Origin of the sequence: Streptomyces sp. NPDC051776 (assembly GCF_040681345.1) — a bacterium.
In the GTDB taxonomy this organism is placed as follows: domain Bacteria; phylum Actinomycetota; class Actinomycetes; order Streptomycetales; family Streptomycetaceae; genus Streptomyces.
Window position 1 is genome coordinate 214,663 of sequence record NZ_JBFAYQ010000005.1, and the last position, 56,513, is coordinate 271,175.

At 72.2% G+C, this 56,513-nt stretch carries 51 protein-coding genes and 1 riboswitch (2 of these 52 only partly in view); of the genes, 34 read left to right on the top strand and 17 right to left on the bottom strand.

Translation table 11 applies throughout. The annotated features are described in order from the left end of the window. From AB0M26_RS06965 to AB0M26_RS07010, 10 genes are all read left to right on the top strand, one after another. Window positions 1–430, top strand: partial view of an FKBP-type peptidyl-prolyl cis-trans isomerase gene (locus AB0M26_RS06965; protein WP_365255691.1) — the final stretch only. 548 nt of this gene lie to the left of the window's left edge; 430 of the gene's 978 nt are visible here — the last part of the coding sequence; the start codon falls outside the window, past its left edge; it ends in the stop codon at window positions 428–430. Between the two features lie 66 nt (window positions 431–496). Further along, window positions 497–868, top strand: a complete 372-nt coding sequence (locus tag AB0M26_RS06970) for an FKBP-type peptidyl-prolyl cis-trans isomerase (RefSeq protein ID WP_365255693.1) — start codon at window positions 497–499, stop codon at window positions 866–868. A 178-nt stretch (window positions 869–1,046) separates the two neighbouring features. Beyond that, entirely contained in the window at window positions 1,047–2,027 is a 981-nt protein-coding gene (locus tag AB0M26_RS06975) for a WYL domain-containing protein (protein WP_365255696.1), read from the top strand. A 16-nt stretch (window positions 2,028–2,043) separates the two neighbouring features. After that, the gene (locus AB0M26_RS06980; protein WP_365255699.1) at window positions 2,044–2,994 is read left to right on the top strand and encodes a WYL domain-containing protein; all 951 of its coding nucleotides are present in this window, start codon (window positions 2,044–2,046) and stop codon (window positions 2,992–2,994) included. A gap of 17 nt (window positions 2,995–3,011) precedes the next feature. Further along, window positions 3,012–3,245 (top strand): hypothetical protein, encoded by a 234-nt coding sequence (locus AB0M26_RS06985; RefSeq protein WP_365255702.1) that lies wholly within the window; start codon window positions 3,012–3,014, stop codon window positions 3,243–3,245. A gap of 126 nt (window positions 3,246–3,371) precedes the next feature. Next, the gene (locus AB0M26_RS06990; protein ID WP_365255705.1) at window positions 3,372–3,593 is read left to right on the top strand and encodes a hypothetical protein; all 222 of its coding nucleotides are present in this window, start codon (window positions 3,372–3,374) and stop codon (window positions 3,591–3,593) included. Window positions 3,594–3,802: 209 nt separating this feature from the next. Continuing rightward, window positions 3,803–4,093: a Sec-independent protein translocase subunit TatA gene (gene tatA / locus AB0M26_RS06995; RefSeq protein WP_365255708.1), complete on the top strand. Its 291-nt coding sequence runs from the start codon at window positions 3,803–3,805 to the stop codon at window positions 4,091–4,093. 56 nt (window positions 4,094–4,149) lie between these two features. After that, window positions 4,150–5,103, top strand: coding sequence for a twin-arginine translocase subunit TatC (tatC, locus tag AB0M26_RS07000; RefSeq protein ID WP_365255711.1), 954 nt, complete (start codon window positions 4,150–4,152; stop codon window positions 5,101–5,103). A 145-nt stretch (window positions 5,104–5,248) separates the two neighbouring features. After that, entirely contained in the window at window positions 5,249–6,145 is an 897-nt protein-coding gene (locus AB0M26_RS07005; RefSeq protein WP_365255714.1) for a diacylglycerol kinase, read from the top strand. Between the two features lie 45 nt (window positions 6,146–6,190). Continuing rightward, window positions 6,191–9,046, top strand: a complete 2,856-nt coding sequence (locus AB0M26_RS07010) for a DEAD/DEAH box helicase (RefSeq protein WP_365255717.1) — start codon at window positions 6,191–6,193, stop codon at window positions 9,044–9,046. Window positions 9,047–9,508: 462 nt separating this feature from the next. On the opposite strand, the gene AB0M26_RS07015 is transcribed toward AB0M26_RS07010, so the two are convergent. The 3 genes from AB0M26_RS07015 to metE all read right to left on the bottom strand — a co-directional run bounded on the left by AB0M26_RS07015 (window position 9,509) and on the right by metE (window position 14,585). Next, complete coding sequence (locus AB0M26_RS07015; protein WP_365255720.1) at window positions 9,509–10,363, bottom strand: siderophore-interacting protein; 855 nt, start codon at window positions 10,361–10,363, stop codon at window positions 9,509–9,511. A gap of 368 nt (window positions 10,364–10,731) precedes the next feature. Continuing rightward, window positions 10,732–11,637 carry a 5'-3' exonuclease gene (locus tag AB0M26_RS07020; protein WP_365255887.1) on the bottom strand — a complete coding sequence of 302 codons (906 nt, stop codon included), beginning with the start codon at window positions 11,635–11,637 and terminating at the stop codon, window positions 10,732–10,734. A 629-nt stretch (window positions 11,638–12,266) separates the two neighbouring features. After that, entirely contained in the window at window positions 12,267–14,585 is a 2,319-nt protein-coding gene (metE, locus tag AB0M26_RS07025; protein ID WP_365255723.1) for a 5-methyltetrahydropteroyltriglutamate--homocysteine S-methyltransferase, read from the bottom strand. A 144-nt stretch (window positions 14,586–14,729) separates the two neighbouring features. Then, window positions 14,730–14,894: riboswitch (cobalamin riboswitch) on the bottom strand. Between the two features lie 117 nt (window positions 14,895–15,011). On the opposite strand from metE, the gene AB0M26_RS07030 reads away from it, so the two are divergent. Beyond that, a complete protein-coding gene (locus tag AB0M26_RS07030) occupies window positions 15,012–15,737 on the top strand; it encodes a helical backbone metal receptor (RefSeq protein ID WP_365255726.1) in 726 nt (241 codons plus the stop codon). Here AB0M26_RS07030 and AB0M26_RS07035 read toward each other — a convergent pair. After that, window positions 15,664–16,842, bottom strand: a complete 1,179-nt coding sequence (locus AB0M26_RS07035; RefSeq protein WP_365255729.1) for a TDT family transporter — start codon at window positions 16,840–16,842, stop codon at window positions 15,664–15,666. The two genes, AB0M26_RS07030 and AB0M26_RS07035, sit on opposite strands and share 74 nt — an antisense overlap. Before the next feature lie 70 nt (window positions 16,843–16,912). Between AB0M26_RS07035 and AB0M26_RS07040 the strand changes: the two genes are divergently transcribed. Beyond that, entirely contained in the window at window positions 16,913–17,971 is a 1,059-nt protein-coding gene (locus AB0M26_RS07040; RefSeq protein WP_365255732.1) for a LysR family transcriptional regulator, read from the top strand. A 187-nt stretch (window positions 17,972–18,158) separates the two neighbouring features. On the opposite strand, the gene AB0M26_RS07045 is transcribed toward AB0M26_RS07040, so the two are convergent. From AB0M26_RS07045 to AB0M26_RS07055, 3 genes are all read right to left on the bottom strand, one after another. Further along, window positions 18,159–18,866, bottom strand: coding sequence for a gamma-glutamyl-gamma-aminobutyrate hydrolase family protein (locus tag AB0M26_RS07045; protein WP_365255890.1), 708 nt, complete (start codon window positions 18,864–18,866; stop codon window positions 18,159–18,161). 43 nt (window positions 18,867–18,909) lie between these two features. Continuing rightward, a complete protein-coding gene (locus AB0M26_RS07050; RefSeq protein ID WP_365255735.1) occupies window positions 18,910–20,454 on the bottom strand; it encodes an amino acid permease in 1,545 nt (514 codons plus the stop codon). Between the two features lie 188 nt (window positions 20,455–20,642). Beyond that, window positions 20,643–21,386, bottom strand: a complete 744-nt coding sequence (locus tag AB0M26_RS07055) for an FCD domain-containing protein (protein WP_365255738.1) — start codon at window positions 21,384–21,386, stop codon at window positions 20,643–20,645. 74 nt (window positions 21,387–21,460) lie between these two features. Here AB0M26_RS07055 and AB0M26_RS07060 point away from each other — a divergent pair, with 74 nt between their 5' ends. The 4 genes from AB0M26_RS07060 (at window position 21,461) to AB0M26_RS07075 (ending at window position 26,341) form a co-directional block, all read left to right on the top strand. Further along, window positions 21,461–22,828 carry a glutamine synthetase family protein gene (locus AB0M26_RS07060; protein ID WP_365255740.1) on the top strand — a complete coding sequence of 456 codons (1,368 nt, stop codon included), beginning with the start codon at window positions 21,461–21,463 and terminating at the stop codon, window positions 22,826–22,828. A gap of 164 nt (window positions 22,829–22,992) precedes the next feature. Then, window positions 22,993–24,363, top strand: coding sequence for an aldehyde dehydrogenase family protein (locus AB0M26_RS07065; protein ID WP_365255743.1), 1,371 nt, complete (start codon window positions 22,993–22,995; stop codon window positions 24,361–24,363). Beyond that, window positions 24,360–25,151: a 3-oxoacyl-ACP reductase gene (locus AB0M26_RS07070; protein ID WP_365255746.1), complete on the top strand. Its 792-nt coding sequence runs from the start codon at window positions 24,360–24,362 to the stop codon at window positions 25,149–25,151. Before AB0M26_RS07065 ends, AB0M26_RS07070 begins: the two co-directional genes overlap by 4 nt. A gap of 167 nt (window positions 25,152–25,318) precedes the next feature. Then, window positions 25,319–26,341, top strand: coding sequence for a DUF2510 domain-containing protein (locus tag AB0M26_RS07075; protein ID WP_365255749.1), 1,023 nt, complete (start codon window positions 25,319–25,321; stop codon window positions 26,339–26,341). A gap of 253 nt (window positions 26,342–26,594) precedes the next feature. On the opposite strand, the gene AB0M26_RS07080 is transcribed toward AB0M26_RS07075, so the two are convergent. Next, a complete protein-coding gene (locus AB0M26_RS07080) occupies window positions 26,595–27,815 on the bottom strand; it encodes an alanine racemase (protein ID WP_365255752.1) in 1,221 nt (406 codons plus the stop codon). A gap of 1,631 nt (window positions 27,816–29,446) precedes the next feature. Between AB0M26_RS07080 and AB0M26_RS07085 the strand changes: the two genes are divergently transcribed. From AB0M26_RS07085 to AB0M26_RS07100, 4 genes are all read left to right on the top strand, one after another. Beyond that, window positions 29,447–30,313, top strand: a complete 867-nt coding sequence (locus AB0M26_RS07085; RefSeq protein WP_365255755.1) for a hypothetical protein — start codon at window positions 29,447–29,449, stop codon at window positions 30,311–30,313. 176 nt (window positions 30,314–30,489) lie between these two features. Then, entirely contained in the window at window positions 30,490–31,623 is a 1,134-nt protein-coding gene (mycP, locus tag AB0M26_RS07090) for a type VII secretion-associated serine protease mycosin (RefSeq protein ID WP_365255893.1), read from the top strand. A 400-nt stretch (window positions 31,624–32,023) separates the two neighbouring features. Then, a complete protein-coding gene (locus AB0M26_RS07095; RefSeq protein ID WP_365255758.1) occupies window positions 32,024–32,788 on the top strand; it encodes an SseB family protein in 765 nt (254 codons plus the stop codon). A 57-nt stretch (window positions 32,789–32,845) separates the two neighbouring features. After that, window positions 32,846–33,697, top strand: a complete 852-nt coding sequence (locus AB0M26_RS07100) for an MIP family channel protein (protein ID WP_365255761.1) — start codon at window positions 32,846–32,848, stop codon at window positions 33,695–33,697. Between the two features lie 94 nt (window positions 33,698–33,791). Here AB0M26_RS07100 and AB0M26_RS07105 read toward each other — a convergent pair whose 3' ends face one another. Beyond that, window positions 33,792–34,196: a DUF1844 domain-containing protein gene (locus AB0M26_RS07105; protein ID WP_365255764.1), complete on the bottom strand. Its 405-nt coding sequence runs from the start codon at window positions 34,194–34,196 to the stop codon at window positions 33,792–33,794. Between the two features lie 359 nt (window positions 34,197–34,555). Between AB0M26_RS07105 and infC the strand changes: the two genes are divergently transcribed. The 7 genes from infC to pheT all read left to right on the top strand — a co-directional run bounded on the left by infC (window position 34,556) and on the right by pheT (window position 41,961). Further along, complete coding sequence (gene infC, locus AB0M26_RS07110; protein ID WP_365255767.1) at window positions 34,556–35,191, top strand: translation initiation factor IF-3; 636 nt, start codon at window positions 34,556–34,558, stop codon at window positions 35,189–35,191. Window positions 35,192–35,316: 125 nt separating this feature from the next. Beyond that, window positions 35,317–35,511 (top strand): 50S ribosomal protein L35, encoded by a 195-nt coding sequence (rpmI, locus tag AB0M26_RS07115; protein WP_360850989.1) that lies wholly within the window; start codon window positions 35,317–35,319, stop codon window positions 35,509–35,511. A gap of 98 nt (window positions 35,512–35,609) precedes the next feature. Continuing rightward, a complete protein-coding gene (gene rplT / locus AB0M26_RS07120) occupies window positions 35,610–35,993 on the top strand; it encodes a 50S ribosomal protein L20 (RefSeq protein WP_055470307.1) in 384 nt (127 codons plus the stop codon). A 175-nt stretch (window positions 35,994–36,168) separates the two neighbouring features. Beyond that, window positions 36,169–37,023 carry an RNA methyltransferase gene (locus tag AB0M26_RS07125; RefSeq protein WP_365255772.1) on the top strand — a complete coding sequence of 285 codons (855 nt, stop codon included), beginning with the start codon at window positions 36,169–36,171 and terminating at the stop codon, window positions 37,021–37,023. A gap of 40 nt (window positions 37,024–37,063) precedes the next feature. After that, a complete protein-coding gene (locus tag AB0M26_RS07130; RefSeq protein ID WP_365255775.1) occupies window positions 37,064–38,188 on the top strand; it encodes an ATP-binding protein in 1,125 nt (374 codons plus the stop codon). 123 nt (window positions 38,189–38,311) lie between these two features. Further along, the gene (pheS, locus tag AB0M26_RS07135; protein WP_365255778.1) at window positions 38,312–39,433 is read left to right on the top strand and encodes a phenylalanine--tRNA ligase subunit alpha; all 1,122 of its coding nucleotides are present in this window, start codon (window positions 38,312–38,314) and stop codon (window positions 39,431–39,433) included. Further along, window positions 39,433–41,961, top strand: a complete 2,529-nt coding sequence (pheT, locus tag AB0M26_RS07140; protein ID WP_365255781.1) for a phenylalanine--tRNA ligase subunit beta — start codon at window positions 39,433–39,435, stop codon at window positions 41,959–41,961. The genes pheS and pheT overlap by 1 nt, the downstream gene beginning before the upstream one ends. A gap of 152 nt (window positions 41,962–42,113) precedes the next feature. On the opposite strand, the gene AB0M26_RS07145 is transcribed toward pheT, so the two are convergent. Continuing rightward, entirely contained in the window at window positions 42,114–42,263 is a 150-nt protein-coding gene (locus AB0M26_RS07145) for a hypothetical protein (protein ID WP_365255784.1), read from the bottom strand. Between AB0M26_RS07145 and AB0M26_RS07150 the strand changes: the two genes are divergently transcribed. Beyond that, window positions 42,262–42,969 (top strand): hypothetical protein, encoded by a 708-nt coding sequence (locus tag AB0M26_RS07150; protein ID WP_365255787.1) that lies wholly within the window; start codon window positions 42,262–42,264, stop codon window positions 42,967–42,969. The genes AB0M26_RS07145 and AB0M26_RS07150 overlap by 2 nt on opposite strands. A 240-nt stretch (window positions 42,970–43,209) precedes the next feature. Here AB0M26_RS07150 and AB0M26_RS07155 read toward each other — a convergent pair whose 3' ends face one another. Both AB0M26_RS07155 and AB0M26_RS07160 read right to left on the bottom strand, forming a co-directional pair. Next, window positions 43,210–46,311, bottom strand: coding sequence for an AAA family ATPase (locus tag AB0M26_RS07155; protein WP_365255790.1), 3,102 nt, complete (start codon window positions 46,309–46,311; stop codon window positions 43,210–43,212). Window positions 46,312–46,509: 198 nt separating this feature from the next. Then, window positions 46,510–47,370 (bottom strand): 3-hydroxybutyryl-CoA dehydrogenase, encoded by an 861-nt coding sequence (locus AB0M26_RS07160; protein ID WP_365255793.1) that lies wholly within the window; start codon window positions 47,368–47,370, stop codon window positions 46,510–46,512. 129 nt (window positions 47,371–47,499) lie between these two features. On the opposite strand from AB0M26_RS07160, the gene AB0M26_RS07165 reads away from it, so the two are divergent. Further along, window positions 47,500–48,750 (top strand): family 10 glycosylhydrolase, encoded by a 1,251-nt coding sequence (locus AB0M26_RS07165; RefSeq protein ID WP_365255796.1) that lies wholly within the window; start codon window positions 47,500–47,502, stop codon window positions 48,748–48,750. Between the two features lie 89 nt (window positions 48,751–48,839). Here AB0M26_RS07165 and AB0M26_RS07170 read toward each other — a convergent pair whose 3' ends face one another. Both AB0M26_RS07170 and AB0M26_RS07175 read right to left on the bottom strand, forming a co-directional pair. Further along, window positions 48,840–49,046: a DUF1918 domain-containing protein gene (locus AB0M26_RS07170; RefSeq protein ID WP_365255799.1), complete on the bottom strand. Its 207-nt coding sequence runs from the start codon at window positions 49,044–49,046 to the stop codon at window positions 48,840–48,842. A 109-nt stretch (window positions 49,047–49,155) separates the two neighbouring features. Continuing rightward, on the bottom strand, window positions 49,156–50,154 hold the full coding sequence (locus AB0M26_RS07175; RefSeq protein ID WP_365255802.1) for a DMT family transporter: 999 nt from the start codon (window positions 50,152–50,154) through the stop codon (window positions 49,156–49,158). A 211-nt stretch (window positions 50,155–50,365) separates the two neighbouring features. Here AB0M26_RS07175 and AB0M26_RS07180 point away from each other — a divergent pair, with 211 nt between their 5' ends. Further along, window positions 50,366–51,823, top strand: a complete 1,458-nt coding sequence (locus AB0M26_RS07180) for a PLP-dependent aminotransferase family protein (RefSeq protein ID WP_365255805.1) — start codon at window positions 50,366–50,368, stop codon at window positions 51,821–51,823. A gap of 54 nt (window positions 51,824–51,877) precedes the next feature. Here AB0M26_RS07180 and AB0M26_RS07185 read toward each other — a convergent pair whose 3' ends face one another. The 3 genes from AB0M26_RS07185 to AB0M26_RS07195 all read right to left on the bottom strand — a co-directional run bounded on the left by AB0M26_RS07185 (window position 51,878) and on the right by AB0M26_RS07195 (window position 54,209). Next, window positions 51,878–52,774: an SRPBCC family protein gene (locus AB0M26_RS07185; protein WP_365255808.1), complete on the bottom strand. Its 897-nt coding sequence runs from the start codon at window positions 52,772–52,774 to the stop codon at window positions 51,878–51,880. Then, window positions 52,771–53,172 (bottom strand): metalloregulator ArsR/SmtB family transcription factor, encoded by a 402-nt coding sequence (locus AB0M26_RS07190; RefSeq protein ID WP_365255811.1) that lies wholly within the window; start codon window positions 53,170–53,172, stop codon window positions 52,771–52,773. Before AB0M26_RS07190 ends, AB0M26_RS07185 begins: the two co-directional genes overlap by 4 nt. Window positions 53,173–53,249: 77 nt before the next feature. Next, window positions 53,250–54,209 (bottom strand): helix-turn-helix domain-containing protein, encoded by a 960-nt coding sequence (locus tag AB0M26_RS07195; protein WP_365255813.1) that lies wholly within the window; start codon window positions 54,207–54,209, stop codon window positions 53,250–53,252. A 141-nt stretch (window positions 54,210–54,350) separates the two neighbouring features. Between AB0M26_RS07195 and AB0M26_RS07200 the strand changes: the two genes are divergently transcribed. The 4 genes from AB0M26_RS07200 to AB0M26_RS07215 all read left to right on the top strand — a co-directional run. Continuing rightward, window positions 54,351–54,650, top strand: coding sequence for an antibiotic biosynthesis monooxygenase (locus tag AB0M26_RS07200; protein ID WP_365255816.1), 300 nt, complete (start codon window positions 54,351–54,353; stop codon window positions 54,648–54,650). Between the two features lie 193 nt (window positions 54,651–54,843). Further along, the gene (locus AB0M26_RS07205; RefSeq protein ID WP_365255819.1) at window positions 54,844–55,521 is read left to right on the top strand and encodes a PaaI family thioesterase; all 678 of its coding nucleotides are present in this window, start codon (window positions 54,844–54,846) and stop codon (window positions 55,519–55,521) included. Window positions 55,522–55,539: 18 nt separating this feature from the next. Beyond that, window positions 55,540–55,854, top strand: a complete 315-nt coding sequence (locus AB0M26_RS07210; RefSeq protein WP_365255822.1) for a DUF4326 domain-containing protein — start codon at window positions 55,540–55,542, stop codon at window positions 55,852–55,854. A gap of 230 nt (window positions 55,855–56,084) precedes the next feature. Further along, on the top strand, window positions 56,085–56,513 hold the 5' end (the start) of the coding sequence (locus AB0M26_RS07215) for an FAD-dependent oxidoreductase (protein ID WP_365255825.1). Its footprint extends 927 nt past the window's final position; only the first 429 of its 1,356 coding nucleotides appear in the window; its start codon is at window positions 56,085–56,087; its stop codon lies off the right edge, out of view.

A 56,513-nucleotide genomic window follows, 5' to 3' on the forward strand; every position in this document is an offset into this window, starting at 1 on the left:
GAAGGCCGAGGCCAAGGGCGAGCAGGCCGCGCCGACGGCGGGGCTGCCCACGGTGAAGGCGCAGTCGCAGAAGGCTGCAACCATCACCATCCCCAAGACCGACAAGCCCAAGGACCTGCAGCAGCAGGTGCTGATCAAGGGCAAGGGCCCGAAGGTGAAGGCCGGTGACGGCCTGATCGTTCAGTACACGGGCGTGAAGTGGGAGGACGGCAAGAAGTTCGACTCCTCCTGGGACCACGGCGGCGCCACCGCGTTCCAGATCGGCACCGGCTCGGTCGTCCAGGGCTGGGACAAGGCGCTGGTCGGCAAGAACGTCGGTGACCGGGTGCTCATGGTGATCCCGCCGAAGCTCGCGTACGGCTCCACGCCGCAGAGCCCGCTCGCCAAGAACACCCTGGTCTTCGCGGTCGACATCGTCGGCACGGTGTGAGCCGTGTGATCGCCATCTGCAAGACTGGCCCCGATTCCGACCAGATCCGTGTCTAGGAGCATCGCAGTGAGCATCGAGAAGCCCGAGATCGACTTCCCGGGCGGAGAGCCCCCGGCCGACCTGGAGGTCCAGGACCTCTGGGAGGGCGAGGGGCCGGTGGCCAAGGCCGGGGACAACGTCTCCGTCCACTACGTCGGCGTTGCCTTCAGCACCGGTGAGGAGTTCGACGCGAGCTGGAACCGCGGTACCCCGCTCCGCTTCCAGCTCGGTGTCGGGCAGGTCATCCCCGGCTGGGACAAGGGCGTTCAGGGCATGAAGGTCGGCGGGCGCCGCCAGCTCGTCATCCCGCCCCACCTCGCCTACGGTGACCGCGGCGCCGGCGGCCGCATCAAGCCGGGCGAGACGCTGATCTTCGTCTGCGACCTCGTCTCGGTCTGACCGGTCCAGGGTGGCCGGGAACCGCCCCGGGACAGACGCGACAAGCGTCAACAGCGGACGCGACAAGCGTCAACTTCGCGAGTGCCCACGCCCCCTGCGGCGTGGGCATTCCGCTTTTGCGGCCCGTCCCGCGACCGGTACGGTCATCGGTGCGGGACCACAACGAGAAAGGGCGTCGATGGCCATTGCCAAGGCCGAGCGGCTGATGAATCTGGCCCTGTGCCTGCTCGGGACCAGACGCCCGCTCAGCAAGCGCGAGCTGCGCGGCTCGATCGAGGCCTACGTCGAGGCGTTCGGACCGGGCAACGGCGGCGCGGCTGCGGGTGACGACGCCTTCAACCGGATGTTCGAGCGCGACAAGGACGACCTGCGCGAGCTCGGCCTCGTCATCGAGACCGTCGAGGGCGTCGACGGCGACACCGGCTACCTCGCCCGCCGCGACAGCAATCGTCTCCCGCCCGTCGCCCTCGACGCCGAGGAGGCGGCCGCGCTCGGCCTCGCCGCCAAGGTCTGGCAGCAGGCGAGGCTCGCCGGCGCGGCCAGCGGGGCGCTCCAGAAGCTGCGCGCCGCCGGGATGCCGCTCGCCGAGGACCCGTACGAGACCCACAGCGCCCTCGAACCGCGCATCCCCGTCCACGAGAGCGCCTTCGAGCCGCTGATGGTCGCCTGCCGCGACCGCCGCCCGGTCACCTTCGACTACCGCAAGGCCAGCGCCGCCCGCCCCGAGACCCGGCACGTGGAGCCGTGGACGCTGGAGTGCTGGCGCGGGCACTGGTACCTCGCGGGCTGGGACCGCGACCGGCAGGCCGAGCGCGTCTTCCGGCTCTCCCGGATCACCGGCCGCGTACGGTCCCGCGCCGCCGCCTTCACCGCCTCCGTCCCCGACCACGTCACCGTGCGCGAGACCGTCGAGAGCTGGGCGGGCGAGACCGCGACCCGCACCGCCCGCATCCGGCTGCGCGCCGGATCCGGCTATCCGCTGCGCGCGCGGGCCCTGACCACCCGGTCCGCCGGGCACGGCTGGGACGAGCTGGAGATCCCGTACGGACATGGGCTCGATGCCTGGCTGGTGGAGTTCGGCGCGGATGTGGTCGTACTCGAACCCGTGGAACTGCGGGCCGATGTCGTCGAGCGGCTGCGCGCCGTGGCCAAGGGCTGAGAGGATCGGTCCACTCATGGCGACGAATGCGATCGACCAGACCCGCCGGCTGCTCTCCTTGGTGACGTACCTTCGCGAGCGCCCCGGCGCCCGCGTGAGCGACGTCGCCCGCGCCTTCGGCATCACCGAGGAGGAGCTGATCTCCGACCTCGACGTGCTGCCCATGTGCGGTACGAGCTTCCGCGGCGGCGATCTGCTCGACATCGACACCGACGGCGACCGTATCTGGTGGCACAACCCCGATGACGTGGCCGAGCCGCTGCGGCTCGCCGCCGACGAGGCGACCGCCCTGCTCGTGGCCGCGCGCGCCGTCGCGACCCTGCCCGGCCTCCGCGAGGGCGACCGGCAGGCACTGCTGCGCGCCACGGCCAAGCTGGAGGCGGCCGCGGGCGAGGCCGCGGGCGCCAGCTCCCGGCTCTCGGTGACCTTCGAATCCGAGGGCGGGGTCTTCGCGGATGTCGACCGGGCCATCTCCGAGCGTCGGAGGCTGTGGCTCCGCTACTACTCGCCCGCCCGCGACGAGCTGGCCGAGCGGGAGGTGGACCCGATCAGGCTCTTCGCGGTGGGGCACACCTACATGGAGGCCTGGTGCCGTCTCTCGGAGGCCCGCCGCACATTCCGGCTCGACCGCGTCGCCGAGATCCGACTGCTCGACGCGCCCGCCGACCCTCCCCCGATCGAGCTGCGGGATCTGTCCCAGGGGCTCATCCAGCCCTCCGAGGAAGATCCCGAGGTCGTCGTCGAGACCGGTCCCGCCGGCCGCTGGGTCGCCGAGTACTACCCGCACGACAGCGCCGAGGAACTTCCCGACGGCGGCCTGCGGATCACCCTGCGCACCCCCGACCCGGCCTCGCTGCGCCGCCTGGCGCTGCGGCTGGGCCAGGACGGGCGCATCACCTCTCCGCGAGACCTCGCCGAGAGTGCACGGCAGGCTGCCTGCGACGCTCTCGCGGCGTACGGCGAGTGAAGGGACTCGAGCGACGCATGGTGCCCACCGCAGTGATCTTCAAGGCCGCCTGCCCGCACTGCCGCGGCAGCTTCGAGATGGGCTCCGACGCCCTGAGGCTGGTCATCGGTGCCAGCAGCCGTACGACGTTCTACTCCTTCACCTGCCCCGACTGCGGGTCCGCGGTGCGGAAACCGGCGGGCGAGCGGATCGTGGAGCTCCTCACGGGCGGTGGCGTCCGTACGCTGCGGCTCCACCACGCCAGGTCATGACTTCCGCTCCCGCGGGGGCACCGCGGGTCTCTCGACTCCCTTGCGCATTACGGGCATTCCGTTCGCCGGCGGCGTGACGGGCTGTCCGCGTACGTGTCCGGGCAGTGCGGCCACTAGGCTCGCCCCATGTTCTGGCCCATGCTCGCCATCGCCCTCGGCTTCTGCGGAATCGCCGTGCTCGGAGTCCTCGCGATCCGGGTCTTCGTCGAAGTGCGGAGGCTGGCCCGGCAGGTCGCGGAGAGTTCCGAGCGCATCACCCGCGCCGCGGAGGGCCTGGAGCGGTCGGCGCTCCCGCTCGCCTCCACGGCGCGGGAAACGGCGGCCGGACGGTTCCCGTACCGGACCTGATGCGGTCTCCAGCCGGGAGGACCCGGACGGTACGCTGCACAGGAGCGGCCCGAAGAGCGAGGCGAAGGGCCGCAATCGGCCGTATGCACGGGCATTGCCGATCGTTTACCCCTGGGGGTTACGATCGCTGCCAGCGCGGGCAGTCGGACACAAACCCGGCCGGTCGGGCAGGACCACCCCATGTCGCCTCGGTGAGAAGGTAAACGCTTATGTTCGGAAGGCTCGGACCTACCGAGATCGTTCTCATCCTCGTCGTCATCATTCTGCTCTTCGGTGCGAAGAAGCTTCCGGACATGGCCCGCTCCCTCGGCAAGTCCGCCCGCATCCTCAAGAGCGAGGCCAAAGCGATGAAGTCCGAGGGTGGCCAGTCGTCCTCGGCTCCCGCGGACCCGCCGTCCGACCAGGCGCAGCCCCCGCACCGTACGATCCAGGCGGCTCCTGGCGACGTCACCAGTTCGCGTCCGGTGAACGAGCCGTCCGACCGTACGACCAAGCGCTGACCGGAGCCGATCGGGGCGGGCCGGCGCCGGTCCGCTGCACGAGATGAGGACGTGGGTTGCTCAAGTCCGCCCGCAAACAGGAGAGGGACCCCGAGGGGCGGATGCCCCTTGTGGAGCATCTGCGTGAGCTGCGCAACCGGCTGGTGAAGTCCCTGCTGGCCATCACTGTGGCCGCGGTCGTCGCCGCCTTCTTCTACGAGAGCATCATCGACTTCATCACCAAACCGGTGCTGGAGTCGGTGGGTTGTGATCTGAAGTTCAGCAAACTCGCCCAGGCGGACAGGGGCGACACCTGCGCCCGTATCGTGATGATGGACCTGCTCGGTCCCTTCACGCTGGCTCTGAAGGTGTCCCTCATGGCCGGGTTGATCTTCGCGTCCCCGGTCTGGCTCTACCAGCTCTGGGCCTTCCTCGCGCCGGGCCTGCACCGCAACGAGAAAAAGTACGCGCTGAGCTTCGTCGGCGCCGGGTTCCCGCTCTTCCTCATCGGAGGCTACTTCGCCTACCGGGTGCTCCCGACCACCGCGAAGGTCCTCATCGAGTTCACCCCGCTCGGGGTCGACAACCTGCTGCCGCTGGACAAGCTCCTCGACCTCGTGACCCGTATGGTCGTGGTCTTCGGCCTCTCCTTCGAGCTGCCGCTGCTGCTCGTGCTGCTCAATTTCGGCGGCGTCATCACAGGCAGGCGCATGCTCGGCTGGTGGCGCGGCATGGTCATGGGCATCACGGTCTTCTCCGCGGTCATCACCCCCAGCACCGACCCGGTGACGATGCTCGCGCTCGCCGCCCCCATCGTCGTCCTCTACTTCGGGGCCGTGGGGGTCGCGCTGCTCCACGATCTCCGCGCGGCCCGGGCCGCTGCGGAGGGCCCGTCCGACGACGAGGCCTCCGAGCTGGACCTCACCCCCGCGGCCGTCGGACAGGTGGAGCCCGTGACGTCGCCGGCCGCACTGCCCGAGCAGGCATCGGGCCGGGAGGTCAGCCGCGAGGGCCTGGACGACGTCACCTGAGGACGTCCCGGCCCCCGTGTCCTGACCGGTTAGCCCTCCGGTGACGCCGTGTCGGGACGCCGTGTGGGGACGTGCGTTGAAAGCCCTGCAGGGAAGATGGTCCAGGGTCTTCAGCGCAAGCTGACTCACCAGTAGGGTCCCGTCCGTGACCAGCGAGATCACTCTCTTCGTGAACCCCGCAGCCGGCCGCGGCCGCGCGGGACAGGTGGCCCTTCCGGCCGCCGAGGTGCTGCAGACGGCCGGATTCTCCGTACGGACCGTGGTGGGCACCGATGCCCAGGACGGTCTCGAGCAGGCCCGCAAAGCGGTCGACCGGCGGACCGGAGCCCTGATAGCCGTCGGCGGTGACGGCATGGTTTCCCTGGCGCTCCAAGCAGTCGGGGGAACGGACGTCCCGCTCGGCGTCGTGCCCGTCGGCACCGGCAACGACTTCGCCCGCGCCACCGGCCTGCCCGTGCGCGATCCCGCGGCCGCCGCCCGACTCGCGGCCGAGGCACTCACGGAGGGGCGGACCAGGCGGATCGATCTGGGGTGGGCGGGAGAGCGGTGGTTCGGCACCGTCCTCGCCTCCGGCTTCGACTCCCGCGTCAACGACCGAGGCAATCGCATGACATGGCCCGCGGGGCGCTTCAAGTACGACATGGCGATGGTCGTCGAACTGGCCGCCTTCCGCCCCATCCCGTACCGCATACGCCTGGACGGCGGACCGGCGCAGGAGGTCGAGGCGACCCTGGTCGCGGTCGGCAACGGGACCTCGTACGGCGGGGGCATGCGCATCTGCGCGGGGGCCGAGATGGACGACGGGCTCTTCGACGTGACGGTGGTCGGGGACTGCAGCCGGACCGAGCTGCTGAAGGTCTTCCCCAAGGTCTACAAGGGGACCCACCTCGGCCATCCGGCGGTGACCGTGCACCGTGTCGCCGAGATCACCCTGGAGGCCCCGGGCATCACCGGTTACGCGGACGGCGAGCCGCTCGGCCCGCTTCCCCTGACCGCGCGTGTCGTCCCCGGAGCGGTGCGCATCCTGTCGCCTTCGCCCTAATGATCGAGACCACTGTCCGAGGTGGCCGGTAGTCTCGTAGGCACGATGACCGAGGACCTCTCACCTGCCGAGCGCTACGCCAGGGCTCGGGTTCGCGCCGCCGAGCAGGCCACGGCGCTCGCCCCGTTCCGCGAGATGTACGACTTCGATCTCGACCCTTTCCAGATCGAGGCGTGCCAGGCCCTGGAGGCCGGGAAGGGCGTGCTGGTCGCGGCGCCCACCGGCTCAGGCAAGACGATCGTCGGCGAGTTCGCCGTCCATCTGGCGCTGACCCAGAACCGCAAGTGCTTCTACACCACGCCGATCAAGGCCCTGTCGAACCAGAAGTACAACGACCTCGTCAAGCGCTACGGGCCGGGGAAGGTCGGCCTCCTGACGGGGGACAACAGCGTCAACTCCGAGGCCCCGGTGATCGTCATGACCACCGAGGTCCTGCGGAACATGCTGTACGCGGGCTCGCAGGCCCTCGTCGGCCTCGGCTATGCGGTCATGGACGAGGTCCACTACCTCTCCGACCGCTTCCGCGGTGCCGTCTGGGAGGAGGTCATCATCCATCTCCCGGAGTCGGTGACCCTGGTCTCCCTCTCCGCCACGGTCTCCAACGCCGAGGAGTTCGGCGACTGGCTGGACACCGTCCGCGGTGACACCGAGGTGATCGTCTCCGAGCACCGCCCCGTTCCGCTGTGGCAGCACGTGCTCGCGGGCCGCCGGATGTACGACCTCTTCGAGGAGAAGGGCTCGGACGGGGCCGCCCGCGGGGGCCAGGCCCGGTCCGCTCCGGGAAGCGGCGGCAGGCGCGAGGTCAACCCCGATCTCGTACGGCTCGCCCGGATGGAGAACAGCCGGCCCATGGGCGGCCGGGACCGACGCCGCGGGCGGAACATGCGCGAAGCGGACCGCGAGCGCGAGCGACGCCAGCGCAGCAGGATCTGGACGCCCAGCCGGGTGGAGGTCATCGACCGGCTCGACGCCGAGGGCCTGTTGCCCGCGATCACCTTCATCTTCAGCCGGGCCGGGTGCGAGGCGGCCGTTCAGCAGTGCCTGCACGCGGGTCTGCGGCTGAACGGCCCGGAGGAGCGGTCGAAGGTGCGGGCGCTCGTCGAGGAGCGCACCGCCGCCATTCCGGACGAAGACCTGCATGTGCTGGGCTACTTCGAGTGGCTGGAGGCCCTGGAGCGCGGTACTGCCGCCCACCACGCGGGGATGCTGCCGACGTTCAAGGAGATCGTCGAGGAGCTGTTCGTCCGCGGGCTGGTCAAGGCCGTCTTCGCCACCGAGACCCTCGCCCTCGGCATCAACATGCCCGCGCGGTCGGTGGTGTTGGAGAAGCTCGTCAAGTGGAACGGCGAGCAGCACGCCGACATCACGCCGGGGGAGTACACCCAGCTCACCGGTCGCGCGGGACGCCGCGGCATCGACGTCGAGGGGCACGCGGTCGTGCTGTGGCAGCGCGCGATGGACCCGATCGCGCTGGGCGGCCTCGCGGGTACGCGCACCTATCCGCTGCGCTCCTCCTTCAAGCCGTCGTACAACATGGCGGTCAATCTGGTCTCGCAGTTCGGCCGGCACCGCTCGCGCGAACTGCTGGAGACGTCCTTCGCACAGTTCCAGGCCGACCGCTCGGTGGTCGGCATCTCCCGGCAGGTGCAGAAGAACGAGGAGGGGCTGGCCGGATACCGCGAATCCATGAACTGCCACCTGGGCGACTTCGAGGAGTACGCCCTGCTGCGCCGCAGGCTCAAGGACCGCGAGACCGAGCTGGCCAAGCAGGGCGCGGCCCAGCGCCGCGCGGCCGCCGCCGTCGCCCTGGAGAAGCTCAAACCGGGGGATGTCATCCATGTGCCCACGGGCAAGTACGCGGGGCTGGCACTGGTGCTGGACCCCGGGCTGCCCGCCGGACGGGCCAACGGCCACCGCGGATTCGAGCACCACGATGGCCCCCGGCCGCTCGTGCTCACCGCCGAGCGGCAGGTCAAGCGCCTCGCCGCGATGGACTTCCCGGTGCCGGTCGAGGCGCTGGAGCGAATGCGGGTGCCGAAGTCGTTCAACCCGCGCAGCCCGCAGTCCCGCCGCGATCTGGCCTCCGCGCTGCGGACCAAGGCCGGGCACATCGTCCCCGAGCGACACCGCAAGCAGCGCTCCGTGGCCGCCGACGACCAGGAAATCGCACGATTGCGCGCCGAGATACGGGCTCACCCCTGCCATGGGTGCGACGACCGCGAGGACCATGCCCGCTGGGCCGAGCGCCATCAGCGGCTGCAGCGCGACACCCGCCAGTTGGAGCGGCGCATCGAGGGCCGTACGAACACCATCGCCCGTACCTTCGACCGGGTCTACGCCCTGCTCTCCGACCTCGGATATCTCCACGGCGACGAGGTCACCGAGGACGGGCGCCGGTTGGCGCGGCTGTACGGCGAGCTGGACCTCCTCGCTTCCGAGTGCCTGCGGGAGCGCGTCTGGGAGGACCTGAAGCCGGCCGAGCTGGCGGCGTGCGCGTCGGCGCTGGTCTACGAGGCGAGGGCCGCGGACGACGCGCTGCCGCCCAAGCTGCCGACCGGCAACGCCAAGAATGCCCTCGGTGAAATGGTCCGCATCTGGGGGCGGTTGGACGCCAAGGAGGAGGAGCACCGCATCAGCGAGTCGGAGGGCGTGGGCCAGCGCGAGCCCGATCTCGGCTTCGCCTGGGCGGCCTACCGATGGGCGTCGGGGCACGGTCTGGATGCGGTGCTCACCGAGACCGACATGCCGGCGGGCGACTTCGTGCGCTGGTGCAAGCAGGTCATCGACGTCCTCGGGCAGATCGCCGAGGCTGCCCCGGACGGCAGCCCGGTGCGCCGGAACGCGCGACGGGCGGTCGACGGGCTGCTGCGCGGGGTGGTCGCGTACTCGTCGGTGGGCTGAGACGCGCTGCGGTCCCCTGACGTCCTGCCGGGTGGCGGGGCGTCAGGGGCGACAGGGGGAACGGTGGAGTCAGGCAGGGTGCACCACTCGAACAGGACCGTGGCGTCGGAGGATTGAGGCCCTATGCGCCCCGAACGGCACACCGACTTCTTGGACACGGTGCCGGGTTCGGCAGGTCAGGTATCGATGCGGCGCCGGAAGTCCGCTTATGGGTTCCGCTCACGCCACGGGGGTTCCGCTCACGCCACGGGGGTTCCGCTCAGGCCACCGGGGTTCGGGAGCCCGGCCCTAACCCTCGTGCGGTCTCGCGGGACGCGGGTTGAGGGAGAGGGGATCTGGGCGCGGTGTTGGGGCGGGCGGCGTTCTGGGTGCGGTGTTGGGAGAGGGCGGCGTCCTGGGTGCGGTGTTGGGAGAGCGGCGTTCAGGACGTCGACGCGGAGGATGCGGCGTGAGGTGCGGGGTTCAGGACGCCGACGCGGACGCAGGCTCCTGCTCCGCTTCCACCTGCGCGTTCCACTCCTTCTTGGACGCCTGCCAGCCGTCCTCGTTGTGGCCGATCCGCCAGTAGCCCGAGATCGACAGGCGCTCGCGCGGCACTCCGCGCTCCACCCGCAGAAGTCGCCGGATCTCCTTCACGAACCCGGCCTCGCCGTGGACGAACGCCTGCACGTCGCCCTCGGGGAAGTCCAGTGCGCGTACGGCCGCCACGAGCGCCTTGCCGACCGGGGCCGTACCTCGGTGCAGCCAAACGACCTCCACACCCTCCGGAACGCGCAGGTCCTGCTGCTCTTCCGGACCGTCGACCTCCACGAAGGCATGGACCGGAACTCCCTGCGGGATGCGCTCGAGCGCGGCGGCGATGGCGGGCAGGGCACTCTCGTCGCCGGCCAGTAGGTGCCAGTCGGCGTCCGGGGCGGGGGCGTAGGCGCCCCCGGGGCCGAGGAAGAGGATCTCCTCGCCCGGCCTCACGCTCGCGGCCCAAGGCCCGGCCAGACCTTCGTCCCCGTGGATCACGAAGTCGAGGGTCAGCTCGCGCGTCTCGTGGTCCCAGTTCCGGACGGTGTACGTACGCGTGACCGGCCAGTGGTGCCGCGCCATGTCGCGGCGTACGGCCTCGATGTCGAACGGCTCGGGGTAGGTCACGCCCTCCACCGGGAAGAGCAGCTTGACGTAGTGGTCGGTGTACTCGCCCGCGCCGAATCCGGACAGGGTCCCGCCCCCCAGCACCACCCGCATCATGTGGGGGGTGAGTTGCTGCTTGCGCAGCACCTGGGCCCGGTTGAGGGCGGGCTTCTTGCGGGCCGGTCGGTCTGCCACGGTGGTTCCCCCTGCGTCACGGGCTTATTGGTTAGGTAGACCTAACCTAACAGGCCCGGCCCCGCGACGCGCGACCCGAGCGCCCGGCCCTTCCACGGACGGCCCGGCGGCACCCGACTCGGCGGGGGCCGACGTCCCGCCCCCGGCGCCGCCGCCCCATCGCCGGGCCCCTGAGTCCCCGTCCCCCGAGCCGCCGGAGCCCCGTCCCCGGGAGGTCCCCGAGTGTCCCTGGCGGCGGTCTCCCGGAGCCCCTGCCCCGGAGGTCCCCGGGAGCCCCTGCCCCGGGTGTCCCTGCCCTGGGTGTCCCTCGTGGTCCCGGAGAACCCCAGCGCCGGGGCTCGTCCCTCAGGCCAGCCCTCCCCGAGCCCTCAACCCTGCAGTGTTGTGAGCAGGCGCTGAAGGGCTCCGCCCAGCCCCCACCGCGCCGCCAGCTCCTCGACCGCCACCGGGTCGCGCGGGGTGCGCGGCAGCGCCGGATCGTGGTCCGGCAAGGGGACGTCAGAGGCGACATGGACGACCTTGGGCGCGACCGCGATGTAGTCCCGCGCCTCCTCCAGGCGCTTGCGCAGCGCTGGGCTGATCTTCGCCATCGGGTTGCCGAGCGCGGTCATGATCCCCGCGAGGTCGCCGAACTCCGCCAGAAGCTTGGCCGCGGTTTTCTCGCCGATGCCCGGAACGCCGGGCAGCCCGTCGCTCGGGTCGCCGCGCAGCAGGGCCAGATCCGCGTATCCCGGTCCGTCCACGCCGTACTTCGTGCGCAGCCACGCCTCGTCGACGGCCTGGAGCGTGCCGACGCCCTTGACCGGGTAGAGCACGCGCACACCGCGCGCGTCGTCCACGAGCTGGAAGAGATCGCGGTCGCCGGTGACGATGTCGACGGGGCCGCCGGAGAGACCGGACAGGGTGCCGATCACGTCGTCGGCCTCGTAGCCCGGCACACCGATACGGGCGATGCCCAGCGCGTCCAACACATCCTCGATCACCGGAACCTGGGGGGAGAGGGTGTCGGGGACCTCCTCGACATCTGAGCCCTCGGGGACCTCCTCCGCGACGCGGTGCGCCTTGTAGCTGGGAATCAGCTCCACTCGCCAGTGCGGCCGCCAGTCCGCGTCCATGCAGGCGACCAGATCGTCGGGCCGATGGTCATGGACGAGCCGGGCGATGAAGTCCAGCAGTCCGCGCACCGCGTTCACCGGGGTGCCGTCGGGGGCCCTGACCGAGTCGGGGACGCCGAAGTAGGCGCGGAAGTACAGGGAGGCGCTGTCGAGGAGCATCAGGCGTCGGGTCACATCCGCATGATGCCGTACCGCACCGACACACCACCCGGTGAAGCGCCCCGGCCGCTCCCGGAAGCCACTCGCGGGGCCCCGACTCCGGGAAGCCCCTGCTAGCAGGCGCCCGACTCCCCGAAGCCTCACCCGCGCGCGCCGGCCGCTCCCGAAAGCCCCACCGCCGTGGCCGTCACCTGAGGGATCAGTTCCGCTTGTGAGTGGATCACCTTTTGTAAGTGGATCACCTTGGTTTGTCGTTCAACCTTTTGGGCAGGCGCGTATACGACCCGTGCCGGGGGAGTCGGGTCGTGGCCCGACCCCGCGAGGTACGTGTGTCCAGGCCGCAGAACGAGCATCCCGGCCCCGCGAGCCGCGCCGCGTCCGCTCGGTCGGTCCGCCGCCGGATGGACGCTCACCCTGACGTGGTGGCCAGGACGGTCCCCGTCAAGGGCTTTGCCTCGACCGGCAGCACCGGAGCCGCTGCTCTCCTCTTCCCAGCGGCCCGGAGGCTGCCGACGCGGTCCCTCCCGCTCGTCCCCCCGGGGGCGAGCGGGAGGGACGCGCACATCAACTCCCGTGCGGTACCCGGCCGTCAGGTCCCGTCGGGAACCGTGGCACTTGCGGGGCCGGGGTCACACCCCCAGCGATGGCCGTACGCGCTGGGTCGCGGCGGACATGTTCTCCAGCGCCGCTCCCGCCTCCTCCGGCGAGCGGGTCTTGAGCCCGCAGTCGGGGTTGACCCACAGTCGCTCCGGCGGTAGAGCGCCGAGCGCCCGCCGCAGCAGATCCGCGATCTCCTCCACGGACGGGACACGCGGTGAGTGGATGTCGTACACCCCCGGGCCGACCTCGCGCGGATAGTCCGCGTCGGCCAGTTCGCGCGCGATGCCCATCCGGGACCGTGCCGCCTCCAGGCTGATGACGTCGGCGTCCAGTGCCTCGATGGCGCCCAGGATCTCGCCGAACTCCGCGTAGCACATGTGCGTGTGGATCTGGGTGTCCGCACGCACGCCGCCCGTCGCCAGCCGGAAAGCCTCGGTGGCCCACTCCAGATACGCCGGGCGGGCGGCCCGGCGCAGCGGGAGCAGTTCGCGCAGCGCGGGCTCGTCGACCTGCACCACGGCCGTGCCCGCCGCCTCCAGGTCGGCGATCTCGTCGCGCAGGGCGAGGGCCACCTGGCGGGCGGTGTCGGCCAGCGGCTGGTCGTCGCGTACGAAGGACCAGGCGAGCATCGTGACGGGGCCCGTGAGCATCCCCTTGACCGGACGCTCCGTCAGGGACTGGGCGTACCGCGTCCACGTCAGCGTCATGGGCGCGTGGCGGGACACGTCCCCGGCGAGGATCGGCGGACGGACGTAGCGCGTGCCGTAGGACTGTACCCAGCCGTGGCGGGTGGCGAGGAAGCCGCCCAGCTGCTCGGCGAAGTACTGGACCATGTCGTTGCGTTCGGGCTCGCCGTGCACCAGCACGTCCAGCCCCGCCTTCTCCTGGAACGCGACCACGTTCCGGATCTCCCGCTCGATCCGCTCCCGGTACCCGTCCTCGCCGAGGCGGCCGGTCCGCAGGGCGGCACGGGCGGCGCGCAGTTCGGAGGTCTGCGGGAAGGATCCGATCGTGGTCGTTGGCAGCAGAGGCAGGCCGAGCCGGGCGCGCTGGGCGGCCGCCCGCTCCTCGTACGGCTGGGGTCGCCGGGTGTCGGCGCCGGTCACCGCCGCGCAGCGATCCCGGACGGCCGCGTCGCGGGTGAGGGCGGATCCCGCGCGGGAGGCGAGTGCGGCGCGTGAGGCGGCCAGTTGGGGTACGACGGCGTCCCGGCCTTCGCGCAACGCCCTTGCCAGGACGGCCACTTCCGCCGTCTTCTGGCGGGCGAAGGAGAGCCAGCGCGCGACCTGCGGGTCCAGATCGCGCTCGGCGGCCGCGTCCAGCGGCACGTGAAGCAGCGAGCAGGACGGTGACGGGTCGACCCGGCCCGCGAGACCGAGCAGTGTGGCCAGCGTGGAGAGCGCCCGCTCCAGGTCGGCGGCCCAGACGTTGCGGCCGTCGACCACGCCCGCGATCAGGCGGCGGTCCGGCAGACCCCCTATGGCGGCCAGCGCCTCGAGGTTGGACGCGGCGGGTCCGGTGAAGTCCAGGGCCAGCCCTTCGACGGGGGAGTCCGCCAGAACGGGCAGGGCGTCGCCGAGCGCGTCGAAGTACGAGGCGACGAGCACCTTCGGTCGCACCGGCGCTGCGCACAGCTCCCGGTAGGCGCGGGCCGTCGCGCTCAGCACCGCGCCCGGCTGGTCCTGGACGAGCACCGGCTCGTCGAACTGCACCCACTCGGCCCCCGCCTCGCGCAGATCGTCCAGCAGGGAGGCGTACACCGGCAGCAGCCGGTCCAGCAGCGTCAGCGGCTCGAAGCCGGGGGAGGCCTCCGGGGCGGGCTTGGAGAGCAGCAGAAAGCTGATGGGGCCCAGCAGCACCGGCCGGGCGGCGTATCCGGCGTCACGGGCCTCGGTGAACTCGGCCGTCTGCTTGCGGGAGTCGGGGGAGAAGACGGTGTCCTGACTCAATTCCGGTACAAGATAGTGGTAGTTGGTGTCGAACCACTTGGTCATCTCCAGGGGCTGCACATCCGCCGCACCCCGCGCCATGGCGAAGTAGGTGTCCAATTCGCCGAGCCCGGCCGCGCGGTGCCGGGCGGGAACGGCGCCGACCGCCCATGCGGTGTCCAGCACATGGTCGTAGAGCGAGAAGTCCCCCGTGGGGATCTCCTCGATGCCCGACCCGGCCGTCTCGCGCCGAGCGTCGGCGCGCAACTGCGCGGCCGTGCCCAGCAGTTCGCCCTCGGTCACGCGCCCGGCCCAGTAGCCCTCGACGGCCTTCTTCAGCTCCCGGCCGTGCCCCTGGCGGGGATAGCCGTGCAGGGTGGCCCGCCCGTGCGCCGCCCGCGCGGTCTGTATCTCGGTCACGGAACTCTCCTTCGCGAGTTCGACAGACCTCGGGAAGGCGGAGCACGCCGAGAGCGGGGGCGCACATGCGCCGCTGCTCGCTGCCGCCGACCCGCCCTCGAGGTCCCGGATGGCCGCACCCCACCGCGGGGTGCGAGCAGCGGCAGGTCTTCGGACTCGCGGGCAGGCCCGGCGTTCACGTGCTCTTCTGCGCCAGGCACCTACTGGCCGTCGCTTCCCGGACGCTGTGACGGCGTCCAGTGCGTATGACGGCGGTCGTTCCCGCACACCGCTGCGGGGCAGTCCCGGATTCCCACCGGGTTCCCTCTTGCGACGCTCCCGTCCGGCTGACGGGGCGAACCGGCTGCAGGGACAGCGTAACGCCTGGGCCGGGCCGCTCCGCGGCCCGTGTGCCTTCGGGTGTGCACCGTGCGTAGGGTGAGCACCATGCGCGTCGTATCGCTGGTGCCGTCGCTGACCGAGGCCGTGGCCGCCACGGCGCCGGGGCTGCTCGTCGGTGCCACCGCGTGGTGCAGCCACCCCGCCGACCTGGACGTCGTACGGGTCAAGGGCACCAAGAATCCGGACGTGCCCGCGATCACCGGTCTCGCGCCCGACCTCGTCCTCGCCAACGAGGAGGAGAACCGCGAGCCCGACCTGGCCGCGCTGCGTGCGGCGGGGATCGAGGTCCTCGTGACCGAAATCCGCACGCTGGAGCAGGCGTTCGCGGAGCTGGAGCGGATCCTGGTGGGCGGCTGCGGACTGGACAGGCCGCGGTGGCTGGACCAGGCCGAGGCGGCCTGGCGGGATCTGCCCGCACCCGGCTCCCCGACGGCGAGGCGTGCTGTGGTGCCGGTCTGGCGGCGGCCGTGGATGGTGCTCGGCCGGGACACCTTTGCGGGCGATGTGCTCTCCCGCCTCGGCGTCGCCAACCTCTACGCCGGTCACGCGGACCGCTATCCGAAGATCCCGGTCGGCGAACTGCTGGCTGCCGGCCCGGACTTGGTGGTGCTGCCCGACGAGCCCTACGTCTTCACGCCCGACGACGGCCCCGAGGCGTTTCCCGGGCTGCCGTGCGCGCTCGTCAGCGGCCGCCATCTCACCTGGTACGGGCCGTCATTGGCGCAGGCCCCGGCCGTGCTCGCCGCGGCGCTGCGAGCAGCTCACCCCTGAGGACGCCCCGGACCGTACGGAATCCCGCCACGCCCCAGGCCGCGACCAGGAGTACGAACAGCGCGACCGCCAGCCATCCGTAGGCCACGAGCCCGGTGTGCCGGGCCAGGACCGCGGAGCCGGTGACGCAGGTGCCGACGGGGAAGGTGCATGCCCACCAGGTCATGCCGAACGGCATTCCGCGCCGCACCGCCCGTGCGGTCAGGGCGGCGGCGACAGCCAGCCAGAGCAGTGCGAACCCCAGTACCGGAACGCCGTAGAGCACCCCGAACGCGCTCAGCGCCCCGGCGTACGGGGCCGCCACCGCGCCGGGTGCCGCGTCCGCGAGCCGGCCGGTGGCGGTGACCGACTGGCCCAGCGGCCCCAGGACCAGGAACAGCGACGGGGTCAGGGCGAGCGGCAGTGGCCCGTCGTGGACGAGCCGGGCGAACACCAGCGGAAGGATCAGCAGCGTGGCGAGCAGGCTCATCCCGAAGAGCGAGAGACAGCCCAGCAGCAGCGCTTCTCGCGCCTGTCCCGGCGGCAGGTGCGGTACGAGCTGCGGGCCGAGCGCCGCGGGCACCATGGGCGCGACGACGGGCAGCAGCCACACGGGGGTGGCCGATCCCGGGCCGGTCCGGTGACGGGTGATCATCAGGTACGGGATTGCGGTCGCGACCACCAGGCCGGTCGCGGTGCCCGCGGCGAAGAGAACGGCAGCCGTCACGAGGGCGGCCCCACCGCCGATGACGTCCCCTCCGACGCCGAGCGTCGCGGCGCCCAGCGCGGGGAACGCCATGGCGGGGCAGCCGTAGAACGGCGCCACCGCGGGGTCGAGGAGCCTGTCGCGGACCCGGCCGGGGTGCCGTATCCACTGTGCGGCGCTCGCGGACAGCAGCCCGAGGAGCAACAGCGCGGTCACCGCCCATACGACGGTGGCGGCGGCCCTCAGCCACGGCTGCACGGCCGGTCCGAGCGGCAGTCCGGCCGCGGTGGTGGCCACGACGGCGGTGCCCATGACCGTGGCGTACCAGTTGGGGCCCAGCTCGCGCGGCGAGGGACGCGTACGGGGCCCGGGGGCGGACACGGGCGGCCGGCCGGAGAGCGGAGGTGCAAGGGCTGTCATGTGAACACCCTTGGGCGGTGTGCGCACGCCCACCAGGGACCGTCGGGTTATGGGGACATAAACTCGGCTTATGGCCAAGCGGCGAAGTGACCCCGGGGCGGCGGGCAGCGGCACACCGCGACGCGGGCGGGCGCGCGGGAGCGGACCCGCCCCAGCCGGCACGGGCACGGGTGCGGGCGGTGACGGCGGCGGAACGGCGGGCGCGGACACGGACGCGGTCCCGGTGTCGCTGGCGCACCGGGTGCCCGAGCTGGGCGCGCTGGAACTGCTGCTGGCCGTCGCACGCCTGGGCAGCCTCGGCCGGGCGGCGAAGGAACTCGGTATCACCCAGCCGGCGGCGAGCAGCCGGATCCGTTCCATGGAACGCCAATTGGGCGTGGCCCTCGTGGACCGTTCACCGCGCGGCTCACGCCTGACCGACGCCGGTGTTCTCGTCACCGACTGGGCGCGCCGGATCGTCGACGCGGCCGAGGTCTTCGACGCGGGGGCCCAAGCGCTGCGCGCCCGCCGCGACTCGCGCCTGCGGGTGGCCGCGAGCATGACCATCGCCGAGTACCTGCTGCCCGGCTGGCTGATCGCGCTACGGGCTCAGCGCCCCGGTACGGCCGTCTCGCTGCTGGCGGGGAACTCCGCCGCGGTCGCAGAGCGTCTGCTGGCCGACGAGGCCGACCTCGGGTTCGTCGAGGGCATCGACGTGCCCGGCGGACTGGACGGCGCCGTCATCGGGCGCGACCGGCTCGTCGTCGTCACGGCCCCCGGGCACCGATGGGCGCGTCGCCGGAGACCGGTCGCCGCGGACGAACTCGCCGAGACCCCGCTGATCCTGCGCGAGCACGGCTCCGGTACGCGCCAGGTCCTCGACTCGGCCCTTGCCGACCGCGGTGGGCTCGCCGAGCCCCTGCTGGAGCTGTCGTCGACGACGGCGGTGAAGTCCGCGGTGCTCAGCGGTGCGGGTCCCTCGGTGGTCAGCGAACTCGTCGTCGGTGAGGAGCTGGCCGCACGCCGGATGGTCCATGTCCCGGTCGAGGGCGTCCTGTTGCGCCGGGACCTGCGCGCGGTCTGGCCCGCGGGCCGCCGTCCGGCGGGCCCGGCCCGCGACCTGCTGTCGCTGACGCGCCGCGGGGGCTGAGGTGCGCCCGGTGCGGCACACGCCGTACTGGAACCGCCGTACTGGAACCGCCGTACTGGAACGAGCCACCAGGTGCTTAGGGAGTGCGGTGGGCCGGATCAGCGGGCGCCTCGGGGCAGCACGTGCGACGTAGCCGCGGGCGCCGCGAGCGGGCCGCCCCGCGGCGCGCGCCGGTAAGCGGCCCGGTTCACGACGGTTGAGCCGCCGCCACCAGCGCCTCCATCAGGCGCAGGTCCTCGCCCGCCTCGGGGTGCCATTGCACCGCGAGCACGAAGCCGCTCCCGCCCTCCGGCTCGATGGCTTCCGTCGTCCCGTCCTCGGCGTATGCGGTGGCGACCAGGCCGCGCCCGAGCGTCTCGATCGCCTGGTGGTGATACGTCGGTACGGACACCGCGTCGGGGAGCACCCCGCTCAGCCGCGTCCCGGGTACCGGCTTGACCTCGTGATACCCGAAGACCCCCGGCTGTTCGGCGTGCCCGTCGTGCCCGACCGTCTCGGGCAGATGCTGCGTGAGTGTGCCGCCCAGCGCCACGTTGAGGAGCTGCATGCCGCGGCAGATGCCCAGCAGGGGCTTCCCCGAGGCGAGGGCGGCCTCGATCAGCGCGAGCTCCCAGGCGTCCCGCTCCGGATACGCCGGGCCCGTCCGGGGATGGCGCTCGGCGCCGTACCGTATGGGCTCGACGTCCGGGCCACCCGAGATCACCAGCCCGTCCAGCCGGGACACCACCGCCCCGGCCTCCGCCGGGTCGTCGGGCGGCAGCAGCGCGGCCCTTCCGCCCGCCCGCTGCAACAGCCGGTGGTAACCGGCGGGCAGCACTGCGGCGGGCAGATCCCAGACACCCCAGCGGACCGACTGTTCCAGGTAGGTGCTGATGCCGATGAGGGGCTTGGCCACGCTGCTTGCCGTGTCCACTTGTGCTCGGGTCCTTCCCGTCGGGTCAGATGTCCAACTCGTGCTCGATGGCCGCCAGTTCCTCCGCCGAGCCCTGGACCTTCGGTCCCTTGAACCACTTGCGGGCCGAAACCAGCCACCAGATACCCGCGAATCCGAGGACGATGAGCACGGCGATCGGGGTGTAGTTGAAGGTGTCGACCGTGACCGGGCTGGTCGTCGGCAACATGAACAGTACCGAGATGAACAGGGTCCATGAGACCGCGATGATGCCGACCGGCCTGCTCCAGCGGCCGAGATGCCACGGTCCGCGCTCGAACCGGTCGCCCTGCTTCAGACGCAGGAACGTGGGCAGCACATACGCGATGTACAGGCCGATGACGGCGATCGAGGTGACGGCCGCGTACGCGGTTGCGTTCCACAGGTAGGGCAGACCCAGCAGGAAGGCGCCTCCGGCGGCCAGCCAGACCGCGTTCGTCGGGGTCTTGGTGCGCTTGTTGATGCGGTGCCAGAACTGCGAGCCGGGCAGCGCACCGTCACGCGAGAAGGCGTAGATCATCCGGGAGTTGGCGGTGACCGACGACATCCCGCAGAAGAACTGGGCGCCGATGGCAATGAGCAGCAGCAGCTTGCCGCCGGTGGCACCCAGCGCGTCGATGAAGATCTGCGCCGGGGGGACGCCCGTGGCACTGTCCAGCGCACCGCTGTAGCTCTGGATGGCGAAGGTGATGCCGACCAGCAGGATCCAGCCGGCGACCAGGGAGACGAGGATCGACATGACGATGCCGCGTGGGCCGGACCTCGCCGCGTCGTGGGTCTCCTCGGTCATGTGCGCGGAGGCGTCGTAGCCGGTGAAGGTGTACTGCGCAAGCAGCAGCCCCAGAAGTCCGACGTAGAAGCTGGAGTGCCAGCCCGTTCCGTTGACGAAGTGGGTGAACACGAAGTCGGCGGACTGATGCTTCGAGGGGAAGATCACCAGGGCGCCGACAATGATCAGCACGCCGAAGACGTGCCACCACACGCTGACGTTGCCGAGGAAGGAGACAAGCTTCACCCCGAAGGTGTTCAGCAGGCCGTGGACCGCGAGCACGATCCCGAACAGCAGGATGGTGTGGCCCGGGGTCGCGGAGAAGCCGAACTGCAGGTCGAGCAGCGCATTGAGGAAGAAGGCCGCGCCGAAGTCGATGCCCGCGGTCACCGCCACCTGGCCGAGGAAGTTGAACCAGCCGGTGAACCAGGACCAGGCCGGCCCGTTGGACGGGGCCAGCTTCGCCGCCCAGTAGTACAGGCCGCCCGCTGTCGGATAGCTGGAGCAGACCTCGGCCATGGCCAGGCCCACGAACAGCGTCATCGTGCCGACCAGCGGCCAACCCCAGGTGATCATGGCGGGTCCACCGGCGTTCATACCGAAGCCGTACAGCGTCAGACACCCGGAGAGGACCGAGATGATCGTGAACGATATGGCGAAATTGGAGAATCCCGACATCGACCGGGCGAGTTCCTGGGCGTAACCGAGTTCGTGCAGGCGTTTTGCGTCGCCGGAGAGCGGACGGTCCTTCTCGGGTTCCTTCACGTGCTTGTCGGTGGTCATGCGCGCCCTCCTCGGGCTCGGGCATCCGCGTGGGCAGGTGGTTGGGGGGCGAATCGTTGCCGGACTGAAATCAAAGGTATGGGGCGATACCTTTGCGCCAGCCGCGGCGGTATGCAAGAGGCCGGCGTGAAAGACCGGTTACGAAACGGCCTCGGCCGCGGTGGCACCGCCCTTTGCGGGGGACGTCCCTACGCCAGGAAGCCGCGCAGCAGCGCCGCCGTACCCGCGCAGTGCTCCCGCATCGCCTCGCGCGCCGCGTGCGCGTCGGCGTCCAGCACCGCCCCGACCAGCGCGGCGTGCTGCGCCTGCGAGTGCTCCAGGTTGCGGACCAGTAGCGGGATGCAGTTCAGCAGGTCGTTGACGGTCGCGCGGACCGCGGCGTACTGGGCGGCGAGCGAGGGGGAGCCGGACAGCTCGGCCAGCGTCAGGTGCAGCATCGTGTCCACGCGCCGGTAGTCGTCCAGCGGGGCCTCCTGCGTGGCGTGCAGCGCCTCCCGCAGCCGGCCGGCCTGCTCGCCGGCCAGGCCGTGGGCCGCGCACAGCCCGGCCGCTCCGACCTCGAGGACCTCGCGGAACCGCAGGGTGTCCTCGACGTCGACCTTCTCGATGCGCCGCCGCAGCTCGTCGCCCGGGTCGCGGATCTCGCCGCCCGGACGCTGGAGGACGAACGTGCCGCCGTACCGGCCGCGCCGGCTCTCCACCAGTCCCTCGTCCTGGAGCACCTTCAGCACCTCGCGCAGCGTCATCCGGCTCACGCCCATACGGTCGGCCAGAACCCGCTCCGCCGGGAGCCGCTCGCCGTACGGGACCAGGCCCAGGCGCAGCACCTGGAGTATCTGCTCCAGGGCTTCTTCGAAGCCGTTGCCCGCGCGGACGGGCCGCAGGACCGGCGCCAGCCGGTCGCCGGAGCCCGCCCCCTGCATCTCGCTCATCGAAGCCCTTCCCAATCAATGGTCTGCGGGACTACCTTAAGGGCCCTCCGGCTGCACCGACAGGAGGCAATCCCGTGGCAGACCGCACACCCCCGCTCTCCGTCGACGAACTCCGCAGACTCGTCGACGCCGGGGAGATCGACACCGTCGTTCTCGGCTTCACCGACATGCAGGGCAGGCTCCAGGGCAAGCGTTTCGCCGCGCGCTTCTTCCTGGACGAGGTCCTGGGCCACGGCACCGAAGGCTGCAACTACCTGCTCGCCGTGGACGCGGACATGAACACCGTCGACGGATACGCCATGTCCTCCTGGGAGCGCGGCTACGGCGACTTCGCCATGCACGGGGACACCGCCACGCTGCGCCGGACCCTCTGGAATCCCGGCACCGCGTTGCTCACCGCCGACCTGGCCTGGCACGACGGTTCGCCCGTCGCCGCCTCCCCGCGCCAGGTGCTGCGCCGCCAGCTCGACCGGCTCGCCGAGCACGGCTGGACCGCGTACGCCGGCACCGAGCTGGAGTTCATGGTCTTCAAGGACACCTACGAGGACGCCTGGTCGCGCGGCTACCGCGACATGAACCCGGCCAACCTCTACAACGTCGACTACTCCCTCGTCGGCACCGGCCGTGTCGAGCCGCTGCTGCGCCGCATCCGCAACGAAATGGGCGCGGCGGGCATGATCGTGGAGTCCGCCAAGGGGGAGTGCAACCTCGGCCAGCACGAGATCGCCTTCCGCTACGCCGACGCCCTCACCACCTGCGACCAGCACTCCGTCTACAAGACCGGGGCCAAGGAGATCGCCGCCCAGGAGGGCATGGCGCTCACCTTCATGGCGAAGTACGACGAGCGGGAGGGCAACTCCTGCCATATCCACCTCTCCCTGCGCGACGAGTTCGGCAAGCCCGTCCTCGCCGACGAACAGCGCGAGTACGGCATGTCGAAGGTCATGCGGCACTTCCTTGCCGGTCAGATCGCCACCATGCGCGACTTCACCCTCTTCTACGCGCCCAACATCAACTCCTACAAGCGGTTCCGGCCGGGTTCCTTCGCTCCGACCGCCGTCGCCTGGGGGCCGGACAACCGCACCTGCGCGCTCCGCGTCGTCGGCCACGGCCACTCCCACCGCTTCGAGAACCGCCTGCCCGGCGGCGATGTGAACCCCTACCTCGCGGTGGCCGCCATGGTCGCGGCCGGACTCCACGGCATCGAACAGGAGCTGGAGCTGCCCGAGGTGTGTACGGGCAACGCCTACACCGGCGACGCCGAGCACGTCCCCATGACGCTCCGCGAGGCCTCCGAGTTGTGGGCCGCGAGCCCCGTCGCCCGGTCCGCCTTCGGCGACGACGTGGTGGAGCACTACCTGAACATGGCCCGTATCGAGCAGGAGGCCTACGACAGCGCCGTCACGGACTGGGAGCGCTACCGCTCCTTCGAGCGCATGTGACGTGCCGTGCGCGTCCGTTCCCCGGAAACCGGAAACGGAACGGAGGACGGGCACGGCGCGACCACCGGCGGAAGGCCGGACCCGGCGCGCGAGGGACGACTGCCCCGGCGGCGGATTGCCGGACACTGCCCCCGGCGCCGCGAGGGCGAACCACAGGAGAGACCTTGCACGAGCTTCACGTACTGAACCCGGCCACCGAGGAGGTCGTCGCCACCGTTCCGGCGGCGACCCCGCAGGACGCCGACGCCTCGGTGGCCCGCGCCACGGCGGCGCAGCGCGGCTGGTCCGCGGTGGCCCCCGCGGACCGCGCCCGGCTGCTGCGCCGCTTCGCGGCCGTCGTCGACGACCACGTCGAGGAACTGGCCGGGCTGGAGGTCCGCGAGGCGGGCCACCCCGTCGGTAACGCCCGCTGGGAGGCGGGCAACGCCCGTGACCTGCTGGAGTACGCGGCCGGTGGCATCGAGCGGCTCAACGGCAGCCAGATCCCGGTGGCCGGCGGCCTGAACGTGACCTTCCACGAGCCGCTCGGCGTCGTCGCGGTCATCGCCCCCTGGAACTTCCCGATGCCGATCGCCGCCTGGGGCACCGCACCGGCGCTGGCCGCGGGCAACGCCGTGATCCTCAAGCCCGCCGAGACCACCCCGCTCACCTCGCTGCGGCTGGCCGAACTCGCCCTGGAGGCAGGGCTTCCCGAGGGTCTGTTCCAGGTCCTCCCAGGTGAGGGCCCGGTCGCCGGCAACGCCCTCGTCGAGCACCCGGGCGTCGCCAAGGTCGTCTTCACCGGCTCCACGGCCGTCGGCAAACAGATCATGGCCAAGTGCGCGGCGAGCGTGAAGCGCGTGACCCTCGAACTCGGCGGCAAGAGCCCCAACATCGTCTTCGCCGACGCCGACATCGAGCAGGCCGCTGCCGCCGCCCCCGGCTCCTTTCTCGACAACACCGGGCAGGACTGCTGCGCCCGCACCCGGATCCTGGTGCAGCGCAGCGCCTACGACCGCTTCATGGAACTGCTCGAACCCGCGGTCAAGGCCTTCACCGTGGGCGACCCGGCCGACCCTGCCACGCGGATGGGCCCGCTCATCTCGGCCGCCCAGCTGGAGCGCGTACGGTCCTACGTCCCGCAGGACGCGCCCGCCGCCATCCGCGGCGAGGCCCCGGCAGGCAAGGGCTTCTGGTACCCGGCGACCGTCCTGGCCCTCGCTGCGGACGGCGCACCGGCCGCCGTCGAGGAGATCTTCGGGCCGGTCGCGGTCGTTCTGCCCTTCGAGGACGAGGACGAGGCCGTACGGCTCGCCAACGCCACCCCGTACGGCCTGTCCGGATCGCTGTGGACCCGCGACGTCGGGCGGGCGATCCGCGTCTCCCGTGCGGTCGCCGCAGGGAACCTGTCCGTCAACTCCCACAGCAGCGTGCGCTATTCGACCCCCTTCGGCGGATTCGGCCAGTCCGGACTCGGCCGAGAACTGGGGCCTGGCGCGCTCACCGCCTTCACCGAGACCAAGAACGTGTTCATCAGCACCGAGGAGAGCAAGTGACGACCGAGCAGACTCCGTCCACGTGCCGGCGGCTCACCGGCCGCACCGCCGTCATCACCGGAGCGGGCAGCGGTATCGGCCTGGCGACCGCCCGCCGCTTCGCCTCCGAGGGCGCCAATGTCGTGTGCGCCGACATCGACGAGACCGCGGGCAAGGCCGCGGCCGCCGAGGTCGGCGGGCTCTTCTGCCAGGTCGACGTGACCGAATCGGAGCAGGTCGAGGCGCTGTACCGGACCGCGTACGAGGCCTACGGCTCGGTCGACATCGCGTTCAACAACGCCGGGATCTCCCCGCCCGACGACGACTCGATCCTCGACACCGGGATCGAGGCGTGGAAGCGCGTTCAGGAAGTCAACCTGACCTCCGTCTACCTCTGCTGCAAGCACGTCATCCCGTACATGCAGCGCCAGGGCAGGGGCTCCATCGTCAACACCGCGTCCTTCGTGGCGAAGATGGGCGCCGCGACCTCCCAGATCAGCTACACCGCCTCCAAGGGCGGGGTGCTGGCCATGTCGCGCGAGCTGGGCGTGCAGTTCGCCCGCGAGGGGATCCGCGTCAACGCGCTCTGCCCCGGCCCGGTCAATACGCCGCTCCTGAAGGAACTGTTCGCCAAGGACCCCGAGCGCGCGGCGCGCCGTCTGGTGCACGTGCCGGCCGGACGCTTCGCCGAGCCCGAGGAGATCGCCGCCGCGGTGGCGTTCCTCGCCAGCGATGACTCGTCCTTCATCAACGCGTCCGAATTCCTCGTGGACGGCGGTATCGCCGGCGCTTACGTGACCCCGCTCTAGAAGCCGTCCGGAATCCGTGGATTCCCGTCCGCAATCCGCTGGTTCGTGCCCGGAATGTCCTCCGCTCCAGGCCGCTCGACCAGGGCAACCGAGCCGCTTGCGCCTCCGGGTTGCCTTACCGGCGGGAACCGGTGTACGGAAGCGGAGGCTCCCCCTAAGGTGACGGCGTGAGCATCACGACCCCGCCCGGCTGGTATCCAGACCCCGGGCAAATAAGCCAGGGCCCTGCCCTGGAGCGATTTTGGGACGGTTCCACGTGGACCGATTACACTCGCGAGCCGCAAGGTGCGGTGGCATCGCAAATACCGCCGTCCCACCACGGCTTCGGCCCGCCGCAACCGTCCGGGCTGTTGTTCTCGCCCGGAACCGGCATGCCGGCCTACACGCCGATGCCCTCGGAGGGCGGCTCGCGCGGCAAGACGTACATGATCGTAGGTGCCGCGGCGGTCCTGGTGGCCGCCATCATCACCGGCATCGTGACCTTGAACGGCGACGGGGACGGCGCGGACCAGGCAGGCCCGCGACCCACTCCGACCGCCGGACAGCCCGACGACCAGGGCGGCAACGGGGGCAACGACGGGGGCAAGGGCGGCGGGGGAGGTGACAGCGTTCCGGACACCCCGGGGCCCGGCCCGGACACCGATGCCGCGCCCGACGTGGTCAACGGCATCACCCTGCCCGTGCTCGCCGGATGGCAGTCGGGCCGCAGCGGTTCGGGCGGCGCGGCGGTGACCATCGGCCCGTACCCGTGTCCCGCCGAGCCGAAGATCGAGTGCGTGCGCGGCGGCGCGTTCACAAGACCGGCGACGGGCTACGACGCCAAGACCGCAGAGGGTGTCGCGAAGGAGGACATCCCGGAGAACGCCGAGGACTCCTACGGCAAGGACCCGAAGACCGGCAAGGAGATGTACGGCGGTGTCACCTCGCACCGGCAGATGAAGGCCGGGGAGGTCACCGTCGCCGGGCAGAAGGGCTACATGATCCGCTGGAGAGTCGGCACCAAGAAGGGCGACGACGGGTACATCCAGTCCCTCGTGTTTCCCTCGCCCAAGGACAAGGACCGGTTTGTGGTGGTCCGTTTCGGCTTCGATGTGGACAAAAAGGCTCCGCCGCTGACCGACATGGACAAGATCATGGAGGGCATCGAAGAGCTGGAGACCGGCGGCAACGCGAGCGACGCCGCGGCCTGAGGAAGGCCGGAGCGGGCGGAACCCGGGGCCCACGGCGGGGGCTCGCTCGACGAACACCCGGACCACGTAACGACGACCACGTAACGACGACCACGTAACGACGAACAGGTGATCAAGGCCGGACCCGGCTCGGGGGAATCGGGTCCGGTTCGGCGTTCGGGGCCCCGGGGGAGACGCGGCACACCTGCCGCCTGGGACGTGGACACGGGCCTACGGCCCCCCGCGCCTGTGGCGGAGACGGGGGCACGGCCCCTCAGAGGAAGGTGCGGCCCTCGCCGCGGTAGGTCGGCACCGTGCCGACGACCCGATCGCCCTCCACGAGCTGCAGTTCGTCGAAGCGCTCGCACAGCTCCCCGGCCTTCGCGTGCCGGAACCACACCTTGTCGCCGATGAGCAGGTCGTCCGCCGCGTGGCCCAGCAGCGGCGTCTGCACCTCGCCCGCGCCCTCCTGGGGGTCGTACCGCAGCCCTTCGGGAAGGTACGGCGTCGGCAGCCGGTCCGCGCCCGCGGCTCCTGACGCCGGGTAGCCGCCGCCCAGCACCGTGACCACACCCACGCCCGGACGCCGGACCACCGGCTGGGCGAACAGCGCCGCCGGACGGCCTCGGAACGACGTGTAGTTGTCGAAGAGCCGCGGCACGAACAGCCCGGACCCCGCGGCGATCTCGGTCACCGCGTCCTCCGCAGCCGTGTGCTGAACGCTGCCCGTGCCCCCGCCGTTGACGAACTCCAGGTCCCGCACCACGGCTCGTACGGCGCGCACCGCCTCCGCGCGCCGGGCCGCCAGCTCGCGGCGTGCCGCCGACTGCATCAGCCGGATCGCCCGTGAGCGCAGCGGTCGGCCCGCGACAGCGTCACCGACCCCCGCCACATGCCCCTCGTACGCCATGAGCCCGACCACACGGAAGCCGGGCCTGCGGGTGATCGAGCCCGCAAGCTCGGCGAGTTGACCGGGTGTACGGAGCGGCGAGCGGCGCGCGCCGACCCGGATCCGGCCGCCCAGCAGACGCAGAGCAGTGTCCAGTTCCAGACAGACCCGGACCTCCTCGCCGCCCCCGCCCTCGCCCCGCGCGGCGTCGATGAGGTCGAGCTGCGCCCGGTCGTCGACGACGACGGTGACGGCGGCCGCGAGCTTCGGATCCCCGGTCAACTCCGCGAAGTGCGCGCGGTCGGCCGACGGGTAGGCGAGCAGAACGTCGTCGAACCCCGAACGCGCCAGCCACAGCGACTCGGCGAGCGTGAAGGACATGATTCCGGCGAAGCCGTCGCGCTCCAGCACTCTCTCCAGCAGCGCCCGGCAGCGCACCGACTTGCTCGCGACGCGGATCGGCTTGCCGTGCGCACGGCGTACGAGGTCGTCGGCGTTGGCGTCGAACGCCGCCAGGTCGGCGATGGCGAGGGGCGCGTCGAGGTGCGCGGTCGCACGGTCGTAGCGGGCACGGTCGGCCGAGGGCTGGGCGGCGTGGGCTGACATGAACCCACCCTGCCAGACCGCTGTTACCGCTGGGTAGAGCCCGTCTCGGGGCAAACCGGCCATGTCTCCGGTCGGGTTGCCGACCCGCCCTCACCTGCCCGTAGAGTGACGCGCACGCTGTGGATCGACCGGGTCCGCGGAGGGATTGTCCAGATACCAACCGGCCTGCCCCGAAAGGCGATCGGCGGCACGGCGACCGGGACGCGAGGGGGGGGCGGATGAGCGCCGAAGCGCCGCGTACGGCCGCCCCCCGTCCGTCCGGCCCGTCCCAGCACCGGGCCGGCACCCCGGCGTCTTCGGATCCCGGGATGGAGCCCCCTTCCGGGGAGGGCGCGGCCACGGAACCGGCTGCATGTGACCCACACGCCTTGGTGATGGCCCCACCGGCCCCAACGGGCGCGGATGCAAGGGAGTTCCGGGCGTCGGGTGCTGGGGCAGATGCTGTGACGGGTGGCGCCGAAACGTTCCCGGATGCCTCTCCGGGGGGCGGGCCCATGACGCCATCGTGCGGCACGGCGTCGCCTTCGGCGAGCCCGGCTTCGTCTTCCGCGGGTGCGGCTTTGTCTTCCGGCGGTACGGCGTCCCCGTCCGCAGGTCCGGCTTCGTCTTCCGCGGGTGCGGCGCCCCCGTCCGCGGGTGCGGCGTCGTCCGCGTCGGCGGCGCAGGCGCCCGCGGGTACGGCGTCCCCGTCCGTGCCGACGGCGCAGGCACCCGCGGGTGTGCCACCGGTATCCGTACCGCCGCCGCCCGCGCACCCGCCGACGGTTCGGCAGGCATCGGTACCGTCACCTCCTTCTGCCCCGGCTTCCGTTGCCGACGGACGCGGGACCGCACCCGTGACCGGCACCGGATCGGCCACCCCGTCGCCGTGCGACCGGCCCCGTGGGGCGGATTCGCCACCCCGGCCGGCCATGCCGCAGAGCGTCCCCGGGCCCTCCGCTCCCAAGGGGCAGCCAGAGCAACGCCGGAGCTGGGTTCCGCCCCAACCTCCGGCGCCCAAAGGAAGTTCGGGCAACACCGTCGCGTCGTCCACTACATCCCCTACGCCCGGTATGCCCGCGCGTCCGGACGATGCACCCGCCGTACGGAACCCGGCGCACGGCGGCCCGCAGCATCCGCCCCGGCCGGACTGGCGTCCGCCGCAGCCCCCGGCCTCGGCCCCGGCCGCCCGTCATCAGTCGTCCGGGGCGGGCGAGGTGCGGCGGGCTGCCGCCACGGAACGGCCGGGCGAATCCCGGGAGACGGGGCACCCGGCGGCGAGCGGTCGTCCGGAGACGCCGTCGCGGGCCGAAGGGGAGGGGCGTGTCCCCGAGCGCCCCGCTGCACCGCCCTCCGCCGCGATGCCTTTCGCATCTCCCGCACCTGCCCAGCCTGGCACGCCGCCGCGCCCCCTCGGTCCCGGCGACAGGGGGAACTGGGGTGCGGGGCGGTCGGCCTTCGGCGCGGGCACGGTCTCCGCTCCATCCGGTCCATCCGGCCACTCCGCTCCTTCTGGTTCACCTGCTCCTTCCGGTTCACCCCCTCCTTCCGGTTCACCCGCTCCTTCCGGTTCGTTCGGTTACTCCGGTTCGTCCGGTCACTTCGGCCCGAACGACCGTGACACCGCCTGGTATGGAGCCGGTTCAGAATTCATGACCCGGACCGCCCCCGCATGGGGCGGACCCCACCGCGAACCCGACCCGGCCGGCGGCATACCCGCGTGGGGCGCGCCGTATCCCCCCCACCCGGTGACGCGGCTGCGGCCCCCCGTCCGCGCCGCGGCCATAGCCGCGTGCCTCGTGCTCGGGTTCGGGCTCCTCGGCGGGGCGGCCGCCGGCAGCTGGCTCACCGGAGGCGGCGACGAGACACCGGCCGCGGGCGAGGCGTTCCATGCGGCCCGGGACCTGTGGCACAGCATCCCCGTGGACCAGCTCTTCCCGCGCACCGTACGCGGCGACGACGCGGGCCCGGGCGGCGCGGACCGTACGTGGACGCGCATAGCAGTGGCCCCTGACGCCACCTGCAAGCGCGCGTTCGACCCGCTGCTGGCCAAGGCGCTGTCGCCCGTCGGCTGCAAACGTCTGCTGCGCGCCTCCTACGTGGACGCGACGACCAGCAGTGTGACCACCGTGGGACTCGTGATCACCAAGGCGGACGCGTCCGGAATGCGCGCGCTGCGCGAACGGTTCGCGAGCGAGAAGCTCGGTGAGCGAAGCGATCTGATGCCCTGTCCGTACGCGGCGAAGGGCACCGCGGCGGCCCGGTTCGGCGACGCGCAACGCGCGACCTGGGTGGTGCGTGTGCTGACGGACGTACCGGCCGTCACCTTCGCCGTCACCGGCTTCGCCGACGGCCGCAAGGTCAGCGATCCGCAGCCCGTCTCGGAGGCGGCGGCTCAGGGCACGACGTCGGCTCCGGGCCAGGCGGGCCTCGGGTACGACGCGGACGGCCTCGCGGACCGTATCGAACGCGACTTCCGCACGGCCTCCACCGCCGCGGCAGCGGAGGAACCCTCATGACGTCCCGCGCGAGCCGCGCTCCCGGCCGGCCCTCCGCCCGTGGCGCCTCTGCCCGTGGCGCCTCCGCCTTGCGCGCCACCGCTCGTAGAGCCTCTGCCGTTCGCGACACGGTCCGTAGCGCCTCCGCCCTGCGCGCCACCGGCTTCCGGGCCGCCGCCCTCGCGACTGCCGCGGCGATGTTCGCGCTCACGCCGTCCGCGCACGCCCAGGCCGACGTCATACGGGCCCAGGAGTGGGCCCTCGACGCTCTCCACGTCGACGACGCCTGGCGTACGACGAAGGGCGACGGCATCACGGTCGCCGTCCTGGACACCGGTGTCGACGACCGGCACCCCGACCTGGAGGGCCAAGTCCTCGGCACCAAGGACCTCGTGGGCTTCGGAGCCGGACGCGGTGACCGCGCCTGGGCCCGCCACGGGACCGCCATGGCCGGGATCATCGCGGGCCACGGGCACGGCCCCGGCCGCGAGGACGGCGTGGTCGGCGTCGCGCCCGAAGCGAAGATCCTTCCGGTGCGGGTGATCCTCGAGGACGGCGACCCCGCCCGGAAGAAGGCCCGCGGCGCTCGCGCCGGGGCCCTCGCGGAAGGCATCCGCTGGGCCGCCGACCACGGCGCCGACGTGATCAACCTCTCGCTCGGAGACGACAGCAAGTCGGCACATCCCGAGCCCCAGGAGGACGCCGCCGTCCAGTACGCCCTGAGCAAGGGGTCCGTGGTGGTCGCCTCGGCGGGCAACGGCGGCGAGGACGGCGACCGTATCTCGTACCCGGCCGCATACCCGGGTGTGATCGCCGTGACCGCCGTGGACCGCTACGGCACGCGCGCCCCCTTCTCCACACGCCGCTGGTACGCCACCGTCTGCGCCCCGGGCGTCGACGTGGTGATCGCCGATCCCGACCGCCGCTACTACGAGGGGTGGGGGACGAGCGCCGCCGCCGCCTTCGTCTCCGGCGCGGTCGCCCTCGTACGCTCGGCCCACCCGGACCTGAGCCCGGTCCAGATCAAGAAGCTGCTCTCCGAGACGGCGCGCAATGCCCCCGAGGGAGGCCGCAGCGACGACCGCGGCGCCGGCCTTGTGGACCCGGCGGCGGCGATCAAGGCCGGGGGCGAACTGAAGCCGAGGCCGCAGAAGCCGGTTCCGGCGGCGTACGAGAAGCGCTACTTCGGGCGCGGTCCCGATCACGCCCGGGAGGAGGGGGACGGCCCCGACTGGGCCGCGGTCCTGGCCGGTACGGCGGGGGCTGTTCTGCTGGTGGCGGCCTTCGGGCTCTGGTACGGCGCGCGCCGCCCACGTTCCCCGCTGGCCTGACGTCCCCGCGTTCCGCCCTGGCCCGGCGTCCTCGCGTCCCCTTGGTCGAACGCTCCGGTTTCCCGCTCGCCTGACGTCCCCGCGTTCCACGATCGCCTGACGGCGATCCCTGACGACCGCGGGAGCACCGTACCGCCGCCGCCCGTTCCCGGGTTCCCCGCCGCGGTCCCGCGGTCCCGCGTTCCCCCGTTCCCCGCCCGGCTGCCGCTGCCCGCCCTGGCCGCCGCCAGGGCCGAGAGTCGCTCAACGGCCCCTCCCCGCAGGTTCGTTGGCGAGGTGACCGGGGGCGCCGCGCACATGCGGCGCCTCTCCGTCGGCCGTACCTGCGGACGCCCCGTACCGAGCGCCCCCGCACCCGGCCCGGCGCATCACCCCGCGGACCGCCGGATACCCTCGGTCCGTGGCACTCAAGAACATCCCCGATTCCGGCTTCTCCGGCGACGATGGCTCCGCCGACCCCCGCCTGGCCGAGGCTCTCACCGCATACGGCGAGGACCGCGCCGCGGAGCCGCTTGTGCTCTCCGCACTGCCGGGCGCCCGGCTGCTGGTGCCGGTGGTCGCCGTCCTCGGCGAGACGGAAACGGTCGCATCCCCCTCCGGAACCGGGACGCCACTGCGCCGCGAGAAGAGCAGCGACATGGCCGTACCCACCCTCAACGGGCCCGGGGGCCGACGCGCGCTGCCCGCCTTCACCTCCACCGAGTCCCTCGCCCGCTGGGACCCCGATGCCCGGCCCGTGGCCGTCCCCCTGCGCCAGGCGCTGCAGGCGGCCGCCCACGAGAAGGCCGACACCGTCGTCCTCGACCTCGCCGGGCCGGTGCCGTACGAGCTGACCGGCCCCGCGCTGCTCGCCCTCGCCGAAGGGCGAGCGACCGCCGACCCGCTGGCCGATCCGGCTGTCACCGGGGCCGTACGGGCGGTGGTGGCGGACGAGCCCGCCGTGGTGCGCGCCCACCTCACGCCGGGCGGCGACGCCGACGGGACCCTCGCCGTCGCTCTCGCCTCCGACGCCTCCGCCCCCGCCCCCGAGGTCGCGCGGCGCCTTGCCTCCGCTCTCGCCTCCGACGCCGTTCTGAGGGCCCGTCTCGTCCGCGGCCTCGACATGGCGCTGCTGCCTCCGGACACCGCGATCCCAGGAGAACCGCTCTTCGTCCGGCAGGCGTGATGTCCCGTATCGCCCCACAATGCAAAGAAACTGAGTGATCTTTGCGAGGAGGGCGAGATGGGCACGACGACACGCACGGTGGGCCTGCCCGGCGGGATCGATGCGCGCACGGTCGTATCCGAATTCCTCGGGACCCTGCTGCTCGTGTTCTTCGGGGTCGGCTCCGCCGTCCTCGGCGCCGAGTACATCGGCACCGTCGGCATCGCTCTGGCCTTCGGCTTCGCGCTGCTCGCGCTCGCCTACGCGCTCGGGCCGATCTCCGGCTGTCACCTCAACCCGGCCGTCACGCTGGGCATGCTGATGGCCAAGCGTCTGAGCGTCCGCAAGGCCGTCGAATACTGGATCGCGCAGTTGCTGGGCGCCATCGTCGGCGCCGCGCTGCTCCTGCTCGTCGCCAAGCAGGTGCCGGGACTCGAGGTCAGCGGCGCTTTCGGCACCAACGGCTACGGCTACCGGTCGGCCCTCGGGATCAATATCTTCGGAGCGTTCGTCGCCGAGATCCTGATGACGTTCCTGCTGGTCTACGTCTATCTGGCCGTCACCCGTGACCTGGTGCTCATCGGGTTCGCCGCACTGCCGGTGGGTCTGGTCCTCGCGCTCGTACAGCTCATCGGCGTCCCGCTCACGGGCGCGTCCGTGAACCCCGTACGCAGCCTGGGCCCGGCGATCTTCGCGGGCTCCGCGCCCATGTCGCAGGTGTGGCTGTTCCTGATCGCGCCTCTCGTGGGCGGGGTGATCGCCGCGCTCGTCCACGCCGTCACCCACGGCGGGGAGACCTTCGGACTCACCCGGCCGGCCGAAGGGGCTCCGTCGGGTGAGGCGGCGGCCGCAGAACCGCCCGCCAAGGACGCCTCCGAGGAGCCGGGCGCCGGGGGTACGGCGCCGGGCACCTCGAAGCCCACGGCTTAGAGAGCACCCGGGACGCGGGCTAAACGCCCATGGGCGCCTTCGGACGGCACGGCCGCCACCCGGCCGTCATCCGGCCGCGGTGAATGGGGGGGAGTCAGCCGTAGACCGGGCCCGTGAACTGCTCGCCCGGCCCCTTGCCCGGCTCGTCCGGCACCACGGACGCCTCGCGGAAGGCCAGTTGGAGCGACTTCAGCCCGTCCCGCAGCGGCGATGCGTGGTACGAGCCGACCTCCGTCGCGCTCGCCGTGACCAGTCCCGCCAGCGCGGTGATCAGCTTCCGGGCCTCGTCGAGGTCCTTGTGCGCCTCGCCGTCCTCGGCCAGCCCCAGGTTGACCGCCGCGGCACTCATGAGATGCACGGCGACGGTGGTGATCACCTCCACGGCGGGGACGTCCGCGATGTCGCGGGTCATGGTGTCGAAATCGGGTCCCTGCCCTTCGGGCCGGGGCGTGCCGCCCTCCGGCTGAGGTGACGGCTGCTGCGGAGTGGCGTCGCTCATGGTTCAAGGCTTCTTTCGACTGGACGGCAGCCCCCAGCCTATGGCCACGGGACAGGCGGCTCATCGGCCCCCGGACGCTGGTATGCTGGAACAACGACCGGCCGGACACGCCTGTGCCCGGCCCGCAAGTGGAGGCTCCGATCTCCCACCTGGTCGGCCCTTGGGCCGGCGGGTCACCGGTCAAGCGGCGTCCGTCGTCCCGCAGGGGCGATGCATCGTCGCTCGATGCGCCCCGCGGAATAGCGCGGCGGTGTTCCCGGTTGATCGAGGAGCCCCGCCTGTGTCCGTTCGGGGCGTTTGTGCGTCATGCGGGCGGGGTCCACAGAAACAGACGTTACGCGGCTGCCCGCCAGGCAATCGTGTGGTGCAACCGAGGAGGCCCCATCAGCGCCGAGCCCCGCATCAACGACCGGATCCGAGTCCCCGAGGTGCGACTCGTCGGTCCCAGTGGCGAGCAGGTCGGCATCGTGCCGCTTGCCAAGGCACTGGAGCTTGCCCAGGAGTACGACCTCGACCTCGTCGAGGTGGCGGCCAACGCCCGTCCGCCTGTCTGCAAGCTCATGGACTACGGGAAGTTCAAGTACGAGTCGGCCATGAAGGCCCGTGAGGCGCGCAAGAACCAGGCGCACACGGTCATCAAGGAGATGAAGCTCCGGCCGAAGATCGATCCGCACGACTACGACACCAAGAAGGGTCACGTAGTCCGGTTCCTCAAGCAGGGCGACAAGGTCAAGATCACGATCATGTTCCGCGGCCGCGAGCAGAGCCGCCCGGAGCTGGGCTACCGGCTCCTGCAGAGGCTCGCGGAGGACGTTCAGGAGCTCGGCTTCGTGGAGTCCAACCCGAAGCAGGACGGCCGAAACATGATCATGGTCCTCGGTCCGCACAAGAAGAAGACCGAGGCGATGGCCGAAGCCCGTGAGGCCGCCGCCGCCCGCAAGGCGGGACGCGGCGAGGGCAGGTCCGCTCCCGAGGACACTCAGGAGACCGCCTAGGCGTGACCTCGGAGCACCCGCTCCGAGCCCCGGAGCCCTGCTCCGGACACCGAACGAAGACCTGACGCTTTCGCGTGCCGGTTTCACCGGCCCGGGGGCGCCACCGACGAGGAGAGTAAGGCGCCATGCCGAAGAACAAGACGCACAGCGGTGCCAGGAAGCGCTTCAAGGTCACCGGCTCCGGCAAGGTCCTGCGCGAGCGCGCGGGCAAGCGCCACCTGCTCGAGCACAAGTCGTCCCGCCTGACGCGTCGCCTCACCGGCAACGCCGAGATGGCCCCGGGTGACGCCAAGAAGATCAAGAAGCTTCTCGGCAAGTGACGTGCCGCCCCGGCTTTCGGGGCGGCGTCTCAAGACCGGGACCCATTCGACCCGGGCCGTGTGAGTCTCCACCGCGGCCCCGTACAAGGAGTTAACAAGTGGCACGCGTCAAGCGGGCAGTCAACGCCCACAAGAAGCGCCGGGCGATCCTCGAGCAGGCCAGCGGCTACCGCGGCCAGCGGTCCCGCCTGTACCGCAAGGCGAAGGAGCAGGTCACCCACTCCCTCGTCTACAACTACAACGACCGCAAGAAGCGCAAGGGCGACTTCCGTCAGCTCTGGATCCAGCGGATCAACGCCGCTGCCCGCGCCAACGGCATCACCTACAACCGCTTCATCCAGGGACTGAAGGCCGCCAACATCGAGGTCGACCGCAAGATCCTGGCCGAGCTCGCGGTCAACGACGCCACCGCGTTCGCGGCCCTCGTCGAGGTCGCGCAGAAGGCGCTGCCGAGCGACGTCAACGCCCCGAAGGCCGCCTGACCCGGCAGGCCGGGAGCCGGTCCCGGCAGCCCGGGAGCTGGTACGGACCCGCAGGCCCCGGTGGCCTGCGGGTCCGCGCATGTCCGCAAGCCCGTGATGCCCGCGCCCCACGTCCGACGCAAGTCCGGCGGCTCCACGCCCGTCGCCCCACCCCGCAATCCACCGAAGGTGATGCATGGCCGCCCCCGAGCCGATCTCCCCGCGATCCCCGAGGGTGGCGGCCGCCAAGCGGCTCGCCCGCCGGAACTTCCGCGGCAAGGAACACCGGTTCCTCGCCGAGGGACCGCAGGCGGTACGGGAGGCCGCCGGGCACCGCAGCGGTGCCGACCCCACCCTGACGGAGCTCTTCACCACGGCCGAGGCCGCCGAGCGCTATGCCGATCTCGTCGCCGTCGCCCGCGCGCAGGGCGCCCGCATCCATCTCGCCTTCGACTCCGTCATCGCCGACATCGCGACGACCGTCACCCCGCAGGGGCTCGTCGGCGTCTGCCGCTTCCTCGACCGTCCCTTCGCGGAGATCCTCGACGCCCGCCCCCGGCTCGTCGCCGTCCTCGCCCACGTCCGCGACCCCGGGAACGCCGGGACCGTGCTGCGCTGCGCCGATGCCGCGGGCGCCGATGCCGTCGTGCTCACCGACGCCTCCGTCGACCTCTACAACCCCAAGGCCGTACGGGCCTCGGTCGGCAGCCTCTTCCATCTCCCGGTCGCTGTCGGCGTACCCGCCCCGCAGGCGGTGGACGGTCTGCGCGGGGCGGGGGTACGGATCGTGGCCGCGGACGGCGCGGGCACCCGCACCCTGGACACCGAACTCGACGACGGCGTCCTCGGCCGACCCACCGCCTGGATCTTCGGAAACGAGGCGTGGGGCCTGCCGGAGGAGACCCGCGCCCTCGCGGACGAGGTCGTCCGCGTCCCCATCCACGGCCGGGCCGAGAGCCTGAACCTCGCGACGGCCGCCGCCGTATGCCTCTACGCCTCGGCCCGTGCGCAGCGTGCTTCCGGAGGGTGCCGCTCCGTAACCCCGAGCTAGTAGTGTGTGCCGCCCCGGGGGCCGATAGGGGGTGGGGGACATGGACACCGGAACGTCCGGGACGGGCATACGGGGCGCCGCCGCCCCTGCTGTCCCGGTCCACGGGCTCGTCGAGATCGGTCTGCACCCGGACGACCTGCCCGACGGCCTGGTCGTGGCCGACGAGACCGGCCGCGTCGTGTGCTTCAACGCCGCCGCCGCCCGGATCACCGCCCGCCGCGCCGAGGACATGATCGGTCTGCCGGTGGACCGCGCCCTGCCGCTGGAGGACCTCAAGGGCCGCCGCTGGTGGACGGTCACCGACCCGTACGGGGGCCTGGCCATCCGTGCCGGGCAGCCGGAGCGCAATCTGCTTCTCCCCGGAGGCCGCGAGGTCCTGGTCTCCGCCCGCTATGTCCGCCGCCACCCGACCGGGCCCGTGCACCGGCTGGTGGTCTCCCTCCGCGGCACCGAGGCCCGCCGCCGTACGGAACGCAGCCACGCCGAGCTGATCGCCACCGTCGCCCACGAGCTGCGCTCCCCGCTGACCTCCGTTAAGGGCTTCACGGCGACGCTGCTCGCCAAGTGGGTGCGGTTCACCGACGACCAGAAGCGGCTGATGCTGGAGACAGTCGACGCCGACGCGGGCCGCATCACCCGCCTCATCGCGGAGCTGCTCGACATCTCCCGTATCGACTCCGGCCGTCTGGAAGTCCGCCGCCAGCCCGTCGACATGGTCGCCGCGGTCCGGCGGCACGTGGCCGGGCTGACCGGGGCAGGGCACGACCCGGAGCGGTTCCTCGTCGATGTGCCGCACCCGCTCCCCGATCTGTGGGCCGACCCCGACAAGGTCGACCAGGTGCTGGGCAACCTCCTGGAGAACGCCGTGCGCCACGGGGAGGGAAAGGTCACCATTGAGGTGGCACCCACACGCACCCGTGCGGACACGGAAGGAACGGCCGTCACCGTGAGAGACGAGGGCCCCGGCATCCCCGAGGAGTCGATGGACCGCGTCTTCACCCGTTTCTGGCGGGGCAGCAAGCGCGGCGGCACCGGGCTGGGCCTCTACATCGTCAAGGGCATCGTCGAGGCGCACGGCGGCACGATCGAGGTGGGAAGGGCCCCGGGCGGCGGCGCCCAGTTCCGATTTACGTTGCCCGTGGGCACCCCGGCCTTTCTGGCTTGAGCGCCCGCGGGCTCCTCGCGCCCCTCGCGCCCCGTAGACTCGACCTTTGGCACCTTCGGCCGCCTCGGCCGCCCTGCCACCGAGCGCGGGCCGCGCCAGCAGCTATCGGAAACACGGGAAGAGATGTCGGCACCCAATAAGTCGTACGACCCTGTCGAGGTCGAGGCACTGAAACCGGAAGAGATCGCCCGCATGCGGGACGAGGCGCTGGCCGCCATCGCCGCCGCCGACGGTCTCGAGGCCCTGCGGGAGGTCAAGGCCGCACACGCCGGCGACCGCTCGCCGCTCGCCCTCGCCAACCGCGAGATCGGAGCGCTGCCGCCGCACGCCAAGGCGGACGCGGGCAAGCGCGTCGGCGGCGCCCGCGCCGAGGTGGGCATGGCCCTCAAGGCGCGCCAGGAGGAGCTGGAGGGCGAGCGCGACGAGCGCGTGCTGGTCGAGGAGGCGGTGGACGTCACGCTGCCGTACGACCGCACGCCCGCCGGCGCCCGTCACCCGCTGGCCACGCTGATGGAGCGCATCGAGGACGTCTTCGTTGCCATGGGCTACGAGGTCGCCGAGGGTCCCGAGGTCGAGGCCGAATGGTTCAACTTCGACGCCCTGAACTTCCCGCCGGACCACCCGGCGCGCGCCATGCAGGACACCTTCTTCGTCCAGGGCCCCGACCCGGACGCGGACTCCGGGGTCGTACTGCGCACGCACACCTCCCCGGTCCAGATCCGCTCGATGCTCGACCGGGAGCCGCCCGTCTACGTGGTGTGCCCCGGCCGGGTGTTCCGTACGGACGAGCTGGACGCCACCCACACCCCGGTCTTCCACCAGGTCGAGCTGCTCGCCGTCGACGAGGGCCTGACCATGGCCGACCTGAAGGGCACCCTCGACCACATGGTCCAGGCGCTCTTCGGCGAGGGCACCAAGACCCGGCTGCGGCCGAACTTCTTCCCCTTCACCGAGCCGTCCGCCGAGATGGACATGCAGTGCTACGTCTGCCGCGGCGACTCGGTGGGCAACCCCGACCGCTCCTGCCGTACCTGCAACAGCGAGGGATGGATCGAGCTGGGCGGCTGCGGCATGGTCAACCCGCGGGTGCTGACCGCCTGCGGTGTGGACCCGGAGAAGTACAGCGGATTCGCCTTCGGGTTCGGCATCGAACGGATGCTGATGTTCCGCCACAACGTCGAAGACATGCGAGACATGGTCGAGGGTGACGTGCGCTTCACCCGGCCTTTCGGGATGGAGATCTGATGCGGGTCCCGCTTTCCTGGCTGCGGGAGTACGTCGACCTGCCGGCCGGTGAGACCGGACGTGACGTACAGGCCAAGCTCGTGGACGCCGGGCTGGAGGTCGAGACCGTCGAGCAGCTCGGCGCCGGCCTCAAGGGCCCTCTGGTCGTCGGACAGGTGCTGGCGATCGAGGAGCTGACGGAGTTCAGAAAGCCGATCCGCTGGTGCCAGGTGGACGTCGGCACCGCCAACGGCACGGGCGAACCGCAGAACCTCATCTGCGGCGCCCGGAATTTCGATGTCGGCGACAAGGTCGTCGTCGTCCTGCCCGGCGCCGTCCTGCCCGGCGACTTCCCGATCTCCGCACGCAAGACCTACGGCAAGACCTCCGAGGGCATGATCTGCTCGGGCTCCGAACTGGGTCTGCCGGACGACGCCGACGGGATCATCGTCCTCCCGCCCGAGCACGCGGCGGGCACCGACGCGATCGAGCTGCTGGAACTCGTCGACGAGGTGCTCGACATCGCCGTCACCCCGGACCGCGGCTACTGTCTGTCGATGCGCGGTGTCGCCCGCGAGGTGTCCACCGCCTACGGGCTGCCGCTGCGCGACCCGGCGCTGCTCGACGTCCCTGCACCCAACGAGTACGGCTACCGGGTCAAGATCGAGGACCCGCAGGGCTGCGACCGCTTCACCGCCCGTACGGTCACCGGGCTCGACCCGGAGGCGCGCTCCCCGATCTGGCTGCAGCGCCGACTGCAGAAGGCCGGGATGCGGCCGATCTCCCTCGCCGTCGACATCACCAACTACGTGATGCTGGAGCTCGGTCAGCCGCTGCACGCCTACGACCGCTCCCGGATCGACGGGCCGATCGGTGTGCGCCGGGCGATCCAGGGCGAGAAGTTCACCACGCTCGACGGCGCCCACCGGGCCCTGGACCGCGAGGACTTGGTGATCACCGACAACTCCGGGCCCATCGGGCTCGCGGGCGTCATGGGCGGTGCGAACACCGAGATCGCCGACACGGCCACCGATCCCGAGACAGGGGAGGCCCGGGGCACGACCGACGTCGTCATCGAGGCCGCGCACTTCGACCCGGTCGCCATCGCCCGTACCTCCCGCCGCCACAAGCTGTCCTCCGAAGCGTCCCGGCGCTTCGAGCGCGGCGTCGACCCGGAGGCGGCGGCCGCGGCCGCACAGCGGACGGTCGACCTGCTGGTGCTGCTCGCGGGCGGCACTGCCGAGGCGGGTGTCACCGCCGTCGTCACCCCGGCCGAGCCGCGAACGATCACGATCCCCGCCGACCACCCGGACCGCGTGGCGGGCATCCGATACGGGCGCGAGACCGTCGTCCGCCGCCTCCAGCAGGTCGGCTGCGACGTCGCGGGGCAGGACGCGCTCGTCGTCACTCCCCCGAGCTGGCGGACCGACCTCCGCGACCCCAACGACCTGGCTGAGGAGGTCATCAGGCTCGAAGGCTACGAGAACCTGCCCTCGACGCTGCCGCGACCTCCCGCCGGGCGTGGCCTGACCGAGCGTCAGCGGTTGCACCGCAGGGTCGGCCGTGTGCTGGCGGGCGCGGGTTACGTCGAGGCGCTGAACTACCCGTTCATCAGCGAGACGGTCTTCGACCAGCTCGGTCTGGACGCGGACGACTCCTGCCGCCGCGTCGTCAGGCTCGTCAACCCGCTGTCGGACGAGGAGCCCGCCCTGCGCACCGCACTGCTGCCGGGCCTGCTCGGCGCGCTGCGGCGCAACCACGGGCGCGGCGCGCACGACCTGGCGCTCTTCGAGACCGGGCTCGTCTTCCGCGCCGGTGAGCAGCCGGGCAGGGCGGCGATCCCCGCCGTCGACCGCCGCCCCGCGGACCACCAGATCGCCGAGCTGAACGCCGCGCTGCCCGATCAGCCGCGACACGTCGCGGTCGCCCTCGCCGGTGCCCGTGAGCAGGCGGGCTGGTGGGGCAAGGGCCGGCCGGCCGATTGGGCGGATGCCGTGGAGGCAGCCCGTGGGGTCGCCCGCGAGGCCGGAGTGGACCTCGTGGTGCGCAAGGCCCAGTACGGGCCCTGGCACCCGGGCCGCTGCGCCGGACTCCATGTGCGCACCGAGGCCGGGGACACCCGACTCGTCGGCTATGCAGGCGAGTTGCACCCGCGCGTGGTCAAGGCGCTGGGGCTCCCCGAGCGCACCGCCGCGATGGAGCTGGACCTCGACCGCCTGGAGAGCGCGGTGGCCGGGCCGGTGCAGGCGCCGCACGTCTCCACCTTCCCGGTGGCCACACAGGACGTGGCGCTCGTGGTGGACGCCGACGTGCCGGCGTCCGAGGTGGAGGCCGCGCTGCACGAGGGAGCGGGTGAACTCCTGGAGTCGCTGCGGCTGTTCGACGTCTTCACCGGCGAGCAGATCGGCGAGGGCAAGAAGTCGCTGGCATACGCGCTGCGCTTCCGCGCCTCCGACCGCACTCTCACGGTGGACGAGGCCACCGCGGCGCGCGATGCCGCCGTGGCCGCCGCGGCCGAACGGGCGGGCGCCACGCTCCGGGGAGCGTAGGCGGCCCCCAAGGCCCAAGGTCCAAGGCCCAAGGTCCAAGGTCCAAGGCCCGCGCGTACGAGCACAGGGGCGCCCCCGCGTGACGGGGGCGCCCCTTCGTCGTGCTGTCACCGGGTGGCTGCGAATCGGTGTGCGGACATGGGCACTTGGGGTCAGGCCGTGATGCGCAGGGGCATGGAGCGGGCGTACGGGTGTGGAGCCCGGGTGAGGGACGGGTGGTCACCGGAGCGCCGCGACGCCTCGCCGTCCCGTGCTTGGTAGATGTAGGGGCCGACCGCGCAGGTGGAGGAGAGGGCAGCCATGGCCGCAGGGACAACACGACGCGTCGACGTCCATATCCCGAACGGTCCGGGCGGCGGCGCTCGGCTCCGGGGTTCCGCGTCCGCCGTCATGGACGAAGCCGCCCTGCCCGCTCCGCGCTGCGAACTCCTCGCCGTCATCGGTCCGATGGACGCGCGGCGTACGGCACTGCTGACCGCCCTCGCGAAGCGCTGCTGGCCGCAGGAGGGTGCAGAGCCGGGCGTCGCACCGGCCGGGGAGGCCCACCGCGTCGCCGTGGTCCGCCGCCGTGGTCCGGGCGCGCCCGACCCGCGGACCCGCGTCGCGGACCTCCTCGCCGGCGCGGGCCAGGAGGCGCTCGCCGTCACGGGACTCGCGACGAACGACGGGGCAGGGCACGGTGCTCTCTCGCCGCACACGAGGTACGAACACCTGCCCGTCGCCGACCAGTTGGTCATCGCTCTGGCGCTCGCCCTGGCGGCCGCACCCAACGCCGTCGTCGTGGACGCCGCCGACGACGGGCTCGACGCCACCGGCCGCCACCGGGTCTGGTCCCGCCTCCGTCGGGTCGCCGAATCGGGGACCACGGTCGTCGCCGCCTCCGACTCGGCTGCCGCGGCGGGACTCCACGCCCACCGCACGGTGCTGCTGCCCGCGGCGCGCGGGATCGGTGCCACGACCGGAGCCGGGGTCGCATGCGGAACGGCGCACGCACACCTCCACCGCTGAGCAAAGGACCGTCGGCACTACATACGAGGCGTACTTCCCGGTGGGCGCGACCGGAGCCAAGCGTCAGTGTCAACGTCTGCGGAAGCCGCTCGGTCGGCGATGTACATCGATGACAGCGACAAGGCCCACTGCTTCCGGTTCACGGGACTGTGGCCGCAGGGCCATGCCCTCCGCGTGGAGCGCTGGGTAGGCGCCGCGATCGGCCCGCGCCCTCCAAATGGGCGGGCCGCGGCCGACTTCCTACGGCCGGCGACGCGCCGCCATATCGCCCATCGCGCGCCCGAGTCCGGAGCGACCGGGGATGCGCAGCTTGCGGTAGGCGCCGGTCAGATGGGTCTCCACCGTCCGCAGGGACACGTACAGTTGGGCCGCGATCTCCTTGTTGCTCAGCCCCTGTACGGCCAGCGTCGCCACCCGCTCCTCACCGGCCGTCAGTGGCGAGGCGTCCTTCGAGGACCGGTACGAGCCCCGTCCTCCGGCGTCGTGCAGCCGCTTCTGCAGGCGCTCGGCCAGCAGCGAGGCGCCCGAGCGGACGGCCAGGTCCAGGCCGCGCCGCAGCGCGGTCCGCGCGCCCTTCTTGTCCTCCCGTACGAGCAGGGCGCCCCCGTACGCGTGGAGGGTGCGGGCGAGTTCGAGGTCCGCCGGTGTGCCGTCGAGAACCCCGACGGCCTCGGCCAGTTGTTCCAGCCCCCTCCGTCCTCCGCTCGCCATGCCCGCACCGCGCAGGGCCACACCGAGGCCCCGGGGGATGCCCGCCCGACGGGCGAGATCCAGCTCGTGCTCGATCAGGGTGTGCGCGTCGGTGGGCGACCCCGTGGTCAGCAGGGTGCGTGCGGCACGTGAACGCCACGGGCCGAACACCGGGTTGACGGTGCCGGCCGCCTCCAAGTGGCGTCCCGCCTGCAGCATCAGCGACAGGCCGGCGCGGCTGTCGCCCTGCGCCGTGCGCAGGGAGGCGAGGCTCATCAGGAAGCGCGGCCACTCCCACGAGACGTCGGCGGGGTCGGCGGCGGCATGGGCACCGGCCACGCGGTCGGCGGCTGTGAGGTCCCCGCGTTCGACGTGTACGTCGATCATGATGGCGTCCAGGGCCGTACTGAACGGCAGTTCACCATCCGACCGGGCCCGTTCGTACGCGCCTCGCGCTGCCGCCGCGGCATGGTCGATGTCTCCCCGGCACAGGGCGATCCCGGCCCGGTAGACGAGCAGGGACGAGGCCATGAGCGCCATGCCCTGCCCAGCGGACTCCCGCATGAGGCGGTCGCACAGCGCGTCCGCGTCGTCGAGCCTGTCCAGATACAGCAGGGACTGGGCGACGGTGTAGTGCAGGGGGAAGAGACCGTGGGAGAACATGGGCAGGTTCACCGAGGCCCGGTCCGTCAACTCCGATACATATGCGGCAGGTTCGGCCGCGCGCAGCCTGTCGAAGGCCCGTATCGCCAGCAGTTGGCGTTCCGCGGGCGTGACTCCGGCGGGCTCGGTCACCCGGTCCTCGGTCGCCCGGTCCTCGGTCGCCCGGTCCTCGGTCACCCGGTCACGGACCTCCGGCGCCGGGACGCGCGCGCGTGCCGCAGCGGATGCTTCCGCCGTACCCGGTGCCGGCCCTCCGCTCTCCCCAGGCCCCTCTGCGGTTGCCTCGGCGGACCGGGCGGCCGAGGACGGCGGGGCCGGGGCGCGCACCGAGGGACACTCGAACTCCAGCCACCAGCTCAACGCCCGCATCCGAAGCCGGGATTCGCGATCCAGCGACGCCGACTCGGCGAGCGCACGCAGCTCCTTTGCGAGCCGCCCCAGCGTCGTCGCCCTGCCGTGCCCGCCGCGCGCGAGCAGATGCGAGACGGTCAGAACGCCGGCGGCCTCGCCGCGAGCGGCACCGTCGGTCAGGCACTCCAGGGCCGTCGTGCCGTACGACACCGCCAGTGCCGGATCGTAGTAGCCGGCCGCCGTGGCCAGATCGAGCAGCACACGGGCGGTCTCCGCGCCCTCGTCCGGCTGGTGCACGGCGTGGCGCAGATACGTCACCGCCGTCTCGGCGGCGCCCCGGCGCAGCGCGTCCTCCGCCGCGCGGCGCAGCACCGGCAGGGCCCACCGCCCCTGCACCGGCCCCGCCGCCAGCAGGTGCGCCGCCACCTCCTCCTCCGACCCTCCGCTGAGGTGCAGAACACGGGCCGCCAGCGCATGGGCCTCTCCGACCTCCTGCGGTGTCCGCTCCGCCAGCACCACATCGCGTACGACCGGGTGAACGAAGCGCATCTCCTCGCCGTCGCGCAGCAGCCCCGACGCCTGCAGCCGCGCCGCCGCCGACCTGATCACCGCCTCGCCCGTGCCGCAGTACGCCGCGAGCAGCGCGGCCGGTTTGCGGTCGCCCAGTACGGCCAGCCCCCGCGCCAGTCGGTGCGTGTCGTCCGGCCCTTGGCCGAGCCGGTGCCTGACCTCCCGCGCGAGGGTGGGGAGTTTGAAGGTCCTGATCCGTTCCCGGTCCTCGCGCGTCGGACGTACGCCGCTGCGCTGCGCGTCGCGCAGCAGCGCCCGCAGGAACAGCGGATGGCCGTCGGTCGCGGCGTGGCAGGCCGCGCAGAAGGACGGGTCGGGGTCCGGTACGCCGTACACCGCCGAGACGAGCCGCTCCACGCCGCGCGGTCCGAGCGGCTCCAGGACCAGGGTGTGACAGACGGAGGGGTGGATGACCTCGTTGTAAAGATGACCGGAGGCGGCCCGCTCGCCGTGGCGTGTGGTCACGGCGACCAGGACCCGCTGTGTGTCCGGCCGGTGGACCAGCCCCGCCAGCCACCGTAGCGACGGAGGGTCGATCCAGTGCAGGTCGTCGACGGCCAGGAGCAGCGGCCGGGCCCGGGAAAGCCGGGAGACGAACGCGTCGAGACCGTAGAGGGCCTGCGTCGTCCCGGGGACCGCTCCGTGGCGGTCGTCGTGTCCCGAGGCCCCGGGGTCCAGCAGCTCCAGTGCCGCCTCTTCCGCCTCCTCCAGGAGCGATCTGCTCTCGCCGCCCGCCGGCTGGTCGAATAGGGGGCGGAACAGCCGCCGGACCGCGCCGAAGGCGAAGTCGCGCTCCAGCTCCCGGCAGCGCACCCGCAGGACCCGGAACCCCTGGACGCGGTTGAGCCAGGCGTGCAGGAGGGCCGACTTGCCGCTGCCCGCGCGTCCGTCGAGCTGCACCACCCTCGTGCCGGTGGCCGCCACGTCCCCGGCCACGGCGTCGAGGCGCGCCAGCTCGTCCTCGCGCCCGACGAGCGGCCACGGCGCGCCGCAGGGAAGGGGCCCGTCCGGCGCGGACTGGCCCGGGTGGGCACGGCCCGAACGTTCCGTGGGATGCCTGCTGCTCATCCGGCGTTACCTCCGTCTTCCGGAGAGCCAGACGACAGCCACCGGTCCGGGGTTGCCCCGTTTGCGAGACCGTCGGCCAGGTGTTGCCGAATCGCCGTGTCCGGGCATGGAGCCCCGCCGGAGACGGGCCGGCCACCGCGCACGCCTGCGCTCGCGGCCGGATCCGCGCGGACTCCGCAGCTCCCGGCCGCCGCGCCGCTACTCGTAGACGTAGAAGCCCGAGCCCGTCTTACGGCCCAGGCGCCCTGCGTCGACCATCCGCTGCAGCAGCGGGGGAGCGGCGTACAGCGGCTCCTTGTACTCCTCGTACATCGAGTCGGCCACCGACGCCACGGTGTCCAGGCCGATGAGGTCGGAGAGCTTGAGCGGGCCCATGGGGTGGGCGCAGCCCATCTCCATGCCGTTGTCGATGTCCTCCCGGCTCGCGATGCCGGACTCGAACATCCGGATCGCGGAGAGCAGATACGGGATGAGGAGCGCATTGACGACGAAGCCGGAGCGGTCCTGCGCCCGGATCGCGTGCTTGCCGAGCATGTCCGAGACGAGCTTCTCCGCCCGCATGATCGTCTCGTCGGAGGTGGTCAGCGCGGGAATGAGCTCGACGAGCCGCTGCACCGGGGCGGGGTTGAAGAAGTGGATGCCGATGACCTGGTCGGGCCGTGAGGTGGCCACGGCCAGTTTGACCAGCGGGATGGAGGAGGTGTTGGAGGCGAGTATGGCGTCCTGCCGTGCGACGACCTGGTCGAGGATCTGAAAGATCTCGGTCTTGACCTGTTCGTTCTCGACGACGGCCTCGACGACGACGTCCCGGTCGGCGAACTCCCCCAGGTCGGTGGTGAAGCTCAGCCGCTCCATCGCCGCGTCGCGCTCCTGCTCGGTGATCTTGCCGCGCTCCGCCGCCTTGGCGAGGGAGTTCGTCAGCCGCGTACGGCCGATCTCCAAGGCCTCGCCGGTGGTCTCGGCGACCATGACCTCCAGTCCGGAACGGGCACACACCTCCGCGATACCCGCGCCCATCTGGCCGCATCCCACCACTCCGACGCGTTCGATGTCGGTCACATCGTGCCTTTCGCTGATCTTCTTCGGCTTCAGCCCCAGACGTTACTCCGCACGGGCGGGTGCCGACGGCCCCGGGGCGGGCATGCTGGGTCCAGAGGGCGGGACTTCCCGGCATGGAGGGGGCGCGTCATGAGCCATATCTCACGCAGAGGATTCACGGCCGGGGCGGCGGGGACGCTCTCCGGGCTGCTGACCGCCGGGGACGCGACAGCGTACGCGCCCGAGGGAGATCTGGGGGTGATCCGCCGCCCCCAGCGGCAGTTCCGGGGCATGTGGCTGGCGACCGTCGCCAACCGCGACTGGCCCTCGAAGCCCGGGCTCCCCGCCGAGCAGCAGCGGGCCGACCTCCTCGGCTTCCTCGACACGGCGGTGCAGCGCCGACTCAACGCCGTGATCTTCCAGGTGCGGCCGACCGCCGACGCGCTGTGGCCGTCCCCGTACGAGCCCTGGAGCCAGTACCTGACCGGGCGGCAGGGCGAGGACCCGGGCTGGGATCCGCTCGGCTTCGCGGTGCGCGAGGCACACCGGCGCGGACTGGAACTGCACGCCTGGTTCAACCCGTACCGGATAGCGAACCACGCCGACCCCGCCCTGCTGGTGCCCACGCACCCCGCGCGGCTGCATCCGGAGTGGGTGGTGGCCTACGGCGGCAAGCTCTACTACAACCCGGGCCTGCCCGACGTCCGCTGCTTCGTGCAGGACGCCATGCTGGACGCCGTCCGGCGCTACCCGATCGACGCGGTGCACTGGGACGACTACTTCTACCCGTATCCGGTCGCCGGGCAGGTCTTCGACGACGACGCCGCATGGGAGGCGTACGGCGCGGGTTTCCCCGACCGGTCCGCCTGGCGCCGCGACAACACCGACCGGCTCGTCCGCGAGACCGCCCTGCGCATCAGGAAGCTCAAGCCGCGTGTGCGGTTCGGGATCAGCCCGTTCGGCGTATGGCGCAACCGGGCCACCGACCCCGAGGGCTCCGACACCCGGGCCGGGGTGCAGACCTACGACGACCTCTACGCGGACACCCGGGGCTGGGTGCGCAAGCGCTGGATCGACTACATCGTGCCGCAGGTCTACTGGAACATCGGCTTCGCCGTCGCCGACTACGCCAAGCTCGTGCCCTGGTGGGCCGGCGTCGTCGACGGCACCGGCGTGGATCTCTTCATCGGGGAGGCGCTCTACAAGGCGGGCGACCCGGCGCAGCCCGCGCCCTGGCAGGATCCGGCCGAGCTGTCGCGGCATCTGACGTTCGACCGCAGCCGGCCGCAGGTCCGCGGCAACGCCTTCTTCTCCGCAAAGGAAGTGGCCGCCGACCGCATCGGGGCGATGGCCCGAGTGGTCGCCGACCACTATCCGACGCCGGTGCGCCCGCCGCGCTGAGCCTGCGGGGGCGCCTCCGGCCGTGTCCGGTTGCCGACAGGTGCTGAGGGACGGGGGCTGGTGAACTTCGGGGACGGCCCTGGACCGCGTCAGCGTCCGGGGCTGGCCTCACCCGGGTGACGCACGACGGCGTCGGGGCCCGGGGACACCACGCACTCCTTGCCGTCGTCCTCGAAGCGGATCCGGTACGGAGGTCCGCCGTGTTCCCCCATCACTTCGACGATCTCGGCCTTGCGGTCGTGATGCCCGACCGTCCTGCCGTGGACGAGCAGCGTGTCGCCTTTCTTCGCTTCCATCTGCGGTGACCTCCCGCTCGGGGGTGCTGCGTGTCTTCTCCCAGAGTGCGGTGCTCCGTTCCGTAATTCTATTGCGCCGTCCGGTTCCCGCACCCCCCTGCGCGGCCGTTCAGGACTGCGCCCGCTGGGTGACCGCGATGCAGAGGAGTACGGCGGCGGCCGTCAGCGGGGCGGCGGGAGTGAGGTTCTCACCCAGCAGCGCTACGGACCACACGAGTGTGAGCAGGGGCTGGGCGAGCTGAAGCTGGCTGGCCCGCGTTACGCCGATCGCGGCCATGCCCCGGTACCAGATGAGCAGCCCGAGGAACTGGGAGCCCGCGGCGAGCCACAGGACGCCGGCGACCGCGTGCCCGGTGAGGTTCACGGGCTCGGACAGCAGCGCGAAGACGGCGCCTGGGAGCGCGGCGGGCAGGCAGGCGACCAGGGCCCAACCGATGACCTGCCAGCCCGGCAGACGGCGTGCCAGGCGCCCGCCCTCGGCGTAGCCGGCGGCACAGATCAGAAGGGCGGCGAAGAGATACAGATCGCCGGTCGTCGGGGCACCCCCGCTCTGCAGCAGGGCGAAGGCGATGACGACCGCGGCCCCGGCGAGCGCGGCGCCCCAGAACACCGGGGACGGCCGGGCCCCGGTGCGTACGGCGGAGTACGCGGCGGTGGTCAGCGGCAGCAGCCCGACGACCACCGCGGCGTGGGAGGTGGTGGACGTCTGCAGCGCCAGCGTCGTCAGCAGCGGGAAGCCGACAACGACACCTGCGGCGACGACGAGCAGTCCGGCCCAGTGGCGGCGGTGGGGGACCGGGACGCGGCGGGCGAGGAGGCAGCCACCGGCGATGAGCGCGGCCAGGACGATGCGGGCCGTGGTCACGGTCCAGGGGCCGAGGCCCTCCAGGGCCCACGCGGTCGCGGGGAACGTGAGGGAGAACGCGGCCACGGCGAGGGCGGCGAGGAGGGTGCCGCCCGCGGCGCCCGTGCCGCCCCTGCCACCCGGGCCGCCCGTGCCGTGCGTGTCGCCCCTGCTACCCGGGCCGCCCGCGGCGCCCGTGCCGCCCCTGCTACCCGCGCCGCCCGTGCCGTGCGACGCCTGCCCGGTCTCGGGGGCCCGCCGCACTGCGGCCGCCTGCCCGGCTGCCGCCGTCCGACCGGTTCCGGCTGGCCGCACGCCTCGCTGCGGCTGTCCGGCCGCGGGGGTCGTCCGGGTCGTGGTGGGCCGACCGGCTTCGGCAGCCCGCTCCGCCACGCCGGTCCCGGGGCCCGTCATGTCGACGGTTCCGCTTCCCGCCGCTATCGTTACGGTCTCGATAGCGCTATCCTCTGCTCTCATGCAAGAGCGTAGCAGTGTGGGAGAGCTCGCGGAAACTCTGCGCAGGGAGCTGAACCGCTACTCCCATGGAGAGAAGCTGCCATCGAGCCGGGCTTTGGTGGAGCGCTACCGTGTCAGCCCGGTGACGGTCACCCGCGCCCTGGCGGTCCTCGCCGGGGAGGGGCTCGTCGTCACCCGGCCGGGCGCCGGCGCCTTCCGGGCCGAGCCCCGCCGCCGTACGCCAGAACCGGGCGACACCTCCTGGCAGGAGCTGTTCCTCAGCGCCGAATCCGCCTCCGCCTCGGGCGAGCCCATTCCGCGGACGGTCGACGCATCCGGGGTACTGGCCACGCTCGCCGCACCGCCGCCCGGCGTGATCGAGTTCAACGGCGGCTATCTGCATCCCGCCCTCCAGCCCGAACGGGCCATGGCCGCGGCCCTCGCCCGGGCGGGACGGCGCCCGGGTGCCTGGGGCCGTCCGCCGATGGAGGGCCTGGCGGAGCTGCGCACGTGGTTCGCCCGCGAGATCGGGGGGCCCAGCGGCCCTGTGGGCGCCTCCGAGGTGCTGATCACCGCGGGCGGCCAGAGCGCCCTCACCACCGCGCTGCGCGCGCTCGCTCCACCCGGCGCCGCCGTACTCGTCGAGTCGCCCACCTACCCGGGGATGCTCGCGGTCGCACGGGCCTCGGGGCTGCGCCCGGTACCGGTGCCGGCGGACGCCGAGGGCGTACGGACCGAGCTGCTGGCGGCCGCCTTCCGCGCTACCGGGGCGCGGGTCTTCGTCTGCCAGCCCCTGTTCCAGAACCCCACCGGGGCCGTGCTCGCCCAGCACCGAAGGAGCGAGGTCCTGCGCGCCGCCCGAGAAGCGGGTGCGTTCGTGGTGGAGGACGACTTCGCGCGCGGACTCGTCCACGACGATGCGGGGGAGCTGCCGCCGCCGCTCGCCGCGGAGGACCCGGACGGGGTCGTCGTACACCTCCGCTCGCTGACCAAGATCACCTCGCCCAGCCTGCGGGTCGGGGCCCTGGCCGCCCGCGGCCCCGTGCTCAGCAGGCTGCGCGCGATCCAGGTCGTCGACAGCTTCTTCGTCCCGCGGCCCCTCCAGGAGACCGCCCTCGAACTCGTCGGCGCTCCCGCCTGGCCGCGCCATCTGCGCGCGGTACGGGCGGAGTTGCGGGGCCGCCGCGACGCGATGGCCACCGCGGTACGCCGCGAGCTGCCTGAACTGGCGCTCGCACACGTGCCCACGGGCGGCTACCACCTCTGGCTGCGACTTCCGGAGGGCACCGACGAGGACGCGCTGGCCACCGCCGGGCTGCGGGCAGGCGTCGCGGTCGCAACCGGCCGCCCGTACTTCGCCGCCGAACCTCCCGCCCCGTACCTACGGTTGAGCTTTGCGGGTGTGGCGGGCGAGGCCGAAATCGCCGAGGGTGTACGGCGGTTGAGGACAGCCTGCGATGAAGCGATCGGCCGGTGAGGGACCGGGGAGCCCGACGGGGCCCTCCCGCGCGGCCGCAGCCGGGGGCGTGCGTCAGGCGCGTGGCAGGGCGCGCAGGTCCTCGGCCAGGCGGGCGATGCGGCGCTTCCACGCCTTGAGCGCGGTGTGCCGCTCCGCCGTGAGGTCACCCGGGCCGGTCTGGGTGAGGACGAGCCGGGCGCCATGGCCCGTACCGCTCTTCAGCTCCCAGCGAACGCGGCCCGCCGTACGTCCGCCCGACTCCCAGGCGTACTCCAGCAGTTCGGGCTCCTTGACCGATGTGACGGCTCCCGCGTGCACCTTGTCGCTGGTGAACGCGGACGGCACAGGGTCTCCGGTTCCGGCCTCGGTACCGCTCTCGCGGGCCAGCAGCGCCCAGACCCTGTCGGCGGGTTGGGTGAGCTGGCGCTCGAACCGGACGACCCAGCCGTCCACGGTGTCCGAGTACACCCCGCTGTCCAGGCCGAACTTCTCGACGTACGCGTCGTGCATCGAGGCCACCGGGTAGCTTGGCTCGACCGGCCGCTCGTCCACCACGGCCTCCAGAGCGTCGAGGCAGACCTGCCAGCCGCTCGCATAACTCGCCGCGGCGTAGCGGTCGTCGAAGATGTGAGTGAAGACCAGCAGGCAGCCGGTGCCATCCGGGCGCAGCTCGAAGCGGATCAGATCGTCGCTCTCGCGTGTCATCTCCGCCGGGGCGCGGGTGCTGAAGGCGAAGAGCCGCTGCGGGTCCAGCTCGGTGACGATGGCGTCGAGCGTCGTGCCCGCGCCGTCGTCGAAGCGGATCTTCCCGCCCAGGCGCAGCTCCAGCCGGGTGGCGCGGAACGGGTACCACTGGCTGAGGTGTTCCGGCTCGGTGACGGCGCGCCAGACCTTCTCCGGCGGGTGGCCGAGCCGTCGCTCGATACGCAGGACGGGGCGGCCGTCGGCGGTGGTCAGCGTCTCGTTCATGACTGATCCTTCCGGTCGGTACCAGGGGCGTCCGGCATGGTCGCGGGGGTGTCCGGCATGGTGACGGGGGCGTCCCGCACGGTGGTGGGGGTGTCCGGCATGGCGTCGAGATGTCGTTCGAGGGCGTCGAGGCGCTGCTCCCACAGACGCCGGTACGGCGCCAGCCATGCGTCGATCTCGGCCAGGGGCTCGGGGCGCAGCTCGTACCACCGCCGCTGGGCGTCCCGGCGGACGTCCACGAGACCGGCCTCGCGCAGCACACGCAGATGTTTGGAGGTGCCGGGCTGGCTGAGCCCGAGGTGGCCGGTCAGCTCGCCGACCAGGCGGGGGCGCTCCAGCAGCAGATCGAGGATTCGCCGGCGGGCCGGCTCCGCAAGCACGTCGAAGGGTATGGACACGCCACCGAAGATACTGTCCGGGTTATATAACCGCAAGAGAATGTAATGGCGCTGCCGGGAGCCGTCGGGCGCAGCGATCAGCGGCGGCGCAGCGCACCCGCCGTCGTGCCGGTGCGCTCGCGCAGCAGGATCCGGAGCGTGTTGGCGTGCTCGTAGCCGACCTTGCGCGCGATGACCTCCAGCGGCAGATCCGTGGTCCGCAGCAGATGCGACGCCCGCTCGACCCGCAGGTCCTGCACGAAGCGGACGGGCGAGGTGCCGAGCGTGCGGCGCACGGACCGCTGAAGCGTGCGCTCGCTGACCCCGATGGCGCGCGCGCCGTCGGAGATGGCGATCGGCTCGTCCAGGTGCACCCGCGCCCAGCGCTCGAACGCGGCCACGGTCGGATCGCTCTGCGCGAGGGCGGCCGAGATGGTGTACGCGGCCTGGGAGGGGCGCTCGTCGACCACCAGGTAGCGGGCCACCAGATCGGCGAGCGCCGGGCTGCTCATCCGGACGATGGCGAGCGCGAGGTCGACATGGCCGAAAGCCGCCCCCGCCGTCGTCACCCCGCCGGACGACGTCACCATGCGGGTCTCGTCGATCGTCACCGCCGGGTAACGCTTGCGGAAGTACGGCGCGAGCCACCAACTCGTCGTCGCCTGGCGTCCGTTGAGCACACCCGACTCGGCGAGCAGGAAGGTGCCCGTACAGGCCGAGGCCACGGGCGTACGGCGTTCCCGCGCCGCGACGACCAGCCGTCGCGCCGCCGCCGACGCGGGCCCCGAGACGTGCGCGATGAGCGCGTCGGGGCGCCGTTCCGCCAGCGCGGGCACCAGCAGCAGGTCGGCCTTCTCGGCCTCGGCGACGGACGCGGTCTCGACCACATGGCCCGCGCCCGTGCGCACCCGGCGGCGGAAGCCGACCGTCGTGACCTTCCAGGCGGGCGGCGGCTCGGGGAGTTCCGTCCGCATGCCGTTGGCCCCGTCCAGGACGTCGAGGATCGCGGCGAGCCCCGAGTCGAACACGCCGTCGTATGCCAGTACAGCGATATCCATGACGGAAACCGTATCGGAAGCGTCGCTTACGACACTGGGAGGAGGGGTTGCGCCCTCCTAGGTTTGCTGATGTCCGGACATCAGCCGGTGCGACGGCACCGGCACGGAATCCGATACGACCACCACCCACGGGAGTGCACCATGACGAAGCTCGGCCTGCTGGCCAGGATCGAAGCCAAGCCCGAGTACGCCGACAAGGTCGACGCCATGCTGCGGGACGCGGTGCAGACCGCCCGCGAGGAGGAGCACACCGTCACCTGGTTCGCGTTCCGCCAGAGCGCGACAACCTTCGGCATCTTCGACACCTTCGAGAACGAGGACGGCCGCAAGGGCCACCTCGAGGGCAGGATCGCCGCCGCGCTGATGGACGCGGCCCAGACCATGCTCGCCGAGGCGCCGGACATCCGGCCCGTCGACGTCCTGGCGGTCAAGCTTCCCTGATCCGGACACGCATACGGCCCGGGAGCGTGCTGCCGTGTCGGGAACGCTATGGAAGCTGTCGTGAGCGACGCTCCCGCGGACCCACCGTACGCGCCTAGGTTCGCGGTACGGGGGCGAGCACCTCTCGCCCCCGTACCGCATGCACATCGACAACGCGCCCCGCCAGGCGGGGCTTCGAGGGACGGAACGCACCATGGCGCAGCCCGCGACCCAGAACCCCGCCACTCCGGCTTCCGGCACCAGGACCGGCACCGGCACCAGGACCGGCACGAGGACCAGGACGGGCACGGGGACCAGGACCGGCACCGATGCGGGGACAGAGTCCGGGACCCGGACGGAGGCCGGGACCGAAAACGGAACGGTGGGCCCGGAGGGTCTCCGTACGCGCACCCACACCTGGGACGCGCCCACGTCGTACGCCGACGCCGGCGGCCATTCCGGACTGGAGCTGGCACGCATGAGCCTGGACGGGCGCCTTCCAGCGGCGCCGATCTGCTCCACGCTCGGCTTCCGGCTCGTGGAGGTCGGCGAGGGCCACGCCGTCTTCGAAGGGGACCCGGGGGAGCACCTCTTCAACCCCATGGGCACCGTCCACGGCGGTTTCATGGCGACCCTCCTCGACTCCGCCCTCGGCACCGCGGTCCTCAGCGCCCTGCCGCCCGGCCGCGCCTACACCACCGTTCAGCTCGGGGTGCATCTGGTCCGGCCGGTCCTCGGCACCACCCCGACGCTGCGCTGCGAGGGCGCGACCGTCCACGTCGGCCGTACGACGGCGACCGCGGAGGCGCGGATCGTCGGGAGCGCCGACGGGAAGTTGTACGCGCACGGGACGACGACGTGCGCCGTCTTCGGTGTGCCCGGCACGCCCTGAGGGGCGAGGATGAACCGCATGAGCAGGACGACTGTCGTCAACCTCAAGGGCCACCGTGACGATCCCGAGTACGCGGACGTGGTCTACGTCGGCCGGGCGATGCACCGCGGCGGCTGGGACCTGAAGGGCTCGCCGCTCGCCAGCCCCTTCCGTCCGGGGCCGGACGGCACGCGCGAGGAGGTCGTCGCGAAGTACCGCGAGTATCTCCTCGGCCGTTCCGACCTGCTGGAAATGCTGCCGGAGCTGCGCGGGCGGCGACTGGGCTGCTGGTGCGTCCCCGAGCCGTGCCACGCCCAGGTCATCGCCGAACTGGCCGACTCCTTCGACGCGTAGGGCGGCCCTTTCTCCTCCGGCCCGGTCGCTGCCGGGCCGAATTTCCTCCGCCCGGGCGCAGCCGATCGCCGCGCGGAGCCGTCCTCCAGGGTGCGGACCGACCGCGATGCGGCGGTCGCGACGGCCACCGCAGGGCGTGCGGCGTCCGCGGGTTGTGCGGTCGTGGGGCGTGCGCGTGCCGCGACATGGCACACGTCCGCGGCGCGCACTCGGCGACGACGAGGGAGACCATGACGGAGCGCAGGAACGTCAGCCGGCGCAGTCTGCTCGCCACGACGGGCGCGGTCCCGTCCGCAGTGGCGCTGGCGCTGGCAATGGCGGGGTGCGGGCCGTCCCGCCCCAAGGGGCGCGGCGGCATTCCCGAACCAGTGTCCTTCCTGCGCACCTCTTGGTCGACCGACCCCTTCGCCCGGTGCTCGTACTCCTTCCTCGCCCCCGGCCCCCTCGGCAGGTCGGTGCGGACGAAGCTGGCCGCCCCGGTCGGCGAACGGCTGCACTTCGCCGGTGAGGCGACTTCCGGCGAGGCCCCGGCCACGACCACCGGTGCGCTGCTGAGCGGCCGGCGCGTGGCGCGCGACATCACCGCCGCCGCCCGCGAGGGCGCGCGGGTCACGGTCATCGGCGCGGGATTCGCCGGGCTCGGCTGCGCCCGGGCCCTC

What these genes read in the sequence shown, in the direction of transcription:
- AB0M26_RS06975 (WP_365255696.1), top strand. Translation starts at nt 1,047, where the DNA reads ATGGCCATTGCCAAGGCCGAGCGGCTGATGAATCTGGCCCTGTGCCTG.
- AB0M26_RS06980 (WP_365255699.1), top strand. Translation starts at nt 2,044, where the DNA reads ATGGCGACGAATGCGATCGACCAGACCCGCCGGCTGCTCTCCTTGGTG.
- AB0M26_RS06985 (WP_365255702.1), top strand. Translation starts at nt 3,012, where the DNA reads ATGGTGCCCACCGCAGTGATCTTCAAGGCCGCCTGCCCGCACTGCCGC.
- AB0M26_RS06990 (WP_365255705.1), top strand. Translation starts at nt 3,372, where the DNA reads ATGTTCTGGCCCATGCTCGCCATCGCCCTCGGCTTCTGCGGAATCGCC.
- tatA (WP_365255708.1), top strand. Translation starts at nt 3,803, where the DNA reads ATGTTCGGAAGGCTCGGACCTACCGAGATCGTTCTCATCCTCGTCGTC.
- AB0M26_RS07010 (WP_365255717.1), top strand. Translation starts at nt 6,191, where the DNA reads ATGACCGAGGACCTCTCACCTGCCGAGCGCTACGCCAGGGCTCGGGTT.
- AB0M26_RS07020 (WP_365255887.1), bottom strand. Translation starts at nt 11,637, where the DNA reads ATGCTCCTCGACAGCGCCTCCCTGTACTTCCGCGCCTACTTCGGCGTC.
- AB0M26_RS07030 (WP_365255726.1), top strand. Translation starts at nt 15,012, where the DNA reads ATGCGCGTCGTATCGCTGGTGCCGTCGCTGACCGAGGCCGTGGCCGCC.
- AB0M26_RS07035 (WP_365255729.1), bottom strand. Translation starts at nt 16,842, where the DNA reads ATGACAGCCCTTGCACCTCCGCTCTCCGGCCGGCCGCCCGTGTCCGCC.
- AB0M26_RS07040 (WP_365255732.1), top strand. Translation starts at nt 16,913, where the DNA reads ATGGCCAAGCGGCGAAGTGACCCCGGGGCGGCGGGCAGCGGCACACCG.
- AB0M26_RS07050 (WP_365255735.1), bottom strand. Translation starts at nt 20,454, where the DNA reads ATGACCACCGACAAGCACGTGAAGGAACCCGAGAAGGACCGTCCGCTC.
- AB0M26_RS07055 (WP_365255738.1), bottom strand. Translation starts at nt 21,386, where the DNA reads ATGAGCGAGATGCAGGGGGCGGGCTCCGGCGACCGGCTGGCGCCGGTC.
- AB0M26_RS07080 (WP_365255752.1), bottom strand. Translation starts at nt 27,815, where the DNA reads ATGTCAGCCCACGCCGCCCAGCCCTCGGCCGACCGTGCCCGCTACGAC.
- AB0M26_RS07085 (WP_365255755.1), top strand. Translation starts at nt 29,447, where the DNA reads ATGACCCGGACCGCCCCCGCATGGGGCGGACCCCACCGCGAACCCGAC.
- mycP (WP_365255893.1), top strand. Translation starts at nt 30,490, where the DNA reads ATGTTCGCGCTCACGCCGTCCGCGCACGCCCAGGCCGACGTCATACGG.
- AB0M26_RS07100 (WP_365255761.1), top strand. Translation starts at nt 32,846, where the DNA reads ATGGGCACGACGACACGCACGGTGGGCCTGCCCGGCGGGATCGATGCG.
- AB0M26_RS07105 (WP_365255764.1), bottom strand. Translation starts at nt 34,196, where the DNA reads ATGAGCGACGCCACTCCGCAGCAGCCGTCACCTCAGCCGGAGGGCGGC.
- rpmI (WP_360850989.1), top strand. Translation starts at nt 35,317, where the DNA reads ATGCCGAAGAACAAGACGCACAGCGGTGCCAGGAAGCGCTTCAAGGTC.
- AB0M26_RS07125 (WP_365255772.1), top strand. Translation starts at nt 36,169, where the DNA reads ATGGCCGCCCCCGAGCCGATCTCCCCGCGATCCCCGAGGGTGGCGGCC.
- AB0M26_RS07130 (WP_365255775.1), top strand. Translation starts at nt 37,064, where the DNA reads ATGGACACCGGAACGTCCGGGACGGGCATACGGGGCGCCGCCGCCCCT.
- pheS (WP_365255778.1), top strand. Translation starts at nt 38,312, where the DNA reads ATGTCGGCACCCAATAAGTCGTACGACCCTGTCGAGGTCGAGGCACTG.
- pheT (WP_365255781.1), top strand. Translation starts at nt 39,433, where the DNA reads ATGCGGGTCCCGCTTTCCTGGCTGCGGGAGTACGTCGACCTGCCGGCC.
- AB0M26_RS07150 (WP_365255787.1), top strand. Translation starts at nt 42,262, where the DNA reads ATGGCCGCAGGGACAACACGACGCGTCGACGTCCATATCCCGAACGGT.
- AB0M26_RS07145 (WP_365255784.1), bottom strand. Translation starts at nt 42,263, where the DNA reads ATGGCTGCCCTCTCCTCCACCTGCGCGGTCGGCCCCTACATCTACCAA.
- AB0M26_RS07155 (WP_365255790.1), bottom strand. Translation starts at nt 46,311, where the DNA reads ATGAGCAGCAGGCATCCCACGGAACGTTCGGGCCGTGCCCACCCGGGC.
- AB0M26_RS07165 (WP_365255796.1), top strand. Translation starts at nt 47,500, where the DNA reads ATGAGCCATATCTCACGCAGAGGATTCACGGCCGGGGCGGCGGGGACG.
- AB0M26_RS07170 (WP_365255799.1), bottom strand. Translation starts at nt 49,046, where the DNA reads ATGGAAGCGAAGAAAGGCGACACGCTGCTCGTCCACGGCAGGACGGTC.
- AB0M26_RS07180 (WP_365255805.1), top strand. Translation starts at nt 50,366, where the DNA reads ATGCAAGAGCGTAGCAGTGTGGGAGAGCTCGCGGAAACTCTGCGCAGG.
- AB0M26_RS07185 (WP_365255808.1), bottom strand. Translation starts at nt 52,774, where the DNA reads ATGAACGAGACGCTGACCACCGCCGACGGCCGCCCCGTCCTGCGTATC.
- AB0M26_RS07195 (WP_365255813.1), bottom strand. Translation starts at nt 54,209, where the DNA reads ATGGATATCGCTGTACTGGCATACGACGGCGTGTTCGACTCGGGGCTC.
- AB0M26_RS07200 (WP_365255816.1), top strand. Translation starts at nt 54,351, where the DNA reads ATGACGAAGCTCGGCCTGCTGGCCAGGATCGAAGCCAAGCCCGAGTAC.
- AB0M26_RS07205 (WP_365255819.1), top strand. Translation starts at nt 54,844, where the DNA reads ATGGCGCAGCCCGCGACCCAGAACCCCGCCACTCCGGCTTCCGGCACC.
- AB0M26_RS07210 (WP_365255822.1), top strand. Translation starts at nt 55,540, where the DNA reads ATGAGCAGGACGACTGTCGTCAACCTCAAGGGCCACCGTGACGATCCC.